This window comes from Nitrobacter vulgaris (assembly GCF_002028545.1).
Lineage (GTDB): Bacteria > Pseudomonadota > Alphaproteobacteria > Rhizobiales > Xanthobacteraceae > Nitrobacter > Nitrobacter vulgaris.
Map to the genome: position 1 here is coordinate 1 of NZ_MWPQ01000036.1, position 57,260 is coordinate 57,260.

The window sequence follows — 57,260 nt, forward strand, 5'->3', positions numbered from 1 at the left end:
CAACCGTTTGGAAGGGTGGCCGAGTGGTTTAAGGCACCGGTCTTGAAAACCGGCGTGGGTGCAAGCCCACCGTGGGTTCGAATCCCACCCCTTCCGCCACTTCAGTCCCTGAGTGGGCACCGCGTTTACGCCAGTGCCCGCCACAAGCGTCTGAAGCAGCCGTGACTTCGATCCCATGATGCGAACCTCGCCCTCGGCGACCTCGACACCCTGCGCGAGCGCTCGAAGATGGTCGCGGCGATAGCCGCCACCTTCCAGCCGGATACGTTCGCGGGCCGTTGAGGCGAACTTGCGCAGCATTTGCGGTGTTACTGCCTTCTGTCCCGAGTTTTGAAGCATGGCCTGCGCTCTATCGGCATCGGCCTTGGCCTGATCGCGGATGGCCTTGAGGCCGTCGATGCGATCTTTCAGCGCCGGGTCGTCCAGATCGGCAACGCCCGCTTCGATGGCGTCATAGAGGCGTTTGAGGCGCAGTTCCGATTCGGTGGAGCGCTTGTTGAGTTCGGCGATATGTTCGCGACGGCGATCAGCGTGTTCTTCCCTGCGGTCCAGAGCGGCGGCAAGGATGGTTTCCAGCCGCTCGGGTTGAAGAAGCTGCTTTTCAAGGTGATTGACGACCAGATCGTCCAGCTTCTCCATCGGCACGGCCATGCCGGTGCAGGCGGTCGGTCCCTGCCGTGCCTTCATCGAACAGGCATAGTAGCGATAGCGACCGCCCTTGCCGGTGCGGATGGTCATGGCCCCGCCGCACTTGGCGCAATGGATCAGGCCCGTGAGCATCGTCGGGCCGCTGATGACGCGGGCGGGCATGACCTTGGGGTTGCGGGCCTTGAGCAGTTTCTGGATGGCGTCAAAGGTCTCATGGTCGATAATCGGCGGGACCGGAACCATCACGATCTCACTGACCGGCTTCAGTTCCTTGGTCTTGAACCGCTTGTTGAACTCATGCTCGCCCATATAGGTGCGGCGGGTCAGGATGCGGTGAACCTGCCCGATGCCCCAACGTCCGCCATCACGGGTGAAGATACGGCGGCTGTTGAGATAGGAGACGATCTTCTTCACGCCCATCTGGCCGGTCGTGCCATCACCTTCCAGCGCAAGGCGATAAATCAGCCTCACCGTGTCGGCGTGCAGCGGATCGATCTCCAGCTTCTTCTTGACCTTCGCGCCGCGCTGCTCGGCAGCGACGGTGCGATAGCCGATAGGAGGAAGCGAGCCGTTCCAGAAGCCTTGCCGGGCATTCTCTTTCAAGGCTCGCATGACGTGCTTGGCATTTTCCTTGGACTGATATTCATCGAACAGCGCCATGATCTGCCGCATCATGACGTGCATGGGGTCATCCCCCATTTCCTGGGTGATCGAAATCAGCTTCACACCGTTCTTCGCCAGCTTGCGGACGTAGAACTCAAGCTCGAAGTGATCGCGGAAAAAGCGGCTGAACGAATGGACCACGACGACATCGAAGGGCGCGGGCTTCGAGATTCCCGCTTCGATCATGCGCTGGAACTCCGGGCGGCGGTCATTGGTTGCCGATGCGCCGGGTTCGACGAAGGTCTCGACCAGTTGCAGGCCGCGCGCCTCGCAATAGGCTTCGCCTTGCCGTTTCTGATCGGGAATGGAAACGTCATGCTCTGCCTGCCGCGCCGTCGAAACGCGCAGGTAAAGGGCGGCGCGCAGCGGCACAGTCATGGTGGTGTCTCCTTCTCAATAATGGCTCGGCCCAAACCATTGGGCAGAATGGTGTACTCAGGCCGCCTTCGGTAACGGACGCGCGCGCTCAACTCGCTCGCGCTCCTTAGGCGTGTTCATCACCTCCCAAAGATCGCTGCGCCGCTGCACGTTGAGCCAGAAGTCCGGGCTGTTGCCAAATACGCGGGCCAGAATCATCGCAGTCGCCGCCGTCACGTTCCTGCGGTTGCCGCAGAGTTCGTTGACGTGCTTGCGCTGAACGCCCATCGCTTCGGCGAGCGCGCCCTGTGTCAGCCCCATCGGCTGCATGAACTCTTCGGTCAGTATCTCACCGACAGTCGCCGGCTTGCGCTTGGTGGTCAGCATGTTTGCCTCGCTTTCATCGGTAGCTGTGATCGTCCAGATAAATTCCGTCCGCCTCGCCGCGTTCGCCATCCCAGCGGAAGATCAAACGCCATTGCTGGTTGACGCGGATCGAATGGAAACTCGTCAGATTGCCGCGCAGCTTCTCAAAGTGATTGCTGGGCGGCACGCGCAAGTCCTGATCGGTCACGGCGTCGTCAATCATCTGGAGCTTGCGGAACAAACGGGCCTCAAGATCAGGCGGGATGTTGCAAGAACGAACATCATCCACAAAGAAGGTCCGAAGCCAGTCGTCCCGAAAGCTTACGATCACAGGTTCACTCCAGTACTGGGCATGTGTACCACTCCATAACTCAAATTGCAACGGGAAACGGTTCAATCGTCGGAGCCGAACAATTCATCGAACAGGTCGCCGAACCATCGCTCGAACACCTCAATTTCGGCTTCAGTGACCGGCACGGGATCGGGCCAGTCGTCAGTGACGGTCCATGTGCTGAGGTCGTGCTTGGGCGGCCTGCCGGAGAACGGCCACGGATAGCCCAGTAGCTCTTCAAGCTGTTCCGATGCCGTGGGTGATCTGCCGCACCTGGAACGGCGGGCGCTGCCAGCACCACCATTGTCCGCGCGATCAGAAGTCATCGAGGTCGAACTCGCCGCGTGGCCGCCATCCAGTGGGATCGGCAACCCAGCGGTTGATGTCGGATTCATGCCACCCCGCGCCGTTGGCGCTAATTTTGAGTTGGGGCGGGAACGTGCCTTCGGCAATCTTGCGATAGATGGTGGACCGGGACAGGCCGGTGCGGGCGAGGACGGTCCTGAGACGGATGATACGATCTGGTTGGCGCATGGCTGGCCTGCCTCCTGCTGGCTGTTTCTGATTGCAACTGAACCAGACGGCGAGCAGATTTGTTGTTCTGCAAGAATGGATTAGGCGTCGCAGGGCTGTAGCGGGCAGACGGCGGCAAATCGGACGGATCAGATTCCGATCCCCCGACCTCTGCCGAGGTCCAGACCGTGCGTGAAGACCAGTGTCCGGCTGAGACTGCGGCCTCCCTCGAAATCTCCGCCGATGCCGAGTTGCTGCTTCCGGTTGGCGAGCAGGGATTCAAGCTGGGGGTCGCGTTCAAGGCTTTTGGCCATGTCGCCCATCGCCGATCGCGTGGATTTGTAGCCGGACATGTCGCCTGCCTGATACTGGCGCTGGCTGGTCTGGTCGAGCTTCTGCCAGTGTTCCACGAAGCGGTCGGCGCGTGCATTGGGAGTGATGCCAGGATCGGCGTTTCGTCCGGTGCGAAGTTCGGTTTCGAGCTGGAGGGCACGGACAGTGCGGCGCACATCGCCGCCAGCCGTTTCGCGGACAAGCTCCGGGTTCTTGACGTAAACCGCCTCGGCATCGCGCCAGCCGTGCGGGCGCACCTTCTCGAAATTCTTGCGCGCATTATCCAGTTCGCGAACCTGCTCGGGACTGCCCTTGCCATCGGGATGACCAGCGCTGAGGATCTCGTCCACTGCGTTGGCATGGCGCACGAGCGCCCGCGTCCGGGCTTGGCGCAATGCGGCCTCGGGGCCTTCCCTCGCCTGCTGTTCCACTCCCTGATTTCCGACCTTCTCCCTTTCCGGCTGCTGCGCGGCGTCGGGACCAGGCACGCCGTCACCGGGCTGGCGCAGGCCGTCAAACATGTCCCGCATCTTTTCCGGCACAAGTTTGCGCATGATCTGGGCGACACGGGCGCGGAAGGTGATGCCGCGCCGCTCGGCATAATCCTGCGCTGGATCGTAGTCGGTCGCCATATCCTTTGCCTGGTCGCGCGACAGAGTGCGGGCTAGCCGGTCCTGACTGGCGAAGTCGTCGCGGCCATAATGCAGGTCCAAGCCGTCGCGGTGGCGCGACAGGGCGACATAGCTACCGTGAGCGTCCATGCCCGGCGTTGCCAGCACATGCGTCCGGTCCACGGTCATGCCCTGCGCCTTGTGGATGGTCGCCGCATAGCCGTGGTCTATGCGGTCATAGTCCTTCAGGTCGAAGGCAATGGAGCGGCCATCGTCGGTCTGCACCGTCATGCTCTGCGGGCTGACTTCCTCGACCGTGCCAAGCGTGCCGTTCTTCACGCCAAGGCCGCGCTCGTTTTGCAGGAACATGATACGATCCCCGCTGGCAAAACTGCGCCCGCCGCGCTCGACCGTGACACGCACGTCCTCGCCCAGATCGCCAGCCTCCCGCATCCGGTCGCGGGCGGCCTCGTTGAGTTCGCGCACCTCGGCATTCGTGTGGGTGAGAATGATGCGGCTGCTGTCCGGGGATGCCTGCCGGTCGCGGTCCCAGCGGTCAATCAGATCGCCGCGCGCCTGCTCGCGAGTTTCTGCAGCATGCAACATGTCGTGTGCGTCATAGGCATGAATGGTATTTCCGATCTTGCCGGTTGCCAGATCGCGGGTGGCGTCACGCTGCCAGTCCTCATGCTGGCGGCGTACCTCGCCGATCTCCGCGCCGCCGTGGCGCTCATGGATCGAGCGGAATGCCGCGCCTGCCTCAATGGATTGCAACTGCTGCGGATCGCCGACCAGCACCACCTTCGCACCCGCTTCGGCGGCATGGGACAGCACGCGCTCCAACTGCCGCGTGCCGACCATGCCCGCCTCATCGATGACAAGAACATCGCGGGAGGTAAGCATGTCGCGGCCCTGTCCCCAGCCATGCTCCATGCTGGCGATGGTGCGGGACGATATGCCTGATCCGCTTTCGAGATTCTCTGCCGCGATGCCGGAAAGCGCCGCGCCGCGCACCTCGTAACCGGCAGCCTCCCAAGCCTCGCGGGCCACACCGAGCATGGCGCTCTTTCCCGTTCCGGCATAGCCGACGACAATGCCCAGGTCGCGGCCATCCGTGACATGCACCAGCGCGTCGGCCTGTTCGCCGGACAGGACAAGGCCGCGCTGTTCGGCGCGGGTTGAAGCGGCATCGCGGTCTGCATCGCCAACATCGTGGCGATTGCGCTCCGCCATGCGTTCGGCGGAATGATGCAGGCGCTGTTCGGCCTCGATCATGTTGCGGGTGGTGAAGCGATCCTCGCCGCGTCCGTCCTTGCCGAGTTCGACCAGATCGGGCGAGCCGCGCATCGCGCCCATGACCTCGTTGAACTGCTCGATGCCGTCGCTGTGCCGATGCGCAAACTTCGCCATGTCGCGGCGTGTGAAAGTCGATTGCTGATGTGTGATCGCGTTCAACGCGACCGATGGATCGGTAATAATCCGCGCACCGTTGTTGCGCGCGATCTCGCGGTGCATGTCGGCGCGGTCGGCGGCTTCCATCCCTTCGCCTTCGATGCGCTGTGCCGGTGCGCCAATCTGGCTTTGCGGCTCAAGCCCGATCCCCTGCGCCTCAAGGCTGCGATGGTCGATACGCGCGTCGATGTCGAGTTCGGCCAGACGTTCGTTGACATGCTCTGCCCAGCGTTCGCGCCAGCGCTCCACCATTTCCGTGCGGTTCCAGTCTCGCACCTTCGGACCGAAGCCGTTCTCGTCCACAGAGCGCATGGTGAGCATCACATGCGCATGAGGTTTGGGCATCCCGTCCTCGCCGATATCCCAATGCACGTTCAGATCGGCGACCATGCCCTGATCGACAAATTCGGCTTGCGCGAAGTCGCGGGCAAGCGCGATGCCCTGCGCCTGCGTCATCTCGCGCGGAATGGCGAATTCCACCTCGCGGGCAAGCTGGGCGTCTTTCCTGATTTCGCAGGCTTCGACATCGTTCCAGAGCCGTTCGCGGTCGCCAAGATGCTCCGGCGCTCGTTCGGGCAGCATCACCTCGGAATGGACGACGCCGCGCTTACTGGAAAAGTCCTGCACGCGGTCGATGCGTTCGTCGCGCAACCGCGAGGCCGAGCGGTAGGCGGCGGACGCCACCGCGCTGCTTCCGGCCTTGCGGCCAATGACCTTGACGTGAAGATGATAGATCGCCATCGCGATCAAGCATTGGCACGCGCAAGCGCACGTCGGAACGACGTATAAGCGCGCCCTCCCTCGAAAAAATCTCGGGATGGACCGGGCGGTGCCAGACCGTCCCGGCAACATTACTGCATTCTGATTCCTGCGCAACTATCATCGCTGCATCAACAGCTTATGGAGGTGATAATGCGCAAACCACGGGACTATGATGCTGAACTGAAAGCGCTTGAGGACAAGGCGCGGGAACTCAAGACCCGCAAGGTGCAGCAGCTTGGCGAACTGGTGATCGCCACCGGGGCGGATGCACTCACCGCCGACGAACTGGCCGGTGCGCTGGTCGTGCTGGCGGAAACCACCGATGCCGGAAAGAGGGAGGCATGGGCCAAGCGCGGGGCTGCGTTCTTTCAAGGGCGGTCACGGCGATCTGCACCGACGCCTGACCGCGACACTGGCAGCGCTCAAGCGCAACCGGGCGGCGCGCAACCGGCATCAGGCGGCACAGGCGCGGCATGACATGCGCACATGGCAGGTCGAGCGCCGCAAGCGCACGCGGCACCTCATCGAATTGGGCGGTCTCGTCGTCAAGGCGGGCATCGTGGATCTGACCGGCGATGATCGCGCCATGATCTACGGCGCGATGATCTGGGTTGCCGAAAAGCTTCAGGGTGAAGACGGCGATCATGCGCGCGGCGTTTGGACCAAGCTGGGAAAGATGGCGTTCGATGCCGAGCAAGCAGCCGTTCGGAACAGGCCGGACATCCGGTCGAGTTGATCATGATCGCGGCGGGCAGCGTGGTGTTCTGAATGACGGCGAAGGCCCGGATTGGTTAAGGCAACAAAGGCTGATGATGCGGCATCGCATTACAGGAACTGAGTGAAATATCTTACCGAGCATTTCTGGTGTTCGCGTTGCTACCCCTATCCTTACCGAGGATAGGGGTAGCCTCATAGGTTTATCTGTTCACCGATTTGGCAACCTTCCGCTCTCAGTTTTCTTAGCGATTCGACGACCTTCAAGCATTGCTTCTCCGTCGGGATTTTCGAGGGCACAGAAGCAGCAACGCGCAATACGCCTATCTCGGTGGGCGAGAGCAGTTTGCGGGCTTGGCCCCATGCGCCCAGTTGCTCCCATAGCTGCCCTCCAGCGGAAACTACCAGTGACTGGGCCTCGATGCCGTTCAGAAGCTTCTGGTCCTTGATGCCAGCGCGTTTACCTTCCTTGATGCGGTCCTTGCCGATAAGTTCATTCAACCATGATGCAGGCCAATCAATTTCCAACCCTTTTACCCGTGCCCAGCAAGCCTGTTGCTTTACCCATTCAGTGACGTTGCTGATCCCGGCGGGCGGCGACACAAGAACTTCGTGTACCACTTCAGCGACGAGGGCCAGTGCCGCACCCATGTTTGCGGATATGCCCTGTGTGCGCCATACGGCGTCGAAATCCACGAACTCTTCGCCCTGCTGGCAATCGTGTCCCATCTTGGCAATGGCGTAGGCAACGACATTCGCCCGGTAGCCGCCCTGATACCATGACTGCTCAGTGACGATTTCCTCTGTCGCCCGGAATATCAGTGCTTTGGCTCCGGAACGCGAATGGCGTCACGTTGCGGCTGGATACCCAGCGCAGGGACTGCAGTTCTCGCTGGGCGCCGAAGGCGTCTTGATCGGCTTCAAGAAACAGGTTAGGCAGCCCTGCTAACGACCACTGTTAGCGCCATCTGGCCTCGACCAGTAGGGGAACTGTCATGAAGCCCACCCGAATCCCCGCTCTACTTCTCGCAATCGGCTGCGTCGCAGCGGCCACCGGTGTGCTGGCCCAGACTGCTGCCCACAGGATGACGACACCCATTCCTCCGGGGATCGCGATGCCGGACGAGGTCCAGACCCGGTTGGGCACGCTGAAGTTTTTCGACGGCTTTCCGGATGCGCAAACCGTCGACAGGATCTACGACAACCTCGACTTCCAGCGGGCGGTCCAGGCCTATCTGCTGGGTCTGGCACCGGTGAACATGGCCGGGCTGCGGGAGGGGCTGTTGAGCGTCGGTCCCGCCAACGTCACGATTCCGACGTTCGAAGACAACATGAACGCGCGTTCGCTGTTTCTGACGGCGAATGCGACGACCCCCTACACATGGGTCTGGATCAATCTCCACGATGGACCGTTGGTCGTCGAGGTGCCGCCAATGACACTCGGCATGATCGACGACTTCTGGTTCAAATACGTCACGGATATCGGCATCGTCGGCCCGGACAAGGGCAAGGGCGGCAAGTACCTCCTGCTGCCTCCAGGGTATAAGGGCGAGGTCCCGGCCGGCTACATGGTCGTGCGGGTCCCGACCTTCGAGTCGATCCTTGTCTGGCGCAACATGCCGGTGAAAGGCGACATCAGGCCGGCGATCGAGAACCTGCACAAGAAGACGCGCATCTATCCGCTCGCGCGCGCCGCCAACCCGCCGCCCAACAGCTTCGTCAACGTGTCGAACCGGGCCTTCTCGACGGTCGCTCCGGCGGACGACAGGTTCTGGGAACTACTCAACGCGGTCGTTCAGAGCGAGCCTGTCGAGTCGCTCGATCCCGTGACGCTCGGCTTCTTCGCCGCGATCGGAATCGAGAAGGGCAAGCCCTTCAAGCCCGACGAGCGGATGAAGCGAATTCTGACCGAGGCCGCGGCCGTGGGCGATGCGACCGCACGCACGCTTACCTACAAGAGCCGCATCCCCGAGGCGTTCTATTATCCCAACAGCACCTGGCGCCAGTGGCTCGGAGGCTACCGCTTCCAGAGCCAGCGCGGGGTGGCCCATCTGGATGCCGCCGCCTTCTTCTATTTCTACGCCACCGGCGTGACGCCGGCGATGGAAGCCAAGATGGTCGGCCAAGGTTCGCAATATGCCGTCGGCCTGCTCGATTCGCAGGGCAATCCGCTCGATGGCGGCAAGACCTATCGGCTGCGCGTGCTGCCGAATGCGCCCGTCAAGGATTTCTGGTCGGCGATCGTCTACGACAACCAGACGCGCTCCATGCTGCAGACGGATCAGGATTTTCCGCAGGTCAGCAGCCTCGACAAGGGCCTGACAACTAATGCGGATGGTTCGGTCGACATCTATTTCGGGCCCAAATCGCCCGCCGGTCTGGAGCGCAACTGGGTTCAGACCCTTCCTGGCAAGGGCTGGAACATGCTGTTTCGGCTGTATGGACCGCTCGACCCGTGGTTCGACAAAACCTGGAAGCTGAGCGAAATCGAGCGCCTCGACTGAACACCACCCGTGGCTAAATGGCCGAGGGATCACCGCCTCACGGGCGCGCCAGCCTCGCGGCGAGGCGCGCCAGTTCGGCGTCGTCTGGGCGCAGGCGTGACAGGCGACCGGCCAAATCCGCTGCGCTGGCAAGGTCGCGTCGCGCCTGCGCGTCGGTCAGCAGCGCGCTCAGAAGGGCCGCATCGAAAGGGTTTGCCTGAAGCGCGCTGCGCAGAACCTGGCGTCCCTGTTCCGACTGGCTGAGCGATTGCAGCGCGGCGCCATGGAGACAAATACCTGTTCCCGCATGATGGCGGGCATCAGAGGAAAGAACACCACACCGGAGATTCGTCTTCGAAAGGCGCTGCATCGTGCAGGCTTCCGCTTCCGGCTCCATGACACGAAGCTCCCTGGCAGGCCCGACATTATTCTGCCTAGATGCCGGGCAGCGATTTTCGTTCACGGCTGTTTCTGGCATCGTCATGAAGGTTGTCGCAATGCTTCGGTCCCGAAATCCAATACAGCTTTCTGGGAAGAAAAACTCAGGAACAACGTGGAACGAGACCGCCGGAATATCCGAGGACTGCGAGCCGAGGACTGAAGGGCGGCTGTTGTCTGGGAATGCGCAATCCGTCGTTGCGGGGAAGGTGCGATGCCCTTGAACTTGGTATGTGGCTGCGAAGTGACGTGGGATGCATCGAGACCGTTTGAGCTCCTCATTGAAGCCGACTTTTCCACCCGGGAGGCGCGACGAGACATCGCTGTTCGACGGGAGATTCTATGGGAGTCCGGGGTCGCGCCCAGCGCCGAGGTATTGCGAAAGAAGCGAGAGTTCATCATCGCGTTTCGCGCGAACCACCTGATCGTCGGCTACAACAGAAATCCCAGATACGTTGAGTGGGCTATAGGGCCATAGCGTAGACGTAGTGATCATCACTATCGGTCGCGGCCCGCCATATCATCAATAAAATCAATTTGTTATGTCGTATTTCTTCTCATGACATAACAAGTGACTTGGACTGAGAAGAATGCCGACGACGCCGGCACATCCATCCAAGGGAAAACATTGGTCCGGTTGGTCAAACCCAACGAGCGTCTTGCCGGCTTAGGAATGAAACCAATTTCCTGGTCTCATGAAGTCTATCTGAAACGTTGAGCGGCTACGTCTCCCCAAAACGATAATGGGAAGCCGTCATGTTGGAAGCCGCAGTCGCCGCACTGCTTTTGGTCAGCGCCGTCGTATTCATTGCTCACGCATACGACGCGATGCGCACGCATTGATGCGCTGTTTGAGAGTGACGATCGATAACTCGCCGGTCGAGACCGGCGGGCTTTAGCGACTGAGCTCCTCCCCAGCGCACTGTTTATGATTTAAGTGAGGCCGGGTTGCTCATCCCGGGTTCACATTAAACCTCCTACTTTGTGTGAAGATCGGAATGCCACAGGAGGAGACCATGAAGCTTAAATTTGCAATTGTTGGATTGACGGCACTCTTCGGCCTTGCGGCGGCGGGAAGCGCATCTGCAATGCCGGTCGCTCCACTTTCTCCCGCTTCAAACGTCGAGAATGTTGTCGTGGCTTGCGGCCCCAACGGTTGTATCCGCACGGCGCCCGTCTACCGAGGATACGGCTACGGATATCGTGGCTACGGCTATGGTGGCGGTGTCCGCCGCTATGGTTACGCGCACAGAGGTTACGGGTACCACGGGGGTTACGGATACCGCCGGGGTTACGGATACCACCGAGGTTATCGCCGCTAGTAGAAGATTTAGCGACAAGGGAAGCCCGCCGGGGTTAGCCGGCGGGCTTTTTTTGTCTTATGGATTAGTAAGTCGGTGGCTAGTCCTTTCGGCCTGGCGGCGGCGCTCCGTGACGCTGTTAAGATGACTCTGGACCATAAGCACCAATCGATGCAGACCGGGGCGGCCGGCTACAGGCAAGAATCCGGCGCGCGCATTTCGGCTATCAGACGAGTTCGTTGAGAAGGTCGATGCTTGGGCGGCCCATCAGAAAGATCGACCCGGCCGCTCCGAGGCCGTCCGCCGCCTTGTAGAGATCGGGTTGAAGGCGAAGAACCCCAAATGAGACATCTGGTTTGGTTTGTCGCCGCGGTGGTATTGCTGGTGCCCGCCGCGGCCATGCAGATCACCAATGAAGTGAGGTGGGATACCGCTGATTTCGTCATATTCGGCGGCATGCTGATCGCAGCGTGTCTCGCCTTCGAGGCGATGACGGCCCTGACAAACCGCGCTCGCTATCGCATCGCCGGCGGCCTCGCGATCGTAGCCACATTCTTTGTCGTGTGGCTGGAACTCGCCGTTGGTATCATGGGCCCCGGCTAGATGAATTGCGTAGGTTCGCGCTGAACCAGGAGATTTTGATGCACGAGACGTTAGGTCATTCCAAAGACTGTCATTGCTGGGGACGCCGCGGCTTCCTCAAATTTGCTGGCGCGGCGACCGCCCTCGGTGGTGGTATGCTCCTGACAAAAAATACTTTTGCCGCTTCCCTGACACAGCAGCAGCGCGATAACTTTACGCCTCAACAAATCATTGAAGCGATGAAGAATGGAAATGCTCGGTTTCGCAGCGGCGAAAGGAAGGATCGCAACTACCTGCGAGAGCAGGAATCTAGCGCGGAGGGACAATATCCAAAAGCAACCCTGCTCAGCTGTATCGACTCGCGCGCGCCAGCCGAGGTGATCATGGATCTCGGCATCGGCGATATCTTCAATGCTCGAGTGGCCGGCAACATAGAATCTGCCAACATCCTTGGAAGCCTGGAATTCGCTTGCAAAGTTGCTGGAGCTAAAGTCGTGCTTGTGATGGGCCATACATCCTGCGGCGCGATCAAAGGGGCCATCGACAACGTCGAATTAGGAAACCTGACTGGACTTCTCGCCAAGATCAAGCCAGCCGTGCAAGCCACGTCTTACACGGGTGAACGGTCCGCTAAAAATTACGATTTCGTGGACGCTGTCGCTCGGACGAATGTCGGTATGACCATCGCTAATATTCGGAAGCAAAGTCCCGTCCTCGTCGGTCTTGAATCCAGCGGCGCCATTAAGATTGCGGGAGCAATGTACAATCTCAAAACTGGCGCGGTGGAATTTCTTCCATGATCTCCGGCTCAGAAAACCGGATCGGCTCGATAGGATACCGATCACAATTTCAAGATTGCTGGAATATTTTAACCGGATGCTTACTGGCGCATGCGCGCGAGGCGACGCTTTTTTGTGGAACTCTGACCTCACGCCCCGCATTGGTTCTTCGGACGGATTAGCCATCCGTTCGCGCTTCTGCCCTGACCCGCCGGTGATCCCCCTCGCCGGCGGGTTTGTACTGAGCAGCCGCTTCATTGTGAACTCGATCTCGCCTCCGGGCAGCTCGCGCGAAGTTTCACGCGTGTGCCGCGAAGGGTCAGAATCTTCCGCTCAACTACGATCGCGACGGCCGGATCATGCTTGAAATCCGGCTCAAGACGCAGCTGGCGTTTGAGTTTTCAGACTGTCGACAGCGTGCACCGGCGGCATGTCACCCTGCATCAGGTGGGCGATTGCGCTATATACCAACCGCTGGCTCTCGAGCTTGCTCATGCCGGCGAACACGGGCGACGTCACTTCGATGCTGAAGTGTCCCCCGCCGCCGTTGACTGTGGCCCGTGAATTTTGAATCTGCTGCTCGATGGCCTCGCGCACCGCGTCGATGACGGAACCCTGAAAGTCGGTTGGGTGGGATGACATAGTGCTCCTTTTATATGGCAAATGTCGCGATCTGCGCCAATGAAACTCTGGAGCTCTCACGACGTATCTATCTCGGATGATGTCCGTAGCCCCCGATAAATTGCCCGTCAACCGCGCTGCCTTCCCGGCGACTGTCCCCGCTGGTCGCAGAATTCCGTCCCGTCAATGACAGGAGCTTGGTTCCTGCTTGCCGGGCTCTGTACCAATCTGGACGTTGGCGCAGCCACTGCCTGGTCGGAGCGTATGCTGGGCTTTCGCAGTCCTGCTCAATTCTCCCCGATGCGGTAGACGCAACCAGTAATAAGTGACCCCTGGAACGAATGTGCACGTTCGCTGTTTCCAAGGTCTACAAATGGAGGCCACCTTGAAAACATTCGCTACTGCACTTGCACTTCTCGTGATGTCGACTGCGTCGTTCGCCCAGACACCTGCGCACACGCCTTCGCAAGCCGCAGCTCCTATTGCAGCTGCCGGCGACTGGAGCGCATCTAAGATGTCAGGTGTGAACGTCTACAATGAAGCTAACGACAAGATCGGTGAGATTTCTGATGTGATCATCACTGAGCAAGGGCAGGTGAAAGGCGTCGTTATCGAAGCTGGCGGCTTCCTGGGAATGGGAAAGCACTATGTACTGGTCGCCATGAACAGCTTGAAGTTTTCCAACGAGGCAGGAAAGACATCATCAGGAAAAACGTCTGAGACTAAGAGAGAATGGTATCCAGACCGGGCCGTCCTGAACGTGACGAAAGACAACCTGAAGGCGATGCCTGAGTTCAAGTACTAAGCCTCAATCAGGGCTCCAAAGCATTTGTTTTGGAGCCCTCCTTTGCGCGCACCCAATGAGCCAATGAAGGGCTTCTACAAACTCTGATGCAATGACCTGATACGGCACCAGAGCTCCATGTGCCTTTCCACAACGAGCGAGGTTCTGTCATCTGCTCCCCGCTCGCGACGCGCCACTTTCGCCCGCCACGCAACGGAGATGCACAAATGACGTCTCCGTTGCGAGTTCGTTCTGAGAATTCAGGCTACTCAAGTACAGGGGCCGTCATTGCTCAGCGCGGAATACTCCGGCCTTACTTCTGGGTGCAGGTGCCTGACTGCCCGGTGCCCCGCTTGTAGGTGCCGCCATTAGCATTGCAGCCCGTTTTCAGCTTGGCGCAGAGGGCCTTATCGTTGCAGAAAGCGTCCGACTGCGGACCGATGTCGGCGGCAAATCCCATCTGCTGGCCGGCCTGTGATGGTTTGGTGCAGACGCCTGACGAACCGTCCGGCTTGCTCGGCGAATATTTATAGCCGGCACCCTCGCAGGCCGCCTTGAGCCGGGCGCAACTGAAATTGCTGTTGGGTTTGTCTCCCTTGCTGTTGCAACTGCCGACAGCTTGTCCGGCGGAGGTCGGCGGCGGTTCGGAGCGTATCGTCGCCCCTGGGTCCGGCTTGGTCATGGGCTGTGCCAGCGCGGTGGCCGAGGCGAAAATCAAGAGTGCTGCTGTAACGAGACTACGTCTGATCATCTTCGTTCCTCCGGGGCTACTTACGACAGATCGTCGGTCCTTGACCGACGTGAGACTTCTCATCTGACGGTGACAACGCTCCAGGGGTTCAAGGGCAGTGGAAACAAATCGTTTGCGGATAGCCCGTCACCTTGGGCGACGGTCGCTGTTGAGCGTTTCGCGCAACAGCATTCGGGGGCTACCTCGTCCGTCCCAGATTTATTTGCTTGCTCCATCTCCCGGTGGAGACGACGCATTCCAATATTACCCCTCATCTCTCGCGATACGGAGTCGCGGAGGTGTTGGTCGCTTTCGTGACCGGCAAAAAACGTTTCGTTTTGCTATTTGGAGGCGCGTAAGACCCATGCCCGTGTTGATGTTTAGCGCGATCCTTGGCTGCGGCCTGCTCTTTTATGTCAGCTATCGCTACGTGCGATCTCATCCCCCCATGCGGGAAGAGCGAGAGGCACCTGAAGATGCACCTCAAGAGATCGCGAAAGGCGATTGAGCGGCCGCTCATAGCGCTTTCTTGACGCGTGAAGCTGATCGCGGAGGGCGAAGCACATTATTATGTTAAAGCGAATGATATCAAATGTTCTTTAACATACTGATAAATAATGATTTTCAATCCCATCAGACGGCGTTCTGAATAGACAAAAAACCGCCCATATGCCCCCATACCCAGACGTGTATGGGAACGGATGCGTCGGTAAGGCGCGGACTTGGGCCACACCGCCGTCCCCACCTAAACAGGGGGAACAGGCAGGTGAGTGAAAACGACCCGACCGACTACGCTCTCGCGGCAATTGCGGTTCACCTCAACAAACCGGAAACATCCAACGAAGCAGACGCCGGGGGCGTACCCGAGGCTGAGACGGCAGAAGAGCCCGGCTTTGAACCGGATCCGGAGGAGGACGTCCTAGCGGCGGAGCCAGATGTCCCCGAACTCCCTTCCAACCTCAATGAGGATGACAGCTACACGAAGTTCGGCCCCGGCCCGCTCGTCGCCGTTCGGTTCAAGTGGACGACACGCCGCGGCGACAAAGACGAATATTTCGTTGATGAAACGATCGGAGAAAGCTCCTACCCGCTTGTCAGCGGTCCGATGACACACGAAGCCGCAATCAAGTTCGTCGACGACCGCGAACGTGACGCATGCCAGCGGTTTGAAACTCTGCGAAGTGAGATGGCTGGCGGAGAAACCGGGCAGCGCGCTAGCGAATAGTTGGCGGCCGACTGAAGAACTGACCTCTCTGAGCCGAACGCCGTGCGGCTCCGTCGAAAAGGCGAGCGGCTTCCACCTCGGCGCATTGTGAGTGACTTGGATTACATTCCAGAGATTCTAACTCCAAGGTCGAACAGACAATTCCGACAGGCATCTTCTGCCGGCGAGCCATCCTGGACCCCGCTGAACCAATAGATCAGAATATTAATCGATCTTCTTGTTTTACCAATTGAGCTCCGCCGCATGGGCGGGGCTTTGATGTCGTCAGCTGCTGACCTTGCCGGCATATTCCTCGTCGGTGACGTGCTCCATCCAGGTGACGGCACTTCCGTCAAGGGACTCATGCACCGCGATGTGGGTCATGGCGGCGGTCGGCGCGGCGCCGTGCCAGTGCTTTTCTCCCGGTGAGAACCATACTGTGTCGCCGGGGTGGATTTCGCGGATTGGTCCGCCCTCGGTCTGGACCAACCCGACGCCGGAAACCACGTATAGCGTCTGGCCGAGCGGATGAGTGTGCCATGCCGTGCGCGCGCCCGGCTCGAACGCGACGTTCGCGGCGAGGACACGCGAGGGCGCGTTCGCGGTAGCGATGATCGGCTCGACCGAAACCATGCCGGAGAAGTATTCCTTGGGTCCAGGTTTTGCCGGTCGCGACCCTGCTTGATGGATATCCATGGTGATCCTCCCTGAGTTGCCGCGCACGCGACGGCGCTCTGAGCGCTGTCGTGCCTCTTCGCTGATTACAGCATCCTGTGAGCTCGCCATCAATAATTCATTGAATTTGCATACACTATTCTTGAGATTCCACTCGGCATTCCTGAGCTTCCGCTTGGGGCCAACCGGGCTGGCGAACTTATTGATTGGTCATGGACGCATCCTTGTCCCCGCCTCGCCTTCTGCCAAGCGGCGACGCCGCCATCACGGTGGAATTCGGCCGCAACATCGACGAGCAGACGAACCGTCGTGTGCTTGCACTTGATCGCGCGCTTTCAGACACGCCAATCGACGGCGTTACGGAAACGGTGCCAACCTATCGATCGCTGCTTGTTCACTACGATCCCGTTCGGATCGGTTTCGAAGAACTTGGGGAACGCCTGTCGGCACTCGCGCGATTGCCCGTGCCTCCGACCACCCCGGCGCGGCGCTGGCGCATCCCCGTTGTCTATGGTGGCGAGAACGGCATCGATCTGGAAGATATCGCGAAGACGTTGAACATCACGCCTGAGGATATCGTGGCGCGTCATGTCGCCGGCGACTATCGTGTCGCCATGATCGGATTTACGCCGGGTTGGTCCTATCTTAGTGGCCTCGACCGTTCGCTACAGATGCCACGGTTGCAGAACCCGCGCTTACTTACGCCTTCCGGTGCAGTTTCGATTGGCGGTTTTCAGACGGGTATCCAGTGCCTCGCTGGACCCAGCGGCTGGCGCCTGTTGGGACGAACCGCTGTGCGTACCTATCAGCTCCATCGCAATCCTGTTTTCCTGCTCGAACCGGGAGACGCCATCACGTTTTATGCGGTCGACGGCAAGCAATTCGCGGAACAGGATCGCGCTGCCGAGCGCGGCGAGTTTGTCGCGCAGTTGGTGACTTCGTGAGCAAACTTGTTGTCACGGCGGCCGGGCCAGCGACCTCAGTTCAGGACGGCGGCCGCTATGGTGCGCAGCGCTATGGGTTGACGCCAAGCGGTGCAGCGGATCGCCTGGCACTGGCTGCTGGTAACTGTCTGGTCGGCAATCTACCCTTTGCCGCTGCGGTTGAAATCGGCCCGTTCAGCACAAGCTTCGCGGTCCGCGAAGGCAAGGTGCGCATCGCGCTCACGGGCGCTGCGCGGGATGCTGAAGTTTCAGGCCGCTCGATTTCGTTCAACGAATCCTGCACGCTCGCTGATGGCGACAGCCTGATGCTCGCCGCTGCGCGCGATGGTACCTTCAGCTATCTCGCGATCGAAGGCGGAGTGAAGGGTGAGCCGATGTTTGGCAGCCTCGCCGTTCATGCACGCGCTGGCCTTGGCAGTCCGTTTCCGCGGCCGTTTCGGGCTGGCGACGTGCTCGATGTGGATGCGGCAAAGGCTGGGGTCGAGCACGGGATCGAACTTCCTTCTCAAGCCGATGGTCCGATCCGCGTCGTAATGGGTCCGCAAGACGATGAATTTGGCGAGGCTATAGAACTGTTTCTTGGCAGCGAGTGGAGAATCTCGGCGACGAGCGATCGCATGGGTTATCGCCTCGAAGGTCCCATCATCAAGCATCTTTACGGCCATAACATTGTCTCCGATGGCACCGTGAATGGCAGCATTCAGGTTCCCGGCAACGGACAACCGATCGTCCTGATGCCAGATCGCGGCACCAGCGGCGGCTATCCGAAAATCGCAACCGTCATTACAGCGGACCTCGGTCGCTTCGCCCAAATTCCCATGGGTCGCAGCTTTCGCTTCAAGGCGGTCACCATCGCCGAAGCACAGGCTGAAGCACGCGCGATGGCGCGCCTATTGCGGGCATTGCCCAACCGTGTCTGTAAGGTGCGCAATACGGACATCAATGATGTGTTGCAAAATGCAAATATCGCCGGAACCGCGGTGAATGCATTCGACAGCGGGACGTGGCAGACTTGGCCGCCTTTGGAGCCATAACGGGTTCTCACTCCTCGTATCGGACGAACCATGACGATCGACCTCAACTGCGATCTCGGCGAAAGCTTCGGCGTTTGGCCGATGGGCGATGATGCTGCAATGATCGAGCTTGCGACGTCTGTTAACATCGCCTGCGGCTTCCACGCCGGCGATGCGGACACAATGAAGACGACTGTCGATCTCGCCAAAACACACGGCGTCAGCATAGGCGCGCACCCTGGCTATCGCGATCTGCACGGCTTCGGGCGACGGCCGATCGTCGGTCTTACGTCGAGGGAAATCGAAAACCTCGTCGCTTACCAGATCGGCGCGCTCCAGGCGATCGCCACCATGGCCGGCCACAGGGTCACGCATGTGAAGGCGCATGGCGCGCTGTCCAACGTGGCTTGCGAGGACGACACGACCGCGCGCGCGATCGCCTCCGCGATCAAGGCGGTCGACTCCGATCTCGTCTTCGTGGTGCTTGCGAACTCGCGTCTCGTTAGGGCCGGCGAGGCTGCCGGTCTGCCGATGGTGCATGAAGTGTTCGCCGACCGTGCCTACGAAGACGACGGATCGCTGGTGTCGCGGCGCAAGCCGGGTGCGGTGCTGCATAACGCGGACGATATCGCTCGCCGCGTTGTGAGAATGCTTCAATCCGGAGAGGTTATTTCAATCACCGGCAAGACGATCAAGATGCGCATGGACACCGTCTGCATTCATGGCGATACGCCGGGTGCGGTCAATATCGCGCGTTCATTGCGCAAAGCGCTCAAAGACAACGGCATCGCGGTCGCGCCGTTCAGGGCAATGAAATAATAGCTCCGTCAGAACGGATGGACAGCGAGCGAGCCGAATACCACTGCGGCGATCAGGGCGAGCGAGCCATAGAGTGCAAGTGTCTGGAGCCGTAACACGGTTCGCTCATTCAGGCTACGGGCGCTAACGTTCAGGCGGTCAGATCGTTGTTGCATCTTCGGCCCTCCGGCTCAACACGGGCTAACAATGAACGACGGTTCCCATCAGAGGCAAGGTAGTAGAGGAAAATAACGATACGATTCTTCAAAACGCGGCATATCCAGACAGAAATTCTCCCCTCCCCGTTGTACGAAAAATTCAATTCGCGGGTGGTCCAGATGCTGCGCTGCGAGACGTGCTTTTACGGCTTGAGGATTATGGCTCCTGTCGTCCGGCGACTTTCCAGCTCCGTTTGAGCTTTCGCCGCGTCCTTCAGTGCGTAGGCATGATTGATCTGAATGTGCAGCTTGCCATTGATGACGGCGGCGAACAGCGTATCGGCGCCTTCAAGAAGCTCACTGCGCGTCGCCACATAGTCGTTCAGCTTCGGACGCGTGGCAAACAGTGAGCCATGATTGGAAAGTTCGGCCAATGCAAACGGCGGCACCCGACCTGAAGCGTTGCCGAAACTGACGAATAGTCCGCGCGGCCGCAAGCAGGATAGCGAGCCTGGAAACGTGGCCTTGCCGACGCCGTCGTAGACCACGTCGCACAATTCGTTGCGGCTGATCTGTTTGACGCGCGCGACAAAATCCTCCTCCTCGTAGAGGATGACGTGATCGCAGCCATTGGCCAGCGCGAGGTCCGCCTTGGCCTTCGACCCTACGGTGCCGATGACATTCGCGCCAAGCGCCTTCGCCCACTGGCAGGCGAGAAGCCCGATGCCGCCCGCCGCGGCATGGATCAGCACACGATGACCGTGCTCGACCTTGAAGGTCTTGTGCAGGAGATACCAGACCGTCAGCCCCTTAAGCATCAGCACCGCGCCCTGCTCGTAGGTGATGTGGTCGGGCAGTTTAACCAGCTTGTCCGCCGGGATATTGCGGTCGGTCGCATAACCGCCAAGATCAAAATAGTAAGCGACGCGGTCACCGGGATGAAAATTGGTGACCCCCGGTCCAACGGAGACGACTTCGCCAGCCGCTTCATTGCCGATGATAAACGGCGTAGCCGGCATCTTGTAGAGCCCGCTGCGATAGTACACGTCGATGAAATTCAGGCCGATCGCATGTTGTTTGATGCGAACCTCGCCTTGTTCCGGCGCGGGTAAGTCCACGGCCTCATAGACAAGCGCCTCGGGACCGCCGACCTGATGAACGCGTACCGCCCTGGTCATCGTCCCTCTCCCTGCCTTTTGCATCAAGAGCGAAAGACATTGGACTGATGTTGTCAACCAGCGAAACGCCTCCAGGAACTCAGCCGCCCGTCTTCTCGCGATTGCGCCTCGCGAGCACGTTGAACATTTCCACCGCCGCGGAGAAAGCCATCGCAAAGTAGATATAGGCGCGCGGGATGTGGAAATGAAATCCGTCGGCCACGAGCGCGACCCCGATCAGCACCAGAAACGCCAGCGCCAGCATCTTGGTTGTTGGGTGTTTGCTGACAAACCGGGAAACCGGTCCCGACGCCAGGTACATGACGAAACATGCGATGATGACGGCTGCGATCATGATCTCGAGATCTTTCGCCATGCCGATCGCGGTGATGATGGAGTCAAGAGAAAACACCAGATCGATGATAATGATCTGCACGATGACCCAAAAAAACGCGCGTGGTTTCGGCGCTTCGCGCACCTCGTGTTCTCGAACTTCCACCTCTCCATGAATCTCGTGCGTGGCCTTGGCGATCAGGAACAAGCCGCCGCCGACCAGGATGATGTCGCGCCAGGAAAATGCGAAGTCTTGCACCGTTAGCACCGGCTCGGTCAGGCCGATCAGCCAGACCAGAACGGTCAGTAGAGCAATGCGGAAGATCACCGCCAGCGCCAGGCCGATCTGGCGCGCGCGCTTTGCCTGCTTGGGCGGAATACGCGAAACGATCACCGACAGGAAAATGACATTGTCGATGCCCAACACGATCTCGAGCACAGTCAGCGTCAACAGTGCAGCCCATGCTTCGGGGCTGGTCAGCAGTTCAATCATCAATTTCTGGCCTCAGGAGACGGATCACGGCATCGCCACAGACGATGTAGAGCGCAATGGCGCAAAGCACGGCGGTGACCGGCATTGCCACATTGAAATCGTTGGCAATGGTCATCATCGCAAGCGCAGCCCATACAGCGATCAGCGACAGATTGAAACCGCGAAACCGCTTCACCCGTACCGGATGTAATACCTTGAAGGGAACGAAAGTCAGTACGATAAGCGCAGCGATGGCGAACGCCGACGCCGCCGGCGATGGACGCAGCAGAAACAGATAAAACGCCGCGGCATTCCAGAGCGCCGGAAAGCCGCGAAAGTGGTTGTCCTCTGTCTTCATTCGGCGATCGGAAAAATAGAGTGCGCTGCTGATCACAATGCCTACACCCAGCAACGGTGCGGCGAGCGGAAGCAGCAGGCCGCTCGCGGTAATGGCATAGGCCGGAACGAATACGTAAGTGAGGAAGTCGACAACCAGATCCAGGGTTTCTCCGGACCAGTTTGGCTGCATTGCTTCGACATTCAGCCGCCGCGCCATCGGCCCATCCAGGCCATCGATCAGGAGCGCGAGACCAAGCCAAGTAAACACGGCTGTCCAGTGCTCTCGCACCGCTTCCAGCATGGCGAGCAGCGCAATTCCGGCCCCACTAGCTGTGAAGACATGGACGAACAGCGCGGCAGCGCGCGACGTTCCGGGTCCGGGTGGCGGGGCCTGCCGGCTTGGTTGGCTCATTTGCACATCTTGCTATCAGGAATCGGACCGGTTTGTATAATGGTCGTTGCGGCGTTCCGCCGCGCGAGCGATTGGAAACGACTCCTGCTGGCTACGGCAATGCTCGTCTGCGGGCTTGAAAATGTCGCTGCGAATGCCGATTGTTGATCCATGAATGAGAGTACGAAACCGGTTGCGATCTTTGATGTCGCGGTGGTGGGTGGGGGGCCTGCCGGATTGGCTGCCGCGATCGCCCTCTCCCGTGCAGGTGCACGGACGGCGCTGATCGCGCGGCGCGTTGGCTATGGCGATAATCGGACGACGGCCCTGCTCGGCGGTTCCGTCGATCTTTTGCGGCAGCTTGACGTATGGCCCCGCTGCGAGGCCGATGCCGCCGCGCTCCGTGTCATGCGGCTCGTCGACGATACCCGGCGTCTTATCCGGGCTCCGGAGGTGCGTTTCTCCTCCGACGAGATCGGGCTCGATGCGTTCGGCTATAACATTGAAAACCGCACGCTGATGGCCGCCATGGAGGCGCGAGCCGTGGAAGCGGAAAACCTCACGCGGATCGACGGCGAGGCCGAGCACGTCACGCCGGACGATACTGTCGTCACCATCGCAACCCGGCAGGGAGAGACGTTAACCGCTCGTCTGGCTATCGGCGCCGATGGGCGGCAGTCGCTCTGCCGCAAGGCTGCGGGCATCGGCGTCACACGTCGCGCGCTCGATCAGGCTGCATTGACGTTCAACGTTGCGCACAGCCGGCCGCACAAGAACATTTCCACCGAATTTCACACGCCGCATGGCCCCTGCGTTTTCGTGCCGTTGCCCGGAGACCGCTCCAGCGTCGTCTGGGTCGCCTCTCCGAAGGAGGCGGCACGGCTCGCTGCGCTAACCGACGACGAGTTGGTCGAAGCCGCCGAACGGCAATCGCATTCGATCCTGGGACGGCTTCAGGTCGGCCAAGGGCGGAGTGTGTTTCCGCTAGGGATCGAGCAACCAGCGCGCTTTGCAAGCAACCGCATTGTACTGGTTGGCGAAGCCGCCCATGTACTACCGCCGATCGGCGCGCAGGGGCTGAACCTGGGCCTGCGTGATGCCGCCGATATCGCAGACGTTGTCCGCGACGCTCTCTCTTCCGGAAAGGATCCGGGTGCATCTCAGACTCTTGCGCGATTTGAAACGGCGCGGCGCAGCGACGTCCTAAGCCGGTCGTTCGCGATCGACATGGCAAATCGGTCGCTGCTGAGCGATTTCCTGCCGATCCAGACTGCACGCGCGCTCGGGCTGCACCTGATCAGCAAGGTCGGCCCGCTCCGGCGCCTTGCCATGCGCGAAGGTCTTTCGCCGTCGTGGCGGCAACGTCCATACGGAGAAACCGGATTTGGCTCAGCTTGAACGGCCGCCTCGGCCGTCCCGGTTAGCGGAACCCAATTCACTCGGTTTTGCCTCTAGCTTAGGCCGCAATCCTGGTCTATTCGACCAAGGATGATGAAAGCGCGTATCGCCAAATTCCAGATCGGCCAAATCGTTCGCCATCGGATTTTTTCGTTTCGTGGCGTGATCTTCGATATCGATCCGGTCTTCAACAACACGGAAGAATGGTGGCTCTCGATCCCGGAGAATGTCCGGCCGCACAAGGACCAGCCGTTCTACCATCTGCTTGCCGAGAATGCGGATTCCGAATACGTGGCTTATGTGTCCGAGCAGAACCTTCTGCCAGACGATTCCGGTGAACCAATTCGGCATTCGCAGGTCACAGAAATTTTCGTCAAGGACAAGTCCGGGGGCTATCGCCCTCGCAACCCGTCCCTGAACTGAGGGCGTAGTTACTCGTCAACAAAAAAAAAGCGCTCCGCGAGGAGCGCTTTTTCATTTGCGTGTTTGAAAAAATCTATTGCTTGGCGGTAGGTGCGCCGGCGCTCTGCTGAGTAGCTTCGAGCTTCGCGCGTGCCTCAGCGGCTCGCTTTTGCAGTTCTTCCTGGAGTTTCTTCTGGGTCTCCTCGAACACCTTGGGGTCGGTCGGCGGGCCGTCATAGGCCTTCGCGAATTCAGCGAGCGGCAGCGGCAGCGTCAGCGGAGCCCCGTTGGAATTGATCGCCTGCACAATCAGGTTCTGGCCCTTCTTCATGTGGCCGAGCATATCCGCTGTCAGTTCATAATCAGACATGCAGCCGTTGGTGAAGCAGATCACGTAAGGGCTCTGCTGCGGCGGATTACTGTCGATAATGATCCGCGTTCCGTGGACCAGTTGCATCCCGAGCGGCAGCGTCACGCGAAGAATCTTCTTCGGCTCGCCTTCGGGCTCGATGATGACCGCTGCGATCACAGGTTGGCCGGATTCGATCCGTCCATCCTTGCCGGTGAAACACACCTGCTTGGCCTTCTCGTCCTTCCCCTTCAGGCAGAACTTGGTCCAGGGCGCATAGATCAGCTGTACCTGCTGGTCGGCTGGCGCTGCCTGAGTCGCCGGCGCTGCCTGAGTTGCTGGCGCCGCCTGAGTCGCTGGCGCTCCCTTTGCGGCCCCCGGTTTGCCTTTGGATGAGGCGGGCGCTTGCTGAGCGAAAGCGTCCGACACAAATGGAGCGGCTACGAGCGTCACCGCGGCGAACAAGGCAAAGGCCCGTCCGCGAGGCAAAGCGGACGCGGTCAAGAGACGAAAATTCATTGCGGAAAACCCTTTCCTGAACGCCAGCGGTCTCGATTCTAACATTCGCATTTCGTTTCAGCGAGCCTTACGAATGTTTAGAATCGAAGGACCGCTTGCAACCCAATTGCTGGTGGAGTTTCGAATTCGACATTCGCGTTCCCGACGCGGTCGGCTGGCGAAAATATCGAATTCACTCCACTAGGACCCGCCCCCGAAGGGCGGGCGTCGGCGCAGACCATTCGGCGGCTGTCTCTTAGTGAAATGAGGCGGTTACGTGACGGTTCGCACTATCATGGACAATTGCCCGCCTTCAATACTAGGGCGCATAAAAAGATCAATGGCAACATACGTTTTTTGACATCCCTTCAAACCGCGTCGCGGCGGTTGTGATAAAATTTTCTGTGCGTAAGTTCGAATCAAAACGGATCCGGTTTTTTCGATCGATACCGCGTTACCGCGGCCGGACAGGAGTGTGTCTGGCGCTCGCAGTCGGGCTGCTCGCTGCCGGATACCAAGGAGTTGCGGCGAATCCCGGCTACGCCATCGCAATGCATGGCAAACCGGTCTTGCCGCCTGATTTCAGCCAGATGCCCTATGCCAATCCGGACGCTCCCAAGGGTGGTCAACTGGTTCAGAGTGTTCCCGGTAGCTTCGATAGCCTCAATCCCTTCATCGTCAAAGGCGTCGCGCTCCAGCAAATTCGAGGGTTCGTGGTCGAGAGCCTGATGGCCCGAGGCAACGACGAACCTTTCACGCTCTATGGCCTGCTGGCGGACAAGATTGAAACCGACGATGCCCGAACTTACGCCACCTTCCACCTCAACCCGCTGGCGCGTTTTTACGACAAACAACCCGTTCGTGCCGAAGACGTGCTCTTTTCCTGGCAACTCCTCCGGGACAAGGGCCGCCCCAATCATCGTCAGTATTATTCGAAAGTTGCAACGGCAGAGGCGATCGATGAATGGACGGTGCGTTTCGATTTCGGTGGAACCGTGGATCGCGAACTGCCCCTGATCCTTGGCTTGATGCCTATTTTGCCGAAACATGCCATCGATGCCGCTACTTTCGAACAGACCTCGATGACACCCCCGTTGGGGTCTGGGCCGTATCGCGTGACCTCAGTCAAGCCTGGCGCCAGTGTTACGCTGACGCGCAACCCGGACTACTGGGGGCGTGACCTGCCGGTCAACCGCGGCCTGTGGAATTTCGATGAGATCAGGTTCGATTTTTATCGAGAAGCCAATAGTCAGTTCGAGGCCTTCAAGCGCGGTCTGTATGATTTTCGTGTCGAGACTGAACCGCTGCGCTGGCACGAAGGGTACAATTTTCCGGCTGCGGGCAATGGCCAGCTCGTGCGCGAAGCCGTCAAGACCGGCCTGCCCGCTCCCTCGGAATATCTGGTGTTCAATGCGCGACGGCCGATATTCTCCGATATTCGTGTCCGCGAGGCGCTGACGCTGCTATTTGATTTCGAGTGGATCAACCGAAATTATTTTTTTGGACTTTACAGCCGTGCTGGCGGCTTCTTTGCGGGATCGGAGCTATCCGCCTACGCACGCGCTGCTGACGAAGGAGAGCGGTCGTTGCTGGAGCCGTTTCCGTCGGCCGTGCAGCCCGACATTCTCGACGGCAGCTACCGCCTTCCGATGACCGATGGTTCGGGCCGGGACCGCGAGGCCTTGCGTGCCGCCCTCGCCCTTCTGTCGCAAGCGGGTTATGAGTTTGACGGCACGGTTTTACGTCACCGCTCAACCAAAGTGCCCCTCGCCTTTGAAATCCTGGTGACCACCCGTGATCAGGAGCGAATCGCGCTGACTTACGCGCGTGATCTGAAGCGGGCAGGCATTGACGTGTCCGTGCGCTCAGTCGATGGCGTACAGTTCGATCAGCGTCGGCTCGGGTTTGATTTTGACATGATCCAGAATCGCTGGGATCAATCGCTGTCGCCCGGCAATGAACAGTCCTTCTACTGGGGTAGCGAAGCCGCCGACACTCCGGGTACCCGAAATTACATGGGCGTGAAGAACCCGGCGATCGATGCCATGATCGCAGCCATGCTCAAAGCCCGGCAGCGACCCGACTTCGTAGATGCGGTTCGCGCACTCGACCGGGTCCTGATGTCCGGATTTTATGCAATTCCGGTCTATAACGTTCGAGAACAATGGATCGCGCGCTGGAATCGGATAGAACGACCAGCAGCGACCGCGTTGACTGGATATCTCCCTGAAACATGGTGGCGAAGGCCGCCGAAGCCGGGCAAGTGACCTCGTGCTCCAGAACAATCCATCGCCCACGCTGGATGAGCTATTCGACCGTATCCGTGCCCGGCAGCCGGATCAGCCGGCGCTGATTGATCCGCCCGACAAGTTGCGGGTTACGGGACAACCGCCGCGGCGTCTGACCTTTGCCCAGGCAGATCGGGCCGTATCAGCGTTGGCGGCCCACTTTATCGACGCCGGTTTGCCGGCCAATTCGGTCATAGCAGTACAATTGCCGAACACCATTGAATTGGTGCTGACAGTGCTTGCCGCCTATCGCGCCGGTCTGATCGTCGCGTTATTGCCCCAGCTTTGGCGGCAGGCTGAACTTACTGTTGCGATCAACCGAACGGGAGCGCGCGCGATCGTTGCCATGGGCAATATCGACGGTGTCGATCATGCCGATCTGGCGATGAATGCGGCTGCGGAGGTCTTTTCCGTCCGTCATGTCTGCGGATTCGGCAGCAATTTGCCGGAAGGAATGGTTCCACTGGAAATTGCCATCGATAGGAAAATCGACAACTCGCGGCTCGCGGTCCAGGATTCGCGCCGCGCCGCGCTGGTGACGTTCGAGGCCTCGGGCTCGGGTTTTCTCGCGGTGCCACGAACCCATGTAAACCTGATCGCCGCCGGGCTCGCCGTGTTTCTTGAGAGTGAATTGCCCCAGAGCGCAACAATTCTCTCGGCTCTCGCACCGTCGTCGTTCGCCGGGCTGACTTCATCGTTCGTGATGTGGCTGCTCAGCGGCGGCACGCTGGCACTGCATCATCCCTTCGACGAGGATGTTCTTGCGCAGCAGATCGAGACCGAACGTTGCGACACGCTGGTCACGCCGGCTCCGCTGGCATTGCGGATGGCGGAAGCCGGCGTTCTGTCATCCATGCCGAGCTTGCGTCATGTCGTCGGGCTCTGGCGGGTTCCGGAACAGGTGGGGTCGAGTGCGCTCTGGCCCGACAACGGGTGTCAGATGACGGACGTCTACCTGTTCGGCGAAGTGGGTCTTTTCGCGGCTCGCCGGGCGGAGGATGGCTCCCCTGCCCCAATCATGCCCGGTCCTTACCGGGCGCCGCCTCAGGTTCCCATATCATCGACGGCCGGCGAAATCGTTTTGACTCCGAACGGAACGCTGGGGCTACGGGGACCGATGGTTCCGATCGCGGCTTACGCCCCGTCGGAACGGCCGTCCGATGCCCTCGGCTCGCTGTCCCAGCCGGACTTCGTGGATACAGGCTATGCGGCACGGATCGATCGCGCCACAGGCGCCATCGCCATCACGGCCCCGCCCGCTGGTGTCATGGCCGTAGGTGGTTACAGGTTTCTTGAACCGGATCTCCAGGAGTGGGCACGACGGCTCGGACCGAGCGCCATGCTGACCGCGCTTCCCGACCGTCTGAGCGGCCATCGCCTTGCCGGGCGAGCCAGCGACAATACTCGCGCTCGCGAGGCGCTCACGGAACTGGGGTTGAACCCGTTGATGGTGGAAGCGTTTCGCGATCGTCGGGTGACCGACTGATCGAATCCGGCACCATTCATTGACGCTGCATTAAGGGCAACAAACTAGGATTGTGAGCCTTGGTACGTATCCGGGTTCGTGAAAGATGTCCCAGCAAGGCCCGCTCATCGTTATCTCACACGGCGAGCGACGAGCGTCTCTAGTCATCCCATCATGCCAGAGCATCTTTCCCGTCATCGACATCGATTGGTCGGAAGCTTCCGAGGGCATCGAACTCCTTCAACCTGCAGCCGTCTTTGTCCCCACGACCGAAGGCGCGGCGGGTGGGGGATTGGATCGTCTTGCTGATCAGCTTGCTGCGATGCAGCCTTACGTTCCCCTGATCGTCGCCGATCCCGAAATGCCCTGCCCGGACAACGCGCTTCCGTTCTCGCTCCTGAACGGAGGGATCGATCGGTTCGACAGGCGTCTCAATGCGGCGCTACGCGTGCGAACGCTTCACAAGACCGTACTTCGGCGGCTTGCGAGTAATCCGGCGGTCCCACGCCTGCCGGATTCGAACCCGATCGGGGATGCGACCGTTCTCCTGATTGGGCGCGGCGCCGCCTATCCCACGCTATCGGTTGCTTTTGGCGAACGGCTCGGCGTCGTCGGGGCGCTCAGCATCGAGGTAGCGGCGAAGCACCTCAACGCGCGCGATCTGGACGGAATCATTATCAGCGAAGGATTCTCTCAGCGTGTGGTTGACGCGCTGTTGACTGTACTGGCTGAAGACTCGCGCTTTCGTAATTTGCCGATCGCGGTTACGTCCGGCGGCTCGTTGGCGAACTATGATCTTCCAAATCTCGAAGTGATGTCAGGCGAGCCCTATCGCGTCGTAAGCACATTTCTGCCGTTGGTTCGACAGCAAGCTTTCGAAGCCCGTCTCCGTCGTACGCTAAGGTCCATGGATGCGGGTGGTCTTTTGGACCCACGAACCGGCCTTCTGACCCTGGATGCCTTCCACCGTGAACTAAACTCGGCAATCCATCAGACCCGATCCAGCGCGGCAAACATCTCTGTTGCCCGCTTCTCACTTGGTCAGAAGCATGAACGCTCACTATTCGATGCAGCTCGTATTCTGAGCCGGCTCATGCGGCGAATGGATTTCGGTACGCTCGAAACCGACGGCTCGATCGTTGTGGTCTTCGCCGACGCCGATTTGCGCAACGCCCAGATGATCGCGCGACGGCTTTCGAGCGTGATGAAGCATACGACCCACAGTGTTAAACGAGCAATGCGAATCGATCCCCAGGTCGCCCTGACGGCATCAAGATCCGATGACTCCGTAGCGTCGCTTCTGAGCCGCTTGAATGAGAAGGCGCGTGCTGCGTCATGATAGCCGTTACGCCGCCTTGCGATCCTCCGCGAGATTGGCAAGCTGGCGCATGATTTCGGTGGTACCCATCAGGCGTTCCTCCGGAGTTTCCCAGTTCTGAAAGAACACGACTTTCATGTCGGGGCGAACCTTTGCCGCCTGTCCATGCTGGCGGATGAAATAAACCAGCCGATCGGGTTGCGCGAACTTGTTGTCCCGGAAGGAAATCACGGCGCCTTTCGGTCCCGCATCGACCTTCTCGACATTGGCACGGCGGCAATAGGCTTTGATCGCTGCGACCTTGAACAGGTAACGGACTTCGTCCGGCAATTGGCCAAAGCGGTCGCGCAGCTCCGCGGCAAAGTTATCGATTTCATCATCGGTGTCGAGGTCGGCAAGCCGACGATACAACGATAGCCGAACTGCCAGATCAGCAACGTAGTCTTCCGGGATCAACACCGGCATCCCGATGGTGATCTGCGGGGACCAGCGATCGTCGGCAAGTTCCGTCACGCCGGTTTTGAGATTCTCGATCGCCTCCTCCAGCATCGATTGATAGAGCTCGAATCCGACTTCCTTGATGTGGCCCGACTGTTCCTCGCCGAGCAGATTGCCGGCGCCGCGAATGTCGAGATCGTGCGATGCAAGCTGGAACCCGGCCCCCAGGGTTTCGAGCGACTGCAAAACCTTCAGCCGGCGCTCGGCCTGCGCCGTGATCTTATGCTTCGACGGCAGCGTGAACAGCGCATAGGCGCGCAGCTTCGAGCGGCCGACCCGGCCGCGCAACTGATAAAGTTGCGCCAGCCCGAACATGTCGGCGCGATGCACGATGAGAGTGTTGGCGGTCGGAATGTCGAGCCCGGACTCCACGATGGTCGTCGAGAGCAGGACATCGTACTTGCCGTCGTAGAAGGCCGATATGATGTCCTCGATCACTGTCGGCGGCATCTGACCGTGAGCGACAGCGACCTTCATTTCCGGCACGTGCTTGTCGAGAAAATCCTTGACCTCGGCCAGATCGCTAACGCGCGGTACGACATAGAAGGCCTGGCCGCCGCGATAGCGTTCGCGCAGCAGAGCCTCGCGGATCATCAAAGGATCGTGCGGCGCCACGAAGGTGCGGACGGCGAGCCGATCGACCGGCGGCGAGGCGATGATCGAGAGGTCGCGTACGCCAGTAAGGGCCAATTGCAGCGTGCGCGGGATCGGAGTGGCGCTCAGCGTCAGAACGTGTACGTGCGCTCGCAGTTGCTTCAGCCGCTCCTTGTGACTGACGCCGAAATGTTGCTCCTCGTCGACCACCAGAAGTCCAAGGTCTCTGAACTTAATGGATTTACTAAGTAAGGCATGTGTGCCGACGACGATATCCACCGAGCCGTCAGCAATCCCCTTCTTGACCTTCGTCAACTCCTTCGGCGACACCAGCCTCGATGCCTGCGCGACATTGACGGGAAAACCACGAAACCGCTCAATGAAAGTTTTTGTATGTTGACGTGCAAGCAGTGTTGTCGGCACAACGACCGCGACTTGCTTTCCGTCCAGTGCGACAGCAAAAGCCGCCCGCAAGGCCACTTCGGTTTTGCCGAAGCCCACGTCACCGCACACCAGCCGATCCATTGGCTTGCCGCTCTCGAGATCCTCCAGCGACGCTTGGATGGCGCCGAGCTGATCCTCCGTTTCATCGTAGGGGAAGCGCGCACAGAATTCATCGTAGAGACCGGACTGTACCGGCAGCTTCGGCGCATCACGCAAATGCCGCTCCGCGGCGATTCTAATCAATTCGCCTGCGATCTCACGAATGCGGCTTTTCAGCTTGGCCTTGCGGGCCTGCCACCCACCGCCGCCGAGCCGATCAAGTTCGACATTGGCGTGATCGGAGCCGTAGCGCGATAGCAGTTCAATGTTCTCAACCGGCAGGAATAGTTTGGTTTCGTTGGCGTAACGCAGTTCCAGACAATCGTGCGGCGCACCGCCGACTTCCAGCGTCTGCAGGCCGACAAAACGCCCGATACCGTGCTCGACGTGAACAACGAGATCGCCCGTCGCAAGGCTGGTTACTTCCGAGATAAAATTATCGAGTTTACGGCTGGCCTTGCGCGGCCGCACCAGACGATCGCCAAGGATATCCTGTTCGCTGATGACCGCTACGGTTTCGGTCTCAAATCCCGATTCTATTCCGACGACGGCCAGCATGACCTCATTGCGTGGCGTTGCCTGAACCGTGCGCCAGACATTGATGCTCGTCAGGTTGAGCAGCTTGTGATCCCTGAGCATGCTCGCCATGCGGTCGCGCGAACCCTCGCTCCACAACGAAACGATGACTTTCTTCCGCGTGGCCTGCAAGGCCAGCACGTGGGACACGACGGACTCGAAAACGTTGAGGGTAGCGTCTGCCCGTTCTGGCGCAAAATTTCGCCCCTGCCGTGCGCCCGCATCGATGACATTGAGAGTTTCGTCAGGCATCGCGAACGGCGTCAGTCGCACCAGCGCCGCTTCATTGATCCGTTTCGTCCATTCATCTGGCATAAGATAAAGACGGTCAGGCGGAAGCGGCTTATAGGGCGCGCCGCCGCCGGCGTGCTCAAGGGCCTCGCGGCGCGCTTCAAAGTAATCGGTGATCTGCTTGAAACGCTCGCTTGCGGCGTCTTCGCCCTGCGGTTCGATGACGATGGCCGCGCCGTCAAGATAATCGAACAGCGTGTCCATGCGTTCGTGAAACAGCGGCAGCCAGTGCTCCATGCCTGGATATCGCCGCCCTTCGCTGACAGCCTCATACAACAGGTCATCGCGTTCCGGTGCGCCAAAAGCCGCGACGTATCCCATTCGGAAGCGCCGAATGGTTTCGGTGACAAACTGGAATTCGGAGATCGGGACGAGATCGAGCGAGCGTACGTCGAACAGCGTGCGCTGGGTTTCCGGGTCGAATGATCGGATCGACTCCAGCGAGTCGCCGAAGAAATCGAATCGGACAGGCTGGTCGAGACTGGAGGGAAACAGATCGAGGATGCCGCCGCGCACGGCATATTCGCCGGGTTCGCGAACCGTCGAGGAACGATTGTAGCCGTTGTGCTCAAGCCATGCGACGATTGAATCCATCGGCACCACATGGCCGGGCGCGACCGACAGGGCCTGAGACGCAACGATCTCGCGCGCCGGCACGCGTTGCAGGATCGCGTTGATCGTCGTGAGCACGATCAGAGGCGCGTCGCTGCCGGTCAGACGAGACAAGCGCGCAAGCGTTGTCAGGCGCTGGGCAAGTACGCCTCCATGCGGCGAGACTCGATCATAGGGCTGGCAATCCCACGCCGGAAACTGCATGACCGAAATATCAGGCGCGAAGAACTCCAGCCCGCGCGCCAGCTGCTGCATCCGCGGGCCATCCCGGCAGACCACCGCCAGGCTAACTGCCGAGACCTGCCGCCCCGCCTTGGCCTTGATGGCTCGCGCGAGGTCAGAGACGACAAGCCCTTCGGCGCCTTCCGCGACATTCGCGAGCGTCAGTGGACGACCCGGTGACAGCGAGTCCGCAGGTGATCGGGGAGCCGCTTTCATGCGGCCTGTCCCGGCCGAAATGACTTTATACGATCAAACAGCGCGGTCCGATACTCGGAAGCCAGCGGAGCGCCGTCGCTGAGTGCTGCGTATAGGTCCGGGTCCGGAACCTCGATCAAGCTTTCGAGATCGTTTAATTCCGCGTCCGTCAACGAACCAATCTCCTCATCAACGAATCGGCCAAGAATCAAGTCCATCTCGCGCATCCCGCGATGCCAGCAGCGATACAGCAGCCGTTTTCGGCGGTCATCCAGGCCACGGCTTGATCGTGTCGATCCTGTCATCCATCAATTCCAATCAAACGCCAAAAGCCCGGACGAGCCGGGCCGGCACCATATAGCCTTCGCGATAACGGATGTCAGCACCTGTCTCGCGCATTGCATAATCAGAAATTTGCATTCAAGGCTTGCAACCGATCCAGTTCACTTCGTCGAGTCGCTTGATGCGCCCTGCGCTGCTCAATCCGCTCTTTGTACCGGTGACCAGCCTGTCTGGCGTCGGCCCGAAGCAGGACAAGCTGTTCCGGTATCTGCTCACACGCGATGAAACTCCGCGGCCGATTGATCTGCTGTTTCATCTGCCTGCAAGCGTCGTCGATCGCAGAGCCCGGCCCAAGATTCGCGACGCCGTCCCCGGCACTATCGTAACGCTGGAGGTGACCGTCGACCGGCATCGCCCTGTGCCGCCCGGGCGCTCGCGCGCGCCGCATCTGGTCTATGCCAGCGACGAGACCGGGGATGTCGTACTAACCTACTTCCGCGCCCAGCCAGGCTATGTCGAAAAGCTGCTTCCCATAGGCAGTAAGCGTTATGTGTCCGGTACGGTTCGGACGTTCGACGGTGCACTTCAGATCGTGCATCCCGATCGTGTGGTCGATGAGGCGGGACTGGCAAAGCTCTCAGGCATCGATCCCGTCTATCCCCTCACGGAGGGCCTGGCGCTGGGTTCGTTGCGGCGTGCAGTGGCGGGAGCCTTGCAAAAGCTTCCCGTTTTGCCCGAATGGATCAGTCCGGACATTTTGCGCCGGTGCAGCTTCCCGCCGCTTCAGGAAGCGCTCCATCGCGTTCATGTCCCGCTGGAATTGACGGATATTCTGCCGGAAGGCCGGTTCTGGTCACGCCTTGCCTTCGATGAACTGCTTGCCGGACAACTCGCGCTGGCACTGGTGCGGGCGCAGCTTCGCCGGCCGGCTGGAAGCCGACACGCCGGCGACGGGCACCTGCGCAACAGGATCATTGACGCGCTTCCCTACGCCCTGACCGCATCTCAACAGCAGGCGGCTGCCGCGATCAGCGACGACCTGCGGCAGCCGGTGCGGATGCTGCGGCTGCTTCAGGGAGATGTCGGTTCGGGCAAGACGGTTGTCGCCCTGCTCGCTGCGGCGGCGGTGGCCGAAGCCGGCAAGCAGACGGCTTTGATGGCGCCGACCGAAATCCTTGCCCGTCAGCATATCAAGACCATCGCGCCGCTCGCCGAACAGGCTGGCCTGCGCGTTGCGATCTTGACCGGCCGCGAGAAAGGCAAGGAACGGCGCGAGATCACGGCACGCCTCGCCGATGGCGACATCGACTTGCTCGTCGGCACCCACGCGCTGATTCAGGATGACGTCGCGTTCAAGGCGCTAGCGCTTGCGGTAGTGGACGAACAGCACCGTTTCGGCGTGCGCGAGCGTCTCGCACTAACCGCCAAGGGCGAGGCCGTGGATGTTTTGGTGCTGAGCGCGACACCAATTCCGCGCACGCTCGTTCTCACTTATTTCGGCGACATGGACGTATCCGAATTACGCGAAAAACCCGCTGGTCGGCAGCCGATCGATACCCGCGCCGTCCCCGACAACCGGTTGGACGAGGTGATCGATGCGGTCGGCCGCGCGGTGAAGGCCGGCAAGCTGGTTTACTGGATCTGTCCGTTAGTCGAGGAATCCGAGACCGTCGACCTGACCGATGCGGAACAGCGCTTCGACAGCCTCAAGGCACGCTTCGGTGACAAGATCGGCCTTGTCCATGGCAAGATGCGGGGCCTTGAGAAAGATCGCGTGATGACGCAATTCGCGGCGGCCGAAATCAATCTGCTGGTCGCGACAACCGTTGTCGAGGTTGGCGTCGACGTGCCGGCAGCGACGATCATGGTGATCGAGAACGCCGAACGCTTCGGTCTCGCGCAACTTCATCAATTGCGAGGCCGAATCGGTCGCGGTTCGGAACCCTCGACTTGTCTTTTACTTTACCGGGAGCCGCTAGGAGAAATGTCCGCCGCCCGGCTAAGGGTAATCCGGGAGACCACGGATGGCTTCCGGATTGCCGAAGAAGACCTGAAGCTGCGCGGCGAAGGCGACGTGCTCGGCACCCGCCAAAGCGGCCTGCCCGGCTATCGCATCGCGCGCTCCGATGTCCACGCGCAACTCATCACGTTGGCCCGCGACGAAGCCCTGCGCATTCTGAAGCAGAATCCAGAGCTCACGGGCGCGCACGGCGAAGCGTTGCGATGCCTGCTGTATCTGTTTGAGCGTGACGAAGCCCTGCCCCTGCTCGGCGCGGGTTAAAAGCGTTTTCGAGCGAATTGGACACCGGTTCGCGTGAAGAAAACGCGTCAGATCGAAATCATAGAGCCCCGCTTCTGACTCTGTCAGAAGCGGAAAGGCTCCAAGCGTCAGTCAACCTTTGCAGCCGTTGTGGGCGCAAGGCTCGACGTATTTGCAGCGCGCGCCGCTTCGGCCATTCCTGCGAGAGCTGCGAGCTTCTTCTGCGAGTCGGAATTGGGCTGAACGACGCCGGCAGACATGATCAGAGTTGCCGCCTCCTCCGTGGTCATGTCGATCTCGACGACCCTGCTCTTGGGCACGTAGAAAAAGAAACCTGTCGTCGGATTGGGGGCGCAAGGCAGGAACACGGAAATATGTTCCTCCTGAGCGGGGAGTCTGGCGGCAACGTTCGTGCTTGGTACTTGCGAAATGAGCACAATGGACCACATGCCGGGCGACGGAAATTCAACCAAACCAACTCTGCGGAGGCTCGATCCAGATCCGGAAAAAAGCGTTTCAAAGACCTGCTTGAGTCCACGGTAGATCGCCCGCACCACAGGCATCCGGCCGAGTACTTTTTCGCCAAGATCGACCAGTGTCCGGCCGATCAGGTTGGCTGTCAGGAAGCCGAGCATCGTCAGCGCGAACACCGCAACGATCAAGCCTGATCCCGGCAATACGAAAGGCAGGTACGTTTCAGGCCGATATGCGATTGGGACGAATGGCCGTACCAGGTTGTCGACCCAGTTTACGAACCACCAGGTCAGGTAAAGCGTTATGGCCACCGGGCCTGCGACAATCAGTCCGGTCAGAAAGTAATTCCGGAATCGCGCGATGAGCCCGCGAGGCATATCCGGATGGTGGTCGCTTGGTACGCCGCTCGAAGGGTTGTCACGCGTCATCGTGGTTCCAGATCAAAGGACGTCCAAAAGGCTGATATCTGCTCATATAAGCATTCTAGCAAACTTTGCATGCCGCGTGATGGACTGCCCTGTGGTCTTCTATCTTATTCGACAGTGACGGATTTTGCCAGATTGCGCGGCTGGTCGACGTCGGTGCCCATGACGACTGCGGTATGGTAGGCCAGCAATTGCATTGGAATCGCATAGACCAGCGCAACAAAAGTGGCTGCCATATCGGGCAGGATAATCGTCACCAAGGACTCGATGGTCGCCTCCGCCGCCCCCTTCGCGTCTGTCATGAGGATGATGTTGCCGCCCCGCGCCGCCACCTCTTGCATATTGGACACTGTCTTTTCGAAAACGCGATCATAGGGGGCGATCACCACCACAGGCATGTTCTCGTCGATCAGTGCGATCGGTCCATGTTTGAGTTCGCCCGCGGCGTAACCTTCCGCATGGATGTAGGAGATTTCCTTGAGCTTGAGCGCTCCCTCCAGCGCGAGCGGGTAGCTGGTGCCGCGTCCGAGATACAAGACGTCCCTGGATTTGGCGATTTCGCGCGCGAGCTTGTCTATCTGCGGTTCGGTGGCGAGCGCTTCCGACATCAATCTCGGAATTTCGATCAGTCCATGCACGAGCCGGGATTCATCCTCTTCGGATAATTCGCCGCGCGCCTTGCCTGCGGCGATCGCGAGAGTTGCAAGCACCATCAACTGGCAGGTGAAAGCCTTGGTCGATGCGACGCCGATCTCCGGACCTGCCAGCGTTTGCAGCATCGTCTCGCTTTCGCGTGCGATCGTCGACGTCGTGACGTTGACGATCGAGAGCGTGTGCAGTCCATGCTGCTTCGCATATCGCAGCGCCGCGAGCGTATCGGCGGTTTCACCGGATTGCGAAATGAAGATCGCGAGATCGCCTTCGCCCAGCGGCGCTTCACGATAGCGAAACTCGGACGCTATATCGATTTCGACGGGAAGCCGGGCTAGCCGTTCCAGCCAATATTTGCCGATGTAGCCGGCATAGTTAGCGGTTCCACATGCGATGATCGAGACCCGCTTGATCTCGCGAAAATCGAACGGGAGATCCACTGGAAGCGATACACGCTCGGTCGCCATGTCGATATAGCGGGCCAGCGTGTGTCCGACCACCTCAGGCTGTTCGTGGATTTCCTTGGCCATGAAGTGGCGATAGTTCGCCTTATCGACCAGAGAGGTTGAAGCGCTGTGCTTGACGACCTCGCGCTGAACGATGGTGTTGCGGTGGTCGTAGACGGTCGCGCCGTTGTGCGTCAAAACAGCCCAGTCACCGTCTTCGAGATAGCAGATCGAATCGGTGAGCGGCCCGAGCGCAATCGAGTCTGATCCCAGATACATTTCGCCGTCGCCATATCCGATCGCCAGCGGAGGCCCGTTGCGCGCACCGATCAGAATGTCATCGTTGGCTGCGAAGATAAAACCGAGAGCGAATGCGCCGCGAAGCTGCGACAACGTGGCTTTGACCGCCTCTACCGGATTGACGCCGGCGGCAAGATAGCCATCGACCAGATGTAGCACTGCTTCAGTATCGGTTTCAGTTTCAAAAACCGCTCCTTTTTTTTGAAGCTTCTCACGCAGTTCGCGAAAATTTTCAATGATGCCGTTGTGAACGACGGCCACGCGCTCGGTTGCGTGCGGATGTGCGTTGTTCTCGGTCGGTCTGCCGTGCGTTGCCCAGCGTGTGTGTCCGATTCCGACCTGCCCGATCAGCGGCTCGGTCAGCAAGCGCCCGGCCAGGTTTCGCAGCTTGCCCTCGGCGCGACGACGGGCCAAATGCGCTCCTTCTAGTGTCGCAATGCCGGCGGAATCGTAACCGCGGTATTCGAGACGCCTGAGCGAATCAACCAATTGATCCGCCACCGGACCTCGCCCCAGAATCCCTACAATGCCGCACATGCGGATCAATATCCCCAAAAATTCAGAAAATTGCGAAAGACCGGGCCCTCTTAACGAAAACCCGGAACGTACGGAAACAATAATTATTGCCGATTGCGACAGTGTTAAATCGGCCGGAGCACAAACCGCCAGCGTACAAATGTCCCCTGCATTTCACGCATTCAGCTGGCCGGCTTCTTTGTGAACGAAGCATGTCTCGTAAGAAACGGGAGCCCCAGCGGCGACCTAGCCATTGGTAAGCATTCGATAACCTTGATTGTTTGCGAGCCGACAATCCGCGGCCTCGAGGATGCGCGCCGAGTGCCTCCTGTGGCAGGCTAAAAGCCGCTTGGCAATTTAGCGCCCGATCGAAACAATTTTAGCAGTTTCTGCAACGGGAGCCCAAGTCCCTTTTGTCACTCTGTGTGCATGAACAGTGAGGCGTACATGAGTGAAGTCGAGTTTGATCGATTGCTTAGCGCAGTGAGCGCGGTGATCGCTCCGCGCATCGAAGAAGCCGCGCAGCCGGATATCGACCACGCGCGTTTCATCAGGCCGCTGCAAGCCGCCAACGACAATGAAGTCGCATGGCCGCTCCTTCCTTTCCCCGAGGGATGGAACGGTGCCTGCTGAACTACATTAAGCTGGACCGACGTATCGGTAAAATATAATATCTATCAATTAGTTGTCTTAAGACTTTGATTGTGTTGTGGCAGGCATGTCAGGAGGTATTTGTGCGGGTCTCCGACAGTTGATAAGGCCTGTTTTCATTGTTAAAATTTGATTTGAAATCCGTTCACTTGGATTGGAATTGACCCCAAACTGACCCTGGGGACCCACCTCCAAGTACGCGGTTTAGGCCAAAACTCACGCGAGAACTCGTCGATTGTGGCCGCGGGCGCTGAACGTACGGTCTTCAATAGTGCTGTCCCCGGCTTCGGACTCCGCCTCACCGCTATTGGAACCGCCCTTTGGATCGTGCGGACCAGGAACGGCAGCAAGCGCGTCAAACTAACGTTGGGGGTTATCCGGCCAAAACGCTTTCGGCGGCCCGGACCTAAGCGCACGGCGTCCTACAGGGTATCCGCGACGGCAAAGATCCCCGCGCACAAAAAGCCATCAGACAGGCCGCGATCGCCACTGGCGAGACCACTGTCGCGACCCTCTCGGAGCGGTGGCTGAAAGAGTATGTCCGACCGAAACTGAAGCCCCGCACGATTTCCGACTACGAGCGGTTGCTCGAGCACCGGATTATTCCCGTCTCGGCGCCCTGCCCGTTACAGCTGTCACGAAGCGACGTCATCGCGTTTCACGCCACCATGGCGAACACGCCACGTCGCGCGAATTACACGATCAGCACGACGCGCGCGCTTTTCACCTTTGCAGAGGAAATCGGTCTCCGACCCCAGGCACAAACCTGCCAAAAAAATCAAGATGTTTCGCCAAGGTGTCCGCGAACGGTTCCTCAGCGAAGAAGAGATCGGTCACAGGGTACCCGCCACAACGCAAAGATACCCCGACGTCGCCACGGCGCTGGAAAGCATCGAGGCCACGGCCTATCGTACCAACCAAGCGCTCAGCGGCGTGTCGTCGTCGATTTCAAACGACCTGGCGTCAGGCCTGACCAACATTCGTTGGGCGCGAAGTCGGTATCCAATGGGTTTTCCGATACGTCTCTATCGGTAATCCGCGCCATTGAGCAGATGATCATCAAGCTATACGTCGTGGGTCCCTTGATGCGTTCGCTGCAAGCGGGTCTCGGCGGATTCCTGGGTGGATCGTCATCACAACCCCTTGGTCTAGATGGTTTGGCCGCTGTACATCATGGCGGATACGGACCGGGCGATGCCATCTCCGCGACACGCTATATCCATCCTGCATATTTCAATAATGCGTCGCGCTTCCACTCCGGAATTGGGCCTGGCGAGCGGCCAGCTATCATCAAGTACGATGAATCCGTTCTGACGCCTGGGGAGATGCAGCTTGCGCCAGCGGGCGCGTCACCGAACATCACCTTCAATGTCATTGAAGATAGCAGCCGCGCTGGGCAACGCGAGCAGCGGCGGAATGGCAACGGTGATATCGACATCACCCAGTTCGTGGACGCGATCACTGCGAAGAATGCGGCGAATCCGGGTAGCTCGACCAGCCGTGTGCTCAGTCAACGCGGTCAATTGGCGAGGCGCTAAATGGTAGCCAGGAAGGAAGGGCCTACTTCCTCGGGTCCGCACTCTTGGTTGATCGAGATTGCGCCTGGGCGATGGGGGCAGCGCTTCAGTGGTTTGGTCGGCGGGCTGATGATGTGCGCTGTCTCGCCAAGGCTACAAATCGCGACAACACTGCCGCCAAATCTGCTTGTCTCCGAATATCGTCGAAATGTTGCTGCCTGACGGAGCCACCGGGCTCTGAAGTCGATAATTCCGCTTCTCCAGACTCCCATACCAAAAGGTCAGCTTCTTACTCGTCACGACGTAAGTTCAGATCACGACGTAAGTTCAGACTGCAAGAAGGATTCGGTCGGTCGCTTGGCGACTTCTCGAAACGGATCGCAGACGGATCAGACGGGATGACGCTTGGTCGCCCGGATCGATCTTCGACCTAGCCAATTGCTTAGGTTGATCAACTGGTTTATGCCATGCTGGCGTCCGTAGGTTGCACACCTGCGCATTACAACTTAAATTTTTTTAAAAATCGTGAGGTAAGATATGAACACTACCACAATTGATAAGGCCAAGCTTGCCAAAGGCATTCCAGAATATCATCAGCTGCTCGCCAGTAACGCTGATTGGATTGCTCGATGCGCTGACGATGTTCGGCAACTACGAAACACCCCTCCATTTTCGAAAGTGTCCGACAAGGACTTCGAGGCGTTCGTGAGCGGTCTGGTTTTTGGGCGTGGCGGGATTGTCGGCGCAACCTACAAGCCGCTAATGAACGAGTTAACGATCTCCGAGATTTACGATGTGTTCGCACATTTTGGCATTTCCGTCGACTTGGCGACGAGATCTCTGGAATACAAAGCTACGGGTTCAGGTTGCTCGTTTGATTTTTGGAGTATTTGCTTGAATGAAACGAAGGAGCCGTTCCCGACTAAGTGAATTCGCGGAAGCGGGGTCGGCACCCAAGGTGCTCTGGCTTCTTTTTCGTCAACACATGATGCAAACAAAGCCCGCCAAACAGCGGGCTCTGTTTCGTCACCAGCGGCGCCAGCCGTAATACCCTCTTGGGCCATAGTAGCGGCGCGGACCATAGTAGCGCGGTGGGGCGTAGTAACCCCGTGCACCGTAGTAACCGCGATTTGGAACACACCGTCCCCATGGGTTCATATGCCAGCCCGGACCACCGCATCGCCATCCAACTTGGGTGACCGTACCGGTATCATGAAGCGGCGTAATAGGCATCGCTTGCGCGGACGCAATACCGAGGCCGACTGCGAAAGCTGTAGAAGCAAAGAGTTTCATGTGTTTACCTCCAGGACCGGAAGATAATTCCCGTTTTCACTGAATGCTCAATGAACGCAGGACACTCGATTGGCATCGAGCGACGCGCAGATGGCGCTGTCGATCTATCCACTAAACTATCGCTTCGCCTTCCCCGCTCCAGCGAGGTTTCATCTAGGAATTCGAGCTTGTGCCGATCGAGACTGGCGCTTAAGCAAAATGTGCTCTTGCAAGGCTTTCGCCTGAACCGCGAGCGCCGTTCGACCCATCAATAAAGCGATCACGCGTACTGGCTTATCTTCTGCTGCCAGCTTTTCTAACGTTTCAACGTCATCCGGCGTCCAAGACTTTCCGGCGTTACGAAGAGTTTTCACCACGCGCGTGCTCATGCCCTTGCGATCAACGTCATCATACTGCCGAAGAAAGTCTAAGGCAGTATTCGCTATAGCAAAAGAGAAATAACGTTTTTATTGTTACGCTCGGGACGGTCTTTCTGCCCTCTGATGCCGGGTGGCTGGGAGATCCGCGCCCAGAAACGGCGCCGGCGGGCCTGTCTTGCATTCGTCACAGCCTAAGGCTGTAATCGCGTCTCAATGTTTTGGGGATGACTAACGTGGCTACAGGTACTGTGAAGTGGTTCAACGATCAAAAAGGTTATGGTTTCATTCAGCCCGACAGTGGCGGCAAGGACGTGTTCGTCCACATCTCAGCGGTGGATAAGGCCGGATATAACGGCCTGGCAGAGGGCGCTAAAGTGTCCTACGAGATCGTCGCGAACCGCGGTAAAGAAAGCGCGGAGAACCTGCGGATAGGTTAGTGAGCTGAGCCGGATGTACGCTCGCTCGCGATGTGGATGGCCCGGGCAATGCTTCGGGCCATTTGCTTTCTGGTCACGGCGAGGTCCTCTTGACACTAGCGTGATGAGTTGGTTGCCAGCGCTGGCTGGTCCCTCGGCTATCGGGACCGAAAGCCGAGATCTGAAAACCATTGATCAAGGAGATGATACGCGGGATCGGGTTTCACCTTACAGAAGGTGTCACTTTGGAATGTTGATCTCGGACATGAGCGAACCTCGAATCCGGTTTCGATAGCTACGCAGAATCTCCCATCGCGGACGTAACCAGTTGCGCAGGTTCCACTCTCAGTAAGATAGATATTATCAGCCAGAGCTGGCGTCACAGACATCAAAACGGCAATGGCAAAAACCGTCTTCATGCCACGACCGGTCAAGCTCCAAAAGTGCCGTCCGGTGCTGGGCATGGCCATTCCTCTTATCGCTCGTGCGTCACGAGGGACGCCGCTCCGAATTATCGCCAACGTGCCGCAAGAACAGTTCGATGCTGCCGTCGATAGCTTAGGATGTTCGAACTTGTCGGGCTTCTTCATTTCATTTGCCTTCCTGAGACTGGTCCCCGAGGCGGCCCGAGGTTCGCGTCACAGTCACCTGGCGCACCCGCGACCTATCATCACTGCGGCTCGCACTCAACGGTGCCGCTAGGGATGTCGAAGAGGCGTATCCTTTGGTCGCCGTGCAGAAATCGAAGGACATGCCGTCACGCTCGGCATGCCACCCATACCGACCGCATTCCGTTTGCTTGATCCGATAAGTGGATCCAAGCCAAGTCAGAGTATTTTTGACGTCGTCCACTTTCAGAACGGAGCTTTTTCCCTGAAATTTACATGCGTAGATGTAGGCTTCGCCCGCTTGCGGGACGGGTTCGGCACTCTTGGGAGACGGTTCATCTGGCGCCGCGGAGGCTTCAGTTTTCGAGTGGAAGCAGGAATGCTCGTAAGTAAATTGAAGCCCAGAGACAAAATCGCTACCTCTACGACTTTCGTCACCGTCTTCTCCCTCTACAAGGCGGTGGATGGCTTCAGAGGGGCGCGACGGATGCTTCCCGACACCAACCGGCGGGCCTGCCTTGCATTCGTCCAGCTTAGGTCTGTAGGCGGCACCTTGCCTTCACTTCCTCGCTTCGTAGGGCAGAAAGTACACACCCTCGCGAGTGTCCAGGCGTTCCTGTTCCCAAGCCTTACGCTCCTCGTCGGTAGCCGGGATGAATGCAAAGCAACTCTCAGCGCCCACTGTTTCGCCCACTCCGGCGACGCCTTCTTCCCCCAAAGGATCTCCAGATGAATTTTATCGGCCAGAATAAACTCGCGAGGAATTCGGATTAATTATTTGATTGTATTGATGGAGGCCACGACCGGAATTGAACCGGTGTACACGGTTTTGCAGACCGTTGCGTAACCACTCCGCCACGTGGCCCCTCGAATCCGGATCAATATAGAGCATCCTCTGCTTAGGCAACCTGCTCTCTGCAGTCCGCGAGCTTCTATGGTTTGATAGTTCCGGCGCCAGACGACGGGTCAGGCGCGCTGGCGCCGATTCCGGCGGCGTTTTGGTCCGGGAGCAAGTTCGGGCATCCTACCCTGCACCTCCTGATATTTTGTCAACATCCCGTCGAAGCTGGCAAGCAATGTCGTCTCGATGTCAGGCCGACCTTCGAGGTTAGCGAGCATTATCGCTGCGGCCTCGATCGTGGCGAGTCCGTCGCGGCGCGGCTCCCTGCGCAGTTTGCCGTAGCGAGAGGTCCAACCGGGTGCAAGAACAACGCGCTGGCACTTCAACATCCACGGGTTGCGCCACCACAGCGCCTTGGCCTGGCTCCAAGTACCATCCAGCAGCACGACACCCTCAATATCCGCAAGAGCCGCGCGTTGATCGGTCTCCATCTGGCCGTTGCGATTGATGGCGACGATGGCACGGTCGGTATTGGAACGGTCGACCCTGACCGAGCCAAGGTAAAGCACCGCCCAGCGCGATGGGTCATGCACCGGTCGGCCCAACGCCCTGGAGAGACTGGGCCAGGACAGACCGATCTTCAACACGGCGTCCTGGAAATGTAGCGCGGTTAGCCGAGCAGTTCCGAGCGTTTTATCTTGCTCCTGTGGATGCTGCAGAAGAAGCAGCGAAGTCCGGATTTTGATCGGCTTAATGCCGTCGCAAACGCATAACACTGCCAATTTGTGACAGCGCTGGCATTGCGGGAGCGCGTCACGTCCTGCAGTGGAGCTCTCGGGGTTGCTGGACATTGCTCGCTATACGCCGCGCCGATCCAGCCCGCAACAACGATCGCCTCCCTATTCGGCCGGCGCGGCAGCGGGTACGGCCTCGCCTCGTCGTCGCAACCGGTCGATCAGAAGGTAGATGACCGGAGTCGTATAGAGGGTCAAAATTTGCGAAACGAGAAGCCCGCCGATGATGGTGATTCCGAGCGGTCGTCGTAGTTCCGTGCCGGGACCGACCGCGAGCACCAGCGGTATCGCAGCGAAAAGCGCGGCCATGGTGGTCATGATGATTGGCCGAAAGCGCACGCTACAAGCCTCGAAGATTGCGTCCGCGGATGATAATCCGCGTTGGCGCTCAGCATCCAGCGCGAAATCGACAATCATGATGCCATTTTTCTTGACGATACCGATGAGGAGAATGATGCCGACAAATGCAATGATCGTCAGTGGCGTATTGGTGATCTGCAAGGCCAGAAGTGCTCCGAGTCCAGCGGACGGCAGGGTCGAGATGATCGTGAGCGGATGAGCGAGGCTCTCGTAGAGAACCCCGAGCACAATATACACGGCGGCAAGCGCGCCGAGAATCAGTAGTGGCTGCCGTCCCGACGTTTTGCGGAAATCAGCCGCGTTGCCCTCGAAGTTTCCACGAATACCCTCGGGCATGTGCAACTCATCGACAGCGCGTTGAATATTGGCGGTAGCGTCCTGAAGTTCCACGCCCGGTAACGTGTCGAAAGACACCGTCATCGACGGGAGCGACTGTGAATGAACAACAGCGAGCGGCGACAGATCACGCTGATAGTGAGCGACGGCAGACAGCGGCACCTGAACTCCGTTGGCTCCGGCAACAAAGATGCGCTCGAGGTTGGATGGGTCTTCCTGAAGTTGTGGATCAATTTCCAAAATGACCTGGTATTGATTGCGCTGGGTATAAACTATCGAAATCTGCCGTTGCGAGAACGCGTTGTTGAGTGCGTTGTCGATATCCTGAACCCTGACTCCAAGGCTGGATGCCTTTTTCCGGTCGATGGACACGGTCAGTTGCAGACCACCTGCCTCGCGGTCGCTTGACACGTCAGTAATTCCCTCGACCGTTTGCATGCGCTTGGTGACAAGGGGCGCCCACTTCTGCAACAACTCGAGGTCGGTACTGTAGAGCGTGTATTGGTAGTTTGAATCGCTCTGGCGTCCTCCGGTGCGGATGTCCTGGGCGGCGAACATGAGCAGCCTGATGCCTGATAGGTCGCTAAGATTTCGGCGCATCCGGTTAATTACCTGCGGGGTCGTCAGTTTTCCCCGTTCAGCGGGCGGCTTCAAGATGATGTACATGAATCCTCGATTTGAGCCTCCGAGCGTGCCGCCGCCGATGGAAGAGCCGATTCCCTGCACGGCAGGATCTGCCATTACGATATCCATAGCGCGCTGTTGAAGTCCGAGCATGGACTGAAAGGAAACGTCGGCGGACGCGTGCGTGACACCAATTATGAAGCCGCTGTCGTCGATTGGAAAATAACCTTTCGGCGTCTTGATATAGAGAGTCACCGTCAGGGCGATAGTCGCAAAAAACACCAGCAACGTCAGGGCGGGAAAGCGGAGCACGACGCGCAGCGTGCGCGTATAAAACGCCACGATTCGCGAAAGCAGGCCTTCAACCAGCCGGTCGAACCGGGTCGCATTCGTGGACGTCGCGCCTTTGATGTAATGGGCGCAGATCATCGGCGTTACCGTCAACGACACGATCGTTGACACCACGATCGCGAAGGTGAGTGTGAGCGAGAATTCCCGCAACAGCCGGCCAGCAACGCCGTCCATAAAGATCAAGGGCATGAATGCGGCAATCAACGACAGGCTGATCGAGAACACGGTAAAGCCGATTTGCCTTGCTCCTTCGACCGCCGCCCGGTAAGGCGGCAAACCCTGCTCGAGATTGCGGTACATGTTCTCGATCATGACGATGGCATCATCGACCACGAAGCCGACCGAGATGGCCAGCGCCATCAGGGATAGGTTGTCGATGGAGAAACCTGCCAGCCACATCCCGACGCATGTACCAGCCAGCGCCAATGGAACTGATATGCCGGCCGCGACAGTCGGCGTAAGACGTCGAAGGAACGTAAATACCACCACCATCACCAGAAAGGCGGTGGCCAACAGTGTCCATTCCATGTCCTCAACGCTTGCCCGGATCGTGCCTGTGCGATCAACGATGATGGATACTTCGACACCGCCAGGAATCCACTTCTTGAGTTCGGGGAGCAGCGCCCTCACCCGGTCGACAGTGTCGATGACATTGGCGTCGCCCTGCTTGGTGACCTGGATCAACACCGCCGGCTGCTTGTTGAACCAAGCGATCGAGCGGCTGTTTCGCGTGGCATCCTTGACATCGGCCACGTCCGAGAGCCGAACGAAATTCCCTCCTGAATTCTTTATAATGATGTTGCGAAATTCGGTGGCCGTCCGCATCTGCCGGTTAGTCGACAGCGTCTCGCTCTGACGGTCGCCATTGAAAATTCCGACTGGGCCAAGCGGATTGGCGTTCACGATCGCGGTCCGGACATCATCGGTCGAGATGCCTGCGTTTGAGAGCGCGACCGGATTGAGAGCAATCCGCACAGCCGGCTGATCAGCTCCACTTACGGAAACCTCCCCTACCCCCGGGACCTGCGAAACGCGCTGAACAATAACGGTATCAGCTACGTCATAGATGGCGCTCGTCGACATAGTCTTTGATGTTAGCGCTAGAACGAAGACGGGTGACGCAGCAGGATTGGCCTTGCGGAATTTCGGCAATGTCGGCAGATCCGTCGGCAGATCGGCGAGCGATGCGTTGATCGCCGCTTGCACGTCGCGTGCCGCGTGATCGATGTCGCGCCCGATGGCAAACTGCAATTGAATGCTCGTGGCGCCCAACGCGCTCGTGGACGTGATTTGCTCGACGCCGGCGATCTCACCCAGGCGGCGCTCCAGCGGCGCGGCAACGGTAGCAGCCATCACCGACGGCGACGCGCCCGGCCGGTTCGCCGACACTCTGATCATCGGGAAATCGACATTGGGAACCGAAGCTACCGGAAGGACGGCGTAAGCGACAACGCCAATGAGAAACAGGCCAATGGCGAGCAGCGTGGTACCGACCGGTCTTCGAATGAACGGCTCGGAGATCGAGGCCATTATCTTATGTCCTCGCTCGCACCAGGCAGCGGCTTCGAACCGCCAGTAGGAACGGCTTGCTCGATTCGCTTGTTTAGCCGATCGAGCCCCAGATAGATCACCGGCGTGGTGTAAAGCGTGAGCAACTGACTGAGCAGCAGGCCGCCGATGATCGAGATGCCAAGTGGAAACCGCAACTCCGAGCCGGTGCCGCTTTCGATCGCCAGCGGCAACGCGCCGAACAGCGCTGCCAGTGTGGTCATCATGATTGGTCTGAACCGGAGCAGACACGCCTGCACGATAGCATCGGTCGAAGACATGCCTTGACGGCGTTCTGCCTCGAGCGCGAAGTCGATCATCATGATCGCATTCTTCTTCACGATGCCCATCAGAAGAATGATGCCGATCAGACCGATAACCGACAGATCCTGTCCGAACAGCATCAAGGCGAGAATGGCGCCGATACCCGCCGAAGGCAGTGTTGAGAGGATTGTAATTGGATGAACATAGCTTTCGTACAATACGCCCAGCACGATGTAGATCGTGACCAGTGCGGCCAAGATCAGCCAAGGCTGACCGGCAAGCGCTTTCGAGAATTCCGCCGCATCGCCCGAAAACATGCCGACGATACTAGAGGGCATGCCGATGCGGGTTTCGATGATCTTGACCCGTTCTACGGCGTCGCCCAGCGCTTCGCCCGGGGCGAGATTGAAGCTGAGCGAGAATGCGGGGAATTGCGCCTGATGAGAGATTGCCAGTGGTGCCGTCGTCCTGGTCAGCGTCGCAACTGCAGACAGCGGGACCTGAGCGCCGGCAACACCCGGCAGAAAAAGCTTGGAAAGGATTGAGGGGTCGTTCTGATACTGCGGCAAGGCTTCCAACACGACGCGATACTGGTTGGCCTGTCCATAAACGGTCGATATTTGCCGCTGAGCAAAAGAATCGTTCAAAGTGTCGTTAACAGCCTGAAGGCTAACGCCGAGTTGACCGGCGCGTTCGCGATCGATGTTCAGCGCGGCTCGAAGACCTGCGTCTTGCGCTTCCGACGATACGTCCCGAAATAGCGGATCGCGACGTAGTTCCTTGACCAGCTTTTGGGTCCACTCCGAAACGTGGGCTGCGTCCGTTCCCGTCAGGGTATATTGATAAAGTGAGCGGCTGGCCCGTGTGCTGATCTGAATATCCTGCACCGGTTGAAAATAAACCGCCATACCAGGGATCGAAGCTACGCGCGTCTTCAAACGCGTGATGATTGCAGCGACGTCGTCGCGGCGGTCACTCCGTGGCTTCACCGTCATCACCAGACGGCCGACATTCGTGGTCGGATTCACTGAACCGGCACCGATGACGGATACAACGCCCACGACGTCCGGATCCTCCTCGAGGATGCCCGCTACCTCGGCTTGACGCCTTCCCATTTCGGCAAAGGATACGTCTGGACCCGCCTCAGTTACCGCGGTTATCGACGCCGTATCTTGCAGAGGCAGGAATCCCTTTGGCGCGACGACATAGAGCATCATTGTTGCGACGACCGTCGCAAAAACAACGACCAGCGTTGCCCTCTGATGCTGAAGGACCCATAACAACGTCCAGTGATAGAATGCGACAAGCCGATCAATACTGCGGTTGACCGCCGCCAACCCCGGAATCGGAGCTCCTTCCTCCGAGTGTTTTAGCAGCCGGGAACACATCATCGGCGTCAGAGTAAGCGACACCACGGCGGACGTGACGACCGCGATCGTCAGTGTCAGTGCGAACTCGCGGAACATTCTTCCGACCAGCCCGGACATGAACAAAAGCGGGATAAACACCGCGATTAGCGAAACCGTCAGCGAAATCACGGTGAAGGCAATCTCACTCGCGCCCCGGAGCGAAGCCTCCATGACGCTCTCGCCGTTCTCGATATGTCGAACGATGTTTTCGATCATCACGATGGCGTCGTCGACCACGAATCCGGTGCCGATCGTCAGCGCCATCAGCGACAGGTTGTCGAGGCTGAATCCGGCGAAATACATGATGCCGAAACTGGTGATCAGCGACAACGGCAGCGCCACGCCCGCAATCAACGTCGCCCGGAGCGAGCGCAAGAAAAGAAGTACGACAAGCGTAACGAGGACGATGCTGAGAATGAGCGTGAACTGCACGTCGTGGACTGATGCGCGGATTGTCACGGTCCGGTCGCTGACGACGGTCAGTTTGACACCGGCCGGAATTGCTTTCTGGACCTTCGGAATCTCCTCCCGGATCTGGCGGACAACCTCGATCACATTGGCGCCGGGCTGGCGCTGGATATCGATGATGACCGCCGGCGTTCCGTTATACCAGCCGCCGGTGCGGTCGTTCTCCAGTCCGTCGACGATCCGGGCGACATCGCCAATCGTGACCGGAGAGCCGTTGCGGTAGGCGATAATGATCGGTCTGTATGCGTCGGCCGTCGTGATCTGGTCGTTCGCTGCGATCGTATAAGCTTGCTGTGCACCGTCCAGCGCGCCCTTGGGGCCAGAAACGTTGGCGTTGGCGATTGCGGTCCGCAAGTCCTCCATTGAAATGCCGTAGGCGGCGAGCCGCGCGAGATCGGCTTGGACACGTACCGCGGGCTTCAAACCTCCGAGCACGGAAACGCGGCCAACGCCTGAAATCTGACTGAGGCGTTGGCTCAGAATGGTGTCCCCAATATCGCTCAAGGTGCGCAGCGAGACCGTGTCGGAGGTCAGGGCGAGCGTTATTACCGGCGCATCGGCAGGATTCACCTTGGCATAAACGGGCGGGTACGGCAGGTTTTTCGGCAGTACTCCCGCGGCAGCGTTGATGGCCGCCTGCACGTCCTGCGTCGCGCCGTCGATATCCCGATTCAGGTTGAACTGTAAGGAAATCTGACTGAGCCCGAACGAGCTTGTCGATGTCATCGACGACAGCGACGGGATCTGACCGAGTTGACGTTCCAGCGGCGCTGTCAGTAATGACGCGACGACATCGGGACTGGCGCCTGGGAGCTGAGTTCTCACCTGTACTGACGGGAAATCGACTTGCGGCAGCGCAGAGACCGGCAACGCCCAATAGCCGAGCGCGCCTCCGATCATCAGCGCGATCCCGAGCAAGGAGGTTGCAATCGGACGACGAATAAACGGTTCCGAGACACCCATGTCTAATCAACTCGTCTGGCAGCGCACTGCCGTGGGTTCGCTTCTCAGTGCCGTGCCTCCGGAATCATGGCCGAGCCTTTGGTCCGCCGCCAGAACTCCGCTTGCCGCGACGCTCACTGTTGTCGCCGCCTCGGCGAGCGCCGTGCTCATCGTGCCGCTTCTGCGGCGCGAGATCGGCCGTCGGCGCCTGATCGTTCTGGCTGATCGTCACCTTTGCTCCGTCGGAGAGATTGGCAAATCCCGTCGTGACCACGCGATCAGTAGGACCAACTCCCTTGGCGATCACAGCGTCCTTTTCGTCCTGCTGCTGCACCGTCACTGGTTTGGCCGTTACGATGTCGTCGTCTCCGATCACGTAGCTGAAGGTTCCGAGCGGACCGCGCTGCACCGCCGACGTCGGTATAACCGTCGCCTGTAATAGCGTTTCAACCTTGATCCGCACGTTCACGAATTGGCCTGGCCAGAGCTGAAAATGCTCATTTGGAAACTTGGCTCTCAGCCTCAACGTGCCGGTGGTCGGATCGACCTGATTATCAATACCGATCAGCTCACCCGTGTCGGCTAGTGTCGTGCCGTCGCTTCCGAATACATCGACTTCGATAGCACCCTTGGCTGCTGCTGCATTCACCCGCGTAATTTGCTGTTGCGGAAGGCTAAACTGAACGGAGATAGGCTGAAGCTGCGTAATGACGACGAGTCCGGTCGTATCCGTGGTATTGATGATGTTGCCACGATCGACCTGGCGCAGGCCGACGCGACCGGAAATCGGCGCGACGATCTTGGTGAAGCCGAGCATCGCTCCCGCGTTGTCGATCGCGGCCTGATCGGCCTTGACCAGCGCCTCCTGTTGAGCAACGACCGCCCTTTGGGTATCCGCCTGCTGCTTCGAACCGGCATTGGAGACGGCCAGCTGCTGGTAGCGTTTCAGATCGAGGAGCATATTGGCAAGTTGCGCTTCGTCCTGGGCCTTCTTCGCAACTGTCTGATCGTACTGGGCCTGGTAGATCACGGGATCGATTTCGCCCAGCACGTCGCCCTTCTGAACATCCTGGCCTTCGGTAAAATTGACGGCGATCAGCTTGCCGTTGACCTGAGAGCGTACAGTAACGGTGTTCAGAGCCCGGACCGTTCCGACGCCGTCGAGGTAGACCGGCACATCCTGGATCCGCGGCGTTGCAGCCAGTACGGGAATTGCGCGATCGGAATGTTCTCGACCTTCATCACGCTTCGTTTGCTCAAGCGCGATCCAGCCAAGATAGGTGAGTCCTCCGAGGATCAGAAGCGTAATGACGATCCACACCGGCCGCCGCCGGCCGCCGGCCGCCGCCTGGCCAGGTATCCTTTCACCGGCTGCTTTCGCGGTTTCGTCGAGACCCGGTTTAAAGAGCATTGCCCGCCCTCTCGATTCTCGGCTCCCAGCCCCCGCCCAGGGCTTGATAAAGGCTCACGATTGCCTGTAACCGCGCAAGCTGCGCTTGCGCTAGGACGTCTTCCGCCTGAAACAGTGTCAATTGCGTGTTCAGCACGATAATAATATCGGCGGTGCCTGCCTGAAGCTGCTGCTCGGAGAGCTCGAATGCCCTGCGCGAAGTGGCCACGACCTCCCGCTGCAAGCGCAGTCTTTCAGCGGTCTGACGCACGGCAATCAGCGCGTTGTCGACATCGGCGAACGCCGAAACCACCGTCTTGCGGTAAGTCTGAAGCAGCTCGTCCTGTCTTGCTCTCGTGGTTTCGAAATTGCCGAGAATTCTACCGCCGTCGAAGATCGGCTGCGTCAGTCCGCCGGCGAGGTTGAAGAATGCGGCATTGGGGGTGAACAGCGCGACCAACGCCGGGCTCTGGTAGCCGCCCTGCGCGGTCAACGTAATGCTCGGAAAAAACTGCGCCCGGGCGCTACCGACATTCGCGGTAGCCGACGCCAGTTGCGCCTCCTGACGGCGGATGTCCGGGCGCTGGGTCAACAATTCGGATGGTAGCCCCGGCGTTACCCGTGGTGCAGTGATCCGGTTGAGCGAACCGCCCTTGACGTTCACGCTTTCTGGTGGGCGAGCCACCAGCGTCGCGAGCGCGTTGATGTTTTGTGCAAGCGTCTGCCGAAGCGGCGGAACGGTCGCGCGCTGATTCGCCAACACGCTTTCCTGCTGCGCCACGTCCAGGTCGGTTCCGGTACCGGCACTCAGCCGCTGTTTGAGTGCATCCAGGATACGCACGGCGCTGGCGATATTGCGCTCGGCGACGCGAATCCGGTCTTGTGAGGCAAGGACCTGAAAATAGGCATTCGCGACGCTGGCGAGCGTCGTCAGCGCGACCACATCGCGGTCAAAGCGGCTGGCACTGGCCGTCTCCACCGCGGCCAACGCGGCATCGCGGTTTTTGCCCCAGAAATCGATTTCGTAGCTGGCGGCGCTCAACGTGCCTGAGTAGTTCACGATCTCCCGGCCCCGATTTGTCAGGCCGCTTAAGCTCGACCCCGACGTACGGAAATAGGCTTCCTGTCCCCCGATGCTGACGCTCGGCAATAGCGCCGCACCCGCTATCCGGGATTGCTCGTCGGCCTGAACGATCCTTGCCGCCGCCGCTGCGATATCGAGATTGACGGTCTGGGCTTCCTCCATCAGGCCGGTCAATTCAGGAGAACGAAAACCACGCCACCAGTCGAGCTTCGGCAGAGCGTCGGCCCTGGTCGTCTGCGCAGCCTTGTACCCGCTAGGGATCTCCAGCGCCGGATCCGGAATATCCGCCGTCAGAATGCAGCCAGCCGACAACGCGGCCGCCACCAACACAGGGAGGAGCATAGCGGAACGCCAGATCCACATCGCGCATCTCTGAGGATGGCTAAAGGCCGTAGCAGGGGAAAAAGTCACACCGGCCCCCTGGGGGAAGACAGAAACGGCGACAGGTATTGACATGATATCACTGCGCCGCAGTCCCAACCTTTTCTGGAATAAAGCGACGCGGCCACCGGCAGTCATACTTTCTCTGAGATCGTCCTTATTCTAGCTGTCCGAACAGGTGACGGACAGTCCCGCCCAGCCAAGAACATTAGATGCGTTCCATAGGCGTCACTGCTCTGATTTATCAGAAAAGGCCCGATTTCAGGGCCTTTCTCGAAGTTCAGGCTACATACGCGTCCAACAATCTTACGAAGATTTCATGCGGCGTTGCGGGGTCCCGCCCGTTGGCGGCAGGGATTTTTCGGTCCGAGACCGTCTCTCTGTGGGATGCGATTCTACGCTCCCTTGTACCTCCCTCGCCCCTCAACTAGGGTTGCCTTGAAATCCTCCAACAGCCCAATGAGAATTTTGCATCTCATGAGAATCGATAACGACGTCGTAGAAGCGATCGGAAATACGCCTCTTATCAAGTTAAAGCACGCCTCAAATGCGACCGGATGCACCGTTCTCGGCAAGGCCGAGTTCATGAATCCGGGCCAGTCTGTCAAGGATCGCGCCGGGAAACAGATGATTCTGGAAGCTGAAAGGCGCGGCGATCTCAAGCCCGGCGGCCTCGTGGTCGAGGGCACGGCCGGGAATACCGGCATTGGTCTTGCCGTCGTCGCCAGCGCGCGCGGGTATCGCACGATGATCGTGATCCCGGAAACACAAAGCCGCGAAAAGAAGGACATGCTGCGGCTGTGCGGAGCCGAGCTTGTCGAAGTTCCGGCGCTTCCCTACAGCAATCCGAATAATTATCAGCACATCGCAAAGCGTCTCGCTGACGAACTGCGCAAGTCCGAACCCAACGGCGTCCTGTTTGCCGATCAATGGAACAACCTCGACAATCCCAAGGCGCACTACGTTTCAACGGGCCCCGAAATCTGGGAGCAGACCGGTGGCAAGGTCGACGGCTTCATCTGTTCGATCGGCACGGGCGGCACGCTGGCCGGAGCGAGCGCTTTCCTGCGGGAAAAAAAGAAGGATATCGTCATCGGTGTTGCGGACCCTCGCGGGGCGGCCATGTATGAGTTGTTCAAGAACGGCGTGGCCAAGCCGACCGCGGGAGGTTCGATTACCGAGGGAATCGGGCTCGGACGGGTAACGCCGGTGATTGCCGACGCTAAAGTTGACGAAGCTTACCTCATCCCAGACGAGGAGGCCGTGCCCGTCATCTACGATTTGCTTGAACATGAAGGGCTTTGCCTTGGCGGCTCGACTGGTGTCAACGTCGCCGGCGCGATTCGTCTCGCGCGCCAGTTGGGACCCGGTCACACCGTCGTGACGATCCTGTGCGACTCCGGCAACCGTTACCAATCGAAACTTTTCAACCCGGACTTTATGCGCTCCAAGGGCCTTCCCGTGCCGCAATGGCTCGAGAGACAAAGCACCGTAAAAATTCCCCTCGCAGCAGTTTAAAGCCGTTCCGGTCTCACCGCAGGATCTGGCTTAGAAAGAGCTGGCTTCGCGGGTGTCGCGGGTTGGCGAAGAAACTTGCCGGGGTATCGGACTCGATGATCTGGCCCTCATCCATGAACACGACGCGGTTAGCTACTTCTTTGGCGAATCCCATTTCGTGTGTGACCACAAGCATGGTCATGCCTTCTCTAGCCAGATCCACCATCGTGTCGAGAACCTCCTTGACCATTTCGGGATCCAGGGAGGACGTGGGTTCATCGAACAGCATGACCTTGGGGTTCATCGTGAGCGCGCGCGCGATCGCCACACGCTGCTGCTGGCCTCCGGACATCTGCCCAGGATATTTATTGGCCTGATCAGGTATTTTGACGCGTTCCAGAAACTTCATTGCCGCAGCCTCGGCATCTTTCTTCGGAGTATTGCGGACCCAGATGGGAGCGAGCGTGCAGTTCTCGAGCACTGTGAGGTGCGGAAACAGATTGAAACTCTGGAAGACCATTCCGACCTCGCGCCGCACCTCGTCGACGCGCCGCAAATTGGGTCCCAGCTCAATTCCATCGACGACGATGCGACCCTCCTGAAACTCCTCAAGAGCGTTGATGCAGCGGATCAGCGTTGACTTTCCGGAGCCTGACGGCCCGCAAATGACGATGCGTTCGCCACGGGCCACGTCGAGATCGATGTCCCGCAGCACGTGGAAACTGCCGAACCACTTGTTGAGACCGATGATGGAAACGATGGCGTTCGCATCTGTCATTGATATTTCCAAAGCTCAGGTTCGTCGATGCGCGTTCAGTCGATGCTCCACGAATAGGGAATATCGCGACATGCTGAAGCAGAATGCGAAGTAGATGAGTCCGGTGAACGCGAACCCGGTGAACAGCGTAGTTGGCGTCGCCCACGCGGGATCTGCAAACGAAGCTCGCAAGCTCCCGAGCAGATCGAACAATGCGACGATCGAGACCAGCGAGGTATCCTTGAACAACGCGATAAAGCTGTTGACCAATCCTGGAATGACGTGCCGCACCGCCTGCGGCATTACGATCAGCCCGGTGGTCTTCCAATAGGATAGTCCAAGCGCATGGGCGGCTTCTGCCTGTCCGTTCGGGATCGCCGCGAGACCGCCGCGAATAACCTCGGCATTATACGCCCCGGCGAACAGCGCTATGCCGATTAGGACTCGAACCAGCCCATCGACGGTGAAGTTTCCGGGAAGAAAGAGCGGCAACATGTAGGTCGCAAAAAACAATACGGTGATCAGGGGAACGCCGCGCCAGAATTCGATGAAAGCGATTGAGAACATCCGGATCAGCGGAAGGGTCGAACGCCGTCCCAGAGCCAACGCAATTCCGATCGGTATCGACGATACGATGCCTGTCACCGACACCACCAGCGTTACCAGCAGGCCGCCCCAGAGACGGGTATCGACAACCGGAAGTCCGCCGCGATCGAGACGCATTGCGGCGATAACCAGGCCAATGCCGACAAATGTTGTCAGGCTCGCGAGTAACGCTCCCCAGCCTGCACGGAAGCCGCCGCTGAAAAGGAAGA

At 59.1% G+C, this 57,260-nt stretch carries 51 protein-coding genes, 2 tRNA genes and 2 pseudogenes (1 of these 55 running past the window's edge); 26 read left to right on the forward strand and 29 right to left on the reverse strand.

Annotation, left to right across the window (positions count from 1 at the left end):
* Positions 1 to 9: 9 nt before the first annotated feature.
* Positions 10 to 99 (forward strand) — tRNA-Ser (locus tag B2M20_RS07930).
* Here B2M20_RS07930 and B2M20_RS07935 read toward each other — a convergent pair.
* From B2M20_RS07935 to traA, 6 genes and pseudogenes are all read right to left on the reverse strand, one after another.
* Positions 70 to 1,689: pseudogene (locus B2M20_RS07935) on the reverse strand (recombinase family protein); the annotation flags it as partial. The gene B2M20_RS07930 and the pseudogene B2M20_RS07935 sit on opposite strands and share 30 nt — an antisense overlap.
* Positions 1,690 to 1,746: 57 nt before the next feature.
* Complete coding sequence (locus tag B2M20_RS07940) at positions 1,747 to 2,055, reverse strand: HigA family addiction module antitoxin (RefSeq protein ID WP_079446518.1); 309 nt, start codon at positions 2,053 to 2,055, stop codon at positions 1,747 to 1,749.
* Positions 2,056 to 2,068: 13 nt separating this feature from the next.
* A complete protein-coding gene (locus B2M20_RS07945) occupies positions 2,069 to 2,365 on the reverse strand; it encodes a type II toxin-antitoxin system RelE/ParE family toxin (RefSeq protein WP_079446519.1) in 297 nt (98 codons plus the stop codon).
* Positions 2,366 to 2,427: 62 nt separating this feature from the next.
* Entirely contained in the window at positions 2,428 to 2,691 is a 264-nt protein-coding gene (locus B2M20_RS07950; protein WP_079446520.1) for a hypothetical protein, read from the reverse strand.
* On the reverse strand, positions 2,681 to 2,899 hold the full coding sequence (locus B2M20_RS07955) for a helix-turn-helix transcriptional regulator (protein WP_079446521.1): 219 nt from the start codon (positions 2,897 to 2,899) through the stop codon (positions 2,681 to 2,683). Before B2M20_RS07955 ends, B2M20_RS07950 begins: the two co-directional genes overlap by 11 nt.
* A 128-nt stretch (positions 2,900 to 3,027) precedes the next feature.
* Positions 3,028 to 6,015 carry a Ti-type conjugative transfer relaxase TraA gene (traA, locus tag B2M20_RS07960; RefSeq protein WP_079446522.1) on the reverse strand — a complete coding sequence of 996 codons (2,988 nt, stop codon included), beginning with the start codon at positions 6,013 to 6,015 and terminating at the stop codon, positions 3,028 to 3,030.
* A gap of 171 nt (positions 6,016 to 6,186) precedes the next feature.
* Here traA and B2M20_RS07965 point away from each other — a divergent pair, with 171 nt between their 5' ends.
* Positions 6,187 to 6,513: a conjugal transfer protein TraD gene (locus tag B2M20_RS07965; protein WP_173815952.1), complete on the forward strand. Its 327-nt coding sequence runs from the start codon at positions 6,187 to 6,189 to the stop codon at positions 6,511 to 6,513.
* Between the two features lies 1 nt (position 6,514).
* The gene (locus B2M20_RS07970; protein WP_079446524.1) at positions 6,515 to 6,772 is read left to right on the forward strand and encodes a conjugal transfer protein TraD; all 258 of its coding nucleotides are present in this window, start codon (positions 6,515 to 6,517) and stop codon (positions 6,770 to 6,772) included.
* A gap of 173 nt (positions 6,773 to 6,945) precedes the next feature.
* Here the strand turns inward: B2M20_RS07970 and B2M20_RS07975 are convergent, their stop codons facing one another.
* Positions 6,946 to 7,572, reverse strand: a complete 627-nt coding sequence (locus B2M20_RS07975) for an AIPR family protein (RefSeq protein WP_338013165.1) — start codon at positions 7,570 to 7,572, stop codon at positions 6,946 to 6,948.
* A gap of 173 nt (positions 7,573 to 7,745) precedes the next feature.
* Between B2M20_RS07975 and B2M20_RS07980 the strand changes: the two genes are divergently transcribed.
* The 5 genes from B2M20_RS07980 to B2M20_RS08005 all read left to right on the forward strand — a co-directional run bounded on the left by B2M20_RS07980 (position 7,746) and on the right by B2M20_RS08005 (position 12,354).
* Positions 7,746 to 9,254: a DUF1254 domain-containing protein gene (locus tag B2M20_RS07980; RefSeq protein WP_079446526.1), complete on the forward strand. Its 1,509-nt coding sequence runs from the start codon at positions 7,746 to 7,748 to the stop codon at positions 9,252 to 9,254.
* Between the two features lie 289 nt (positions 9,255 to 9,543).
* On the forward strand, positions 9,544 to 9,834 hold the full coding sequence (locus B2M20_RS07985) for a very short patch repair endonuclease (RefSeq protein WP_244553464.1): 291 nt from the start codon (positions 9,544 to 9,546) through the stop codon (positions 9,832 to 9,834).
* An 853-nt stretch (positions 9,835 to 10,687) separates the two neighbouring features.
* Positions 10,688 to 10,993, forward strand: a complete 306-nt coding sequence (locus B2M20_RS07995; RefSeq protein ID WP_079446577.1) for a hypothetical protein — start codon at positions 10,688 to 10,690, stop codon at positions 10,991 to 10,993.
* Positions 10,994 to 11,314: 321 nt separating this feature from the next.
* Entirely contained in the window at positions 11,315 to 11,575 is a 261-nt protein-coding gene (locus B2M20_RS08000) for a hypothetical protein (protein ID WP_079446529.1), read from the forward strand.
* A gap of 38 nt (positions 11,576 to 11,613) precedes the next feature.
* Positions 11,614 to 12,354 (forward strand): carbonic anhydrase family protein, encoded by a 741-nt coding sequence (locus B2M20_RS08005; protein ID WP_079446530.1) that lies wholly within the window; start codon positions 11,614 to 11,616, stop codon positions 12,352 to 12,354.
* A gap of 354 nt (positions 12,355 to 12,708) precedes the next feature.
* Here the strand turns inward: B2M20_RS08005 and B2M20_RS08010 are convergent, their stop codons facing one another.
* The gene (locus tag B2M20_RS08010) at positions 12,709 to 12,975 is read right to left on the reverse strand and encodes a BolA/IbaG family iron-sulfur metabolism protein (protein WP_079446531.1); all 267 of its coding nucleotides are present in this window, start codon (positions 12,973 to 12,975) and stop codon (positions 12,709 to 12,711) included.
* 364 nt (positions 12,976 to 13,339) lie between these two features.
* Between B2M20_RS08010 and B2M20_RS08015 the strand changes: the two genes are divergently transcribed.
* On the forward strand, positions 13,340 to 13,759 hold the full coding sequence (locus B2M20_RS08015; protein ID WP_244553465.1) for a PRC-barrel domain-containing protein: 420 nt from the start codon (positions 13,340 to 13,342) through the stop codon (positions 13,757 to 13,759).
* A gap of 292 nt (positions 13,760 to 14,051) precedes the next feature.
* On the opposite strand, the gene B2M20_RS08020 is transcribed toward B2M20_RS08015, so the two are convergent.
* The gene (locus tag B2M20_RS08020) at positions 14,052 to 14,489 is read right to left on the reverse strand and encodes a hypothetical protein (protein WP_139372864.1); all 438 of its coding nucleotides are present in this window, start codon (positions 14,487 to 14,489) and stop codon (positions 14,052 to 14,054) included.
* 745 nt (positions 14,490 to 15,234) lie between these two features.
* On the opposite strand from B2M20_RS08020, the gene B2M20_RS08025 reads away from it, so the two are divergent.
* Positions 15,235 to 15,693 carry a hypothetical protein gene (locus B2M20_RS08025; RefSeq protein ID WP_079446534.1) on the forward strand — a complete coding sequence of 153 codons (459 nt, stop codon included), beginning with the start codon at positions 15,235 to 15,237 and terminating at the stop codon, positions 15,691 to 15,693.
* Positions 15,694 to 15,957: 264 nt separating this feature from the next.
* On the opposite strand, the gene B2M20_RS08030 is transcribed toward B2M20_RS08025, so the two are convergent.
* Positions 15,958 to 16,368, reverse strand: a complete 411-nt coding sequence (locus tag B2M20_RS08030) for a (R)-mandelonitrile lyase (RefSeq protein WP_079446578.1) — start codon at positions 16,366 to 16,368, stop codon at positions 15,958 to 15,960.
* Positions 16,369 to 16,559: 191 nt separating this feature from the next.
* Between B2M20_RS08030 and pxpB the strand changes: the two genes are divergently transcribed.
* The 3 genes from pxpB to B2M20_RS08045 are packed head-to-tail and all read left to right on the forward strand — an operon-like array spanning position 16,560 to position 19,123.
* Positions 16,560 to 17,291, forward strand: coding sequence for a 5-oxoprolinase subunit PxpB (gene pxpB / locus B2M20_RS08035; RefSeq protein ID WP_079446535.1), 732 nt, complete (start codon positions 16,560 to 16,562; stop codon positions 17,289 to 17,291).
* A complete protein-coding gene (locus B2M20_RS08040) occupies positions 17,288 to 18,325 on the forward strand; it encodes a 5-oxoprolinase subunit C family protein (protein WP_079446536.1) in 1,038 nt (345 codons plus the stop codon). The genes pxpB and B2M20_RS08040 overlap by 4 nt, the downstream gene beginning before the upstream one ends.
* A 30-nt stretch (positions 18,326 to 18,355) precedes the next feature.
* Positions 18,356 to 19,123, forward strand: a complete 768-nt coding sequence (locus B2M20_RS08045) for a LamB/YcsF family protein (RefSeq protein WP_079446537.1) — start codon at positions 18,356 to 18,358, stop codon at positions 19,121 to 19,123.
* Positions 19,124 to 19,131: 8 nt separating this feature from the next.
* Here the strand turns inward: B2M20_RS08045 and B2M20_RS19765 are convergent, their stop codons facing one another.
* The 4 genes from B2M20_RS19765 to pcsA form a co-directional block, all read right to left on the reverse strand.
* Positions 19,132 to 19,278: a hypothetical protein gene (locus B2M20_RS19765; RefSeq protein WP_087881137.1), complete on the reverse strand. Its 147-nt coding sequence runs from the start codon at positions 19,276 to 19,278 to the stop codon at positions 19,132 to 19,134.
* Between the two features lie 185 nt (positions 19,279 to 19,463).
* Positions 19,464 to 20,438 (reverse strand): quinone oxidoreductase family protein, encoded by a 975-nt coding sequence (locus B2M20_RS08050; RefSeq protein ID WP_079446538.1) that lies wholly within the window; start codon positions 20,436 to 20,438, stop codon positions 19,464 to 19,466.
* A gap of 79 nt (positions 20,439 to 20,517) precedes the next feature.
* Entirely contained in the window at positions 20,518 to 21,243 is a 726-nt protein-coding gene (locus B2M20_RS08055) for a TerC family protein (RefSeq protein WP_079446539.1), read from the reverse strand.
* A complete protein-coding gene (gene pcsA, locus B2M20_RS08060; RefSeq protein WP_079446540.1) occupies positions 21,236 to 21,973 on the reverse strand; it encodes a phosphatidylcholine synthase in 738 nt (245 codons plus the stop codon). The genes B2M20_RS08055 and pcsA overlap by 8 nt, the downstream gene beginning before the upstream one ends.
* 150 nt (positions 21,974 to 22,123) lie before the next feature.
* On the opposite strand from pcsA, the gene B2M20_RS08065 reads away from it, so the two are divergent.
* Both B2M20_RS08065 and hspQ read left to right on the forward strand, forming a co-directional pair.
* Positions 22,124 to 23,350 carry a UbiH/UbiF family hydroxylase gene (locus B2M20_RS08065; protein WP_079446541.1) on the forward strand — a complete coding sequence of 409 codons (1,227 nt, stop codon included), beginning with the start codon at positions 22,124 to 22,126 and terminating at the stop codon, positions 23,348 to 23,350.
* Positions 23,351 to 23,440: 90 nt separating this feature from the next.
* A complete protein-coding gene (gene hspQ, locus B2M20_RS08070) occupies positions 23,441 to 23,773 on the forward strand; it encodes a heat shock protein HspQ (RefSeq protein WP_079446542.1) in 333 nt (110 codons plus the stop codon).
* A 73-nt stretch (positions 23,774 to 23,846) separates the two neighbouring features.
* Here hspQ and B2M20_RS08075 read toward each other — a convergent pair whose 3' ends face one another.
* A complete protein-coding gene (locus tag B2M20_RS08075) occupies positions 23,847 to 24,620 on the reverse strand; it encodes an invasion associated locus B family protein (RefSeq protein WP_079446543.1) in 774 nt (257 codons plus the stop codon).
* Between the two features lie 530 nt (positions 24,621 to 25,150).
* On the opposite strand from B2M20_RS08075, the gene B2M20_RS08080 reads away from it, so the two are divergent.
* The 3 genes from B2M20_RS08080 (at position 25,151) to B2M20_RS08090 (ending at position 29,691) form a co-directional block, all read left to right on the forward strand.
* Positions 25,151 to 26,866 (forward strand): extracellular solute-binding protein, encoded by a 1,716-nt coding sequence (locus B2M20_RS08080; protein ID WP_244553467.1) that lies wholly within the window; start codon positions 25,151 to 25,153, stop codon positions 26,864 to 26,866.
* 4 nt (positions 26,867 to 26,870) lie between these two features.
* Positions 26,871 to 28,373: an AMP-binding protein gene (locus B2M20_RS08085; protein ID WP_079446545.1), complete on the forward strand. Its 1,503-nt coding sequence runs from the start codon at positions 26,871 to 26,873 to the stop codon at positions 28,371 to 28,373.
* Between the two features lie 85 nt (positions 28,374 to 28,458).
* A complete protein-coding gene (locus B2M20_RS08090; RefSeq protein WP_079446546.1) occupies positions 28,459 to 29,691 on the forward strand; it encodes a GGDEF domain-containing protein in 1,233 nt (410 codons plus the stop codon).
* A gap of 6 nt (positions 29,692 to 29,697) precedes the next feature.
* On the opposite strand, the gene mfd is transcribed toward B2M20_RS08090, so the two are convergent.
* Positions 29,698 to 33,222, reverse strand: a complete 3,525-nt coding sequence (gene mfd, locus B2M20_RS08095; RefSeq protein ID WP_079446547.1) for a transcription-repair coupling factor — start codon at positions 33,220 to 33,222, stop codon at positions 29,698 to 29,700.
* Complete coding sequence (locus B2M20_RS08100) at positions 33,219 to 33,506, reverse strand: FAD assembly factor SdhE (RefSeq protein WP_079446548.1); 288 nt, start codon at positions 33,504 to 33,506, stop codon at positions 33,219 to 33,221. Before B2M20_RS08100 ends, mfd begins: the two co-directional genes overlap by 4 nt.
* 158 nt (positions 33,507 to 33,664) lie before the next feature.
* Between B2M20_RS08100 and recG the strand changes: the two genes are divergently transcribed.
* Complete coding sequence (gene recG, locus B2M20_RS08105) at positions 33,665 to 35,764, forward strand: ATP-dependent DNA helicase RecG (RefSeq protein WP_079446549.1); 2,100 nt, start codon at positions 33,665 to 33,667, stop codon at positions 35,762 to 35,764.
* A 107-nt stretch (positions 35,765 to 35,871) separates the two neighbouring features.
* On the opposite strand, the gene B2M20_RS08110 is transcribed toward recG, so the two are convergent.
* Both B2M20_RS08110 and glmS read right to left on the reverse strand, forming a co-directional pair.
* Entirely contained in the window at positions 35,872 to 36,645 is a 774-nt protein-coding gene (locus B2M20_RS08110; protein WP_079446550.1) for a DUF502 domain-containing protein, read from the reverse strand.
* Between the two features lie 104 nt (positions 36,646 to 36,749).
* Complete coding sequence (gene glmS / locus B2M20_RS08115; protein ID WP_079446551.1) at positions 36,750 to 38,576, reverse strand: glutamine--fructose-6-phosphate transaminase (isomerizing); 1,827 nt, start codon at positions 38,574 to 38,576, stop codon at positions 36,750 to 36,752.
* Between the two features lie 426 nt (positions 38,577 to 39,002).
* Here glmS and B2M20_RS08120 point away from each other — a divergent pair, with 426 nt between their 5' ends.
* From B2M20_RS08120 to B2M20_RS08135, 5 genes and pseudogenes are all read left to right on the forward strand, one after another.
* A complete protein-coding gene (locus tag B2M20_RS08120; protein WP_079446552.1) occupies positions 39,003 to 39,188 on the forward strand; it encodes a hypothetical protein in 186 nt (61 codons plus the stop codon).
* Positions 39,189 to 39,688: 500 nt separating this feature from the next.
* Positions 39,689 to 39,805 (forward strand): annotated as a pseudogene (locus B2M20_RS20775) (hypothetical protein); the annotation flags it as partial.
* Positions 39,806 to 39,989: 184 nt separating this feature from the next.
* Positions 39,990 to 40,241, forward strand: coding sequence for a hypothetical protein (locus B2M20_RS19490; protein WP_158081514.1), 252 nt, complete (start codon positions 39,990 to 39,992; stop codon positions 40,239 to 40,241).
* 17 nt (positions 40,242 to 40,258) lie between these two features.
* A complete protein-coding gene (locus B2M20_RS08130; protein WP_079446554.1) occupies positions 40,259 to 40,744 on the forward strand; it encodes a hypothetical protein in 486 nt (161 codons plus the stop codon).
* 516 nt (positions 40,745 to 41,260) lie between these two features.
* Entirely contained in the window at positions 41,261 to 41,653 is a 393-nt protein-coding gene (locus B2M20_RS08135; RefSeq protein ID WP_079446555.1) for a hypothetical protein, read from the forward strand.
* Positions 41,654 to 41,749: 96 nt separating this feature from the next.
* Here the strand turns inward: B2M20_RS08135 and B2M20_RS08140 are convergent, their stop codons facing one another.
* Together B2M20_RS08140 and B2M20_RS08145 are read right to left on the reverse strand one after the other, a co-directional pair.
* Positions 41,750 to 42,016, reverse strand: coding sequence for a GCG_CRPN prefix-to-repeats domain-containing protein (locus B2M20_RS08140; protein WP_079446556.1), 267 nt, complete (start codon positions 42,014 to 42,016; stop codon positions 41,750 to 41,752).
* Positions 42,017 to 42,165: 149 nt separating this feature from the next.
* A complete protein-coding gene (locus tag B2M20_RS08145) occupies positions 42,166 to 42,384 on the reverse strand; it encodes a hypothetical protein (protein WP_079446557.1) in 219 nt (72 codons plus the stop codon).
* Between the two features lie 224 nt (positions 42,385 to 42,608).
* On the opposite strand from B2M20_RS08145, the gene B2M20_RS08150 reads away from it, so the two are divergent.
* Entirely contained in the window at positions 42,609 to 42,812 is a 204-nt protein-coding gene (locus B2M20_RS08150; protein ID WP_079446579.1) for a cold-shock protein, read from the forward strand.
* A 1,378-nt stretch (positions 42,813 to 44,190) separates the two neighbouring features.
* Here the strand turns inward: B2M20_RS08150 and B2M20_RS08160 are convergent.
* From B2M20_RS08160 to B2M20_RS08185, 6 genes are all read right to left on the reverse strand, one after another.
* Positions 44,191 to 44,264: transfer RNA gene (locus B2M20_RS08160), tRNA-Cys, on the reverse strand.
* 101 nt (positions 44,265 to 44,365) lie between these two features.
* Positions 44,366 to 45,091, reverse strand: coding sequence for a tRNA-uridine aminocarboxypropyltransferase (locus B2M20_RS08165; protein WP_079446559.1), 726 nt, complete (start codon positions 45,089 to 45,091; stop codon positions 44,366 to 44,368).
* A gap of 48 nt (positions 45,092 to 45,139) precedes the next feature.
* Positions 45,140 to 48,235: an efflux RND transporter permease subunit gene (locus tag B2M20_RS08170; RefSeq protein ID WP_079446560.1), complete on the reverse strand. Its 3,096-nt coding sequence runs from the start codon at positions 48,233 to 48,235 to the stop codon at positions 45,140 to 45,142.
* Positions 48,235 to 51,357 (reverse strand): efflux RND transporter permease subunit, encoded by a 3,123-nt coding sequence (locus B2M20_RS08175; protein WP_079446561.1) that lies wholly within the window; start codon positions 51,355 to 51,357, stop codon positions 48,235 to 48,237. The genes B2M20_RS08170 and B2M20_RS08175 overlap by 1 nt, the downstream gene beginning before the upstream one ends.
* A 64-nt stretch (positions 51,358 to 51,421) precedes the next feature.
* Positions 51,422 to 52,747 carry an efflux RND transporter periplasmic adaptor subunit gene (locus B2M20_RS08180; protein ID WP_079446562.1) on the reverse strand — a complete coding sequence of 442 codons (1,326 nt, stop codon included), beginning with the start codon at positions 52,745 to 52,747 and terminating at the stop codon, positions 51,422 to 51,424.
* The gene (locus B2M20_RS08185; RefSeq protein WP_338013164.1) at positions 52,737 to 54,152 is read right to left on the reverse strand and encodes an efflux transporter outer membrane subunit; all 1,416 of its coding nucleotides are present in this window, start codon (positions 54,150 to 54,152) and stop codon (positions 52,737 to 52,739) included. The genes B2M20_RS08180 and B2M20_RS08185 overlap by 11 nt, the downstream gene beginning before the upstream one ends.
* Positions 54,153 to 54,668: 516 nt before the next feature.
* On the opposite strand from B2M20_RS08185, the gene B2M20_RS08190 reads away from it, so the two are divergent.
* Positions 54,669 to 55,709, forward strand: a complete 1,041-nt coding sequence (locus B2M20_RS08190; RefSeq protein ID WP_079446564.1) for a cysteine synthase A — start codon at positions 54,669 to 54,671, stop codon at positions 55,707 to 55,709.
* A gap of 13 nt (positions 55,710 to 55,722) precedes the next feature.
* On the opposite strand, the gene B2M20_RS08195 is transcribed toward B2M20_RS08190, so the two are convergent.
* Together B2M20_RS08195 and B2M20_RS08200 are read right to left on the reverse strand one after the other, a co-directional pair.
* Positions 55,723 to 56,466: an amino acid ABC transporter ATP-binding protein gene (locus B2M20_RS08195; RefSeq protein ID WP_079446565.1), complete on the reverse strand. Its 744-nt coding sequence runs from the start codon at positions 56,464 to 56,466 to the stop codon at positions 55,723 to 55,725.
* Between the two features lie 15 nt (positions 56,467 to 56,481).
* Positions 56,482 to 57,260 carry the 3' portion of an amino acid ABC transporter permease gene (locus tag B2M20_RS08200; RefSeq protein ID WP_079446566.1) on the reverse strand. 742 nt of this gene lie beyond the right edge of the window, so only the last 779 of its 1,521 coding nucleotides appear in the window; the start codon falls outside the window, past its right edge; the stop codon is at positions 56,482 to 56,484.

Bases quoted from the DNA above. Each gene is read 5' to 3' on its own strand.
- B2M20_RS07995 (WP_079446577.1), top strand. From the start codon at position 10,688: ATGAAGCTTAAATTTGCAATTGTTGGATTGACGGCACTCTTCGGCCTT.
- B2M20_RS08065 (WP_079446541.1), top strand. From the start codon at position 22,124: ATGAATGAGAGTACGAAACCGGTTGCGATCTTTGATGTCGCGGTGGTG.
- B2M20_RS07970 (WP_079446524.1), top strand. From the start codon at position 6,515: ATGCGCACATGGCAGGTCGAGCGCCGCAAGCGCACGCGGCACCTCATC.
- B2M20_RS08050 (WP_079446538.1), bottom strand. From the start codon at position 20,438: ATGACCAGGGCGGTACGCGTTCATCAGGTCGGCGGTCCCGAGGCGCTT.
- B2M20_RS19765 (WP_087881137.1), bottom strand. From the start codon at position 19,278: ATGCAACAACGATCTGACCGCCTGAACGTTAGCGCCCGTAGCCTGAAT.
- B2M20_RS07980 (WP_079446526.1), top strand. From the start codon at position 7,746: ATGAAGCCCACCCGAATCCCCGCTCTACTTCTCGCAATCGGCTGCGTC.
- B2M20_RS19490 (WP_158081514.1), top strand. From the start codon at position 39,990: ATGTTTCGCCAAGGTGTCCGCGAACGGTTCCTCAGCGAAGAAGAGATC.
- B2M20_RS08100 (WP_079446548.1), bottom strand. From the start codon at position 33,506: ATGACAGGATCGACACGATCAAGCCGTGGCCTGGATGACCGCCGAAAA.
- B2M20_RS08120 (WP_079446552.1), top strand. From the start codon at position 39,003: ATGAGTGAAGTCGAGTTTGATCGATTGCTTAGCGCAGTGAGCGCGGTG.
- B2M20_RS07950 (WP_079446520.1), bottom strand. From the start codon at position 2,691: ATGACTTCTGATCGCGCGGACAATGGTGGTGCTGGCAGCGCCCGCCGT.
- B2M20_RS08075 (WP_079446543.1), bottom strand. From the start codon at position 24,620: ATGAATTTTCGTCTCTTGACCGCGTCCGCTTTGCCTCGCGGACGGGCC.
- traA (WP_079446522.1), bottom strand. From the start codon at position 6,015: ATGGCGATCTATCATCTTCACGTCAAGGTCATTGGCCGCAAGGCCGGA.
- B2M20_RS08000 (WP_079446529.1), top strand. From the start codon at position 11,315: ATGAGACATCTGGTTTGGTTTGTCGCCGCGGTGGTATTGCTGGTGCCC.
- B2M20_RS08145 (WP_079446557.1), bottom strand. From the start codon at position 42,384: ATGAGCACGCGCGTGGTGAAAACTCTTCGTAACGCCGGAAAGTCTTGG.
- B2M20_RS08030 (WP_079446578.1), bottom strand. From the start codon at position 16,368: ATGGATATCCATCAAGCAGGGTCGCGACCGGCAAAACCTGGACCCAAG.
- B2M20_RS08180 (WP_079446562.1), bottom strand. From the start codon at position 52,747: ATGCTCTTTAAACCGGGTCTCGACGAAACCGCGAAAGCAGCCGGTGAA.
- B2M20_RS08185 (WP_338013164.1), bottom strand. From the start codon at position 54,152: ATGCTCCTCCCTGTGTTGGTGGCGGCCGCGTTGTCGGCTGGCTGCATT.
- B2M20_RS07955 (WP_079446521.1), bottom strand. From the start codon at position 2,899: ATGCGCCAACCAGATCGTATCATCCGTCTCAGGACCGTCCTCGCCCGC.
- B2M20_RS08175 (WP_079446561.1), bottom strand. From the start codon at position 51,357: ATGGGTGTCTCGGAACCGTTTATTCGTCGTCCGATTGCAACCTCCTTG.
- B2M20_RS08005 (WP_079446530.1), top strand. From the start codon at position 11,614: ATGCACGAGACGTTAGGTCATTCCAAAGACTGTCATTGCTGGGGACGC.
- B2M20_RS07965 (WP_173815952.1), top strand. From the start codon at position 6,187: ATGCGCAAACCACGGGACTATGATGCTGAACTGAAAGCGCTTGAGGAC.
- B2M20_RS08140 (WP_079446556.1), bottom strand. From the start codon at position 42,016: ATGAAACTCTTTGCTTCTACAGCTTTCGCAGTCGGCCTCGGTATTGCG.
- recG (WP_079446549.1), top strand. From the start codon at position 33,665: ATGCGCCCTGCGCTGCTCAATCCGCTCTTTGTACCGGTGACCAGCCTG.
- B2M20_RS08130 (WP_079446554.1), top strand. From the start codon at position 40,259: ATGATCATCAAGCTATACGTCGTGGGTCCCTTGATGCGTTCGCTGCAA.
- B2M20_RS08170 (WP_079446560.1), bottom strand. From the start codon at position 48,235: ATGGCCTCGATCTCCGAGCCGTTCATTCGAAGACCGGTCGGTACCACG.
- B2M20_RS08195 (WP_079446565.1), bottom strand. From the start codon at position 56,466: ATGACAGATGCGAACGCCATCGTTTCCATCATCGGTCTCAACAAGTGG.
- B2M20_RS07985 (WP_244553464.1), top strand. From the start codon at position 9,544: ATGGCGGGCATCAGAGGAAAGAACACCACACCGGAGATTCGTCTTCGA.
- pcsA (WP_079446540.1), bottom strand. From the start codon at position 21,973: ATGAGCCAACCAAGCCGGCAGGCCCCGCCACCCGGACCCGGAACGTCG.
- B2M20_RS08055 (WP_079446539.1), bottom strand. From the start codon at position 21,243: ATGATTGAACTGCTGACCAGCCCCGAAGCATGGGCTGCACTGTTGACG.
- B2M20_RS08020 (WP_139372864.1), bottom strand. From the start codon at position 14,489: ATGATCAGACGTAGTCTCGTTACAGCAGCACTCTTGATTTTCGCCTCG.
- glmS (WP_079446551.1), bottom strand. From the start codon at position 38,576: ATGTGCGGCATTGTAGGGATTCTGGGGCGAGGTCCGGTGGCGGATCAA.
- B2M20_RS08110 (WP_079446550.1), bottom strand. From the start codon at position 36,645: ATGACGCGTGACAACCCTTCGAGCGGCGTACCAAGCGACCACCATCCG.
- B2M20_RS08080 (WP_244553467.1), top strand. From the start codon at position 25,151: ATGCATGGCAAACCGGTCTTGCCGCCTGATTTCAGCCAGATGCCCTAT.
- B2M20_RS08190 (WP_079446564.1), top strand. From the start codon at position 54,669: ATGAGAATCGATAACGACGTCGTAGAAGCGATCGGAAATACGCCTCTT.
- B2M20_RS08045 (WP_079446537.1), top strand. From the start codon at position 18,356: ATGACGATCGACCTCAACTGCGATCTCGGCGAAAGCTTCGGCGTTTGG.
- B2M20_RS08090 (WP_079446546.1), top strand. From the start codon at position 28,459: ATGTCCCAGCAAGGCCCGCTCATCGTTATCTCACACGGCGAGCGACGA.
- hspQ (WP_079446542.1), top strand. From the start codon at position 23,441: ATGATGAAAGCGCGTATCGCCAAATTCCAGATCGGCCAAATCGTTCGC.
- B2M20_RS08135 (WP_079446555.1), top strand. From the start codon at position 41,261: ATGAACACTACCACAATTGATAAGGCCAAGCTTGCCAAAGGCATTCCA.
- B2M20_RS07940 (WP_079446518.1), bottom strand. From the start codon at position 2,055: ATGCTGACCACCAAGCGCAAGCCGGCGACTGTCGGTGAGATACTGACC.
- B2M20_RS08165 (WP_079446559.1), bottom strand. From the start codon at position 45,091: ATGTCCAGCAACCCCGAGAGCTCCACTGCAGGACGTGACGCGCTCCCG.
- B2M20_RS08010 (WP_079446531.1), bottom strand. From the start codon at position 12,975: ATGTCATCCCACCCAACCGACTTTCAGGGTTCCGTCATCGACGCGGTG.
- mfd (WP_079446547.1), bottom strand. From the start codon at position 33,222: ATGAAAGCGGCTCCCCGATCACCTGCGGACTCGCTGTCACCGGGTCGT.
- pxpB (WP_079446535.1), top strand. From the start codon at position 16,560: ATGGACGCATCCTTGTCCCCGCCTCGCCTTCTGCCAAGCGGCGACGCC.